We start from the raw sequence: 43,053 nt of genomic DNA, 5'->3' as shown, positions 1-43,053 counted from the left end.
GGTGCCGAGTGGTGGGGCGAAGGCCTTTTGGTTACTTTTGGGCCTTTCCAAAAGTGACCCGCTGTAAGAGCGGAACCATAGGTGGCCGTTACCGCAGCAACGGATATGTACACCGACCCACCACCGCTATCGCAGGCAAGCCAGCTCCTACAACGCACACCCCTCACGAAACCACCTCCCCAACCACCACCCCATCCAGCCACCACCGCGCCAACCCCTGCACATTCGGCGCCTTGAGCAACGTAAAGTGATTCCCTGCACCATACCAAACCTGCACCCCACTCCCCTGTCTCCCCCAGCCCTCAACCATCAACCCCTGCTCCCGCTGATTCCCCGCCGCATCCAGGGCCGGGTCCTGGGCCAACACCAACCGCACCACCCCGCGATACCGCTGCACCGGCCGATACACCATCCGCAACGCCGCCGCATAGGTCCGCGCCGGCCCCTCCATCGCGTCCACCGAAGCACGCCCCGGCAACAACCCAACGCTCACCATCCCCCCATGCAACAGCTGCCGTTGCACGCCTTCATCACGCCCGGCAAAATCAAGCGGATCAATCCCCAACGACTTCCCGGCCGACACCTGCATCGCCTCGATCAAACGCAACAACGCCGCCGTCGTCGTATACGGCCGCCCCACCACGCCGTTACCGCCCGGCGACTCACTGTCGATCACCGTCAACGACGCCACCTCGCGCCCCATCGCCTGCAACCGCAGCGCCATTTCCAGCGCCACCCAGCCACCAAACGAATGCCCCACCAGGTGCACCGGCCCGTGCGGGCACTCGTGCGCCAGCGCCGCCAGGTAACACTGCGCCGCCGCTTCGACCTGGCTGTGGGGCACCGCCTCACCGTCCAGGCCACGCGGCTGCAGGCCGTACAACGGCCAGTCACGCCCCAGGGCCTCGCCGAGCCCGACGAACCCGGTGACGCTGTCCCCCGCCCCCGGCACACAGAACACGGGGGCATTCCCGGCCCGGCCACCCTGGATACGCAACAACGGTTGATGCACCGCATGCGCCATCGGCACAGCACCCGCCAAGGCGTCGGTCATCGCACGGCCCAGGGCCTGGATATGTGGCGCCTGCATCATGCTCTGGTGATCGCCCGGCACTTCCACCTGGCGCAACTGCCCCGGTGCCAACGCCTCGCTCCAGCCCAGGGACTGGCTGCGACGGGACAGCTCGGTCGGCCGTTGCTCGGCGCTGAACAGGTGCACCGGGATTGGCAATGGGAACAGGCTGTAGTGCGCCAGCGCATGCCCATGCCCCACTTCGCGCTCGATGAAGCTCAAGAGGTCGGCGTCCGACGCCGCCGCCATTTGCGCGTATAGCAAACCTTGATCGCGACAGCGTTGCAGCAAGCCCGCAAAGTCCAGCTGTCCAAGGCTCGCCTCCAGTTGCCCAAGGCTTTCCAGTTCATTCGCACCTCCCTGTGCTTTCCAATACGCCGTGCACTGCAACAGCAAATGCCGCTTGAGGGCCTCGGGCCCGCTCCAGCGCGCCTTGCCCTGGTCGGTCATGCGCGGCACGTAGCTGTCGATCAAACCGAGGAACGCCACCGGCTCATCCAGCCCGAGCAGTTGCATGGCGACCTCATAGGCCAACACGCCACCAAACGACCAGCCCGCCACGCGATACGGCCCGTGGGGTTGCAGGCTGCGGATCAGCCCGACCATCCGCGCCGCCAGGCCTTCCAGGGTGTTCAGGTGCGCTTCACCCAGCGGCACACCCGGCAGGCCATAGATGGGGTAATCCCCCGGCAGGTGCTGGCCCAAGGCAGGGAAATACACGTCCATGCCACTGAACTCATGCACCAGGAACAACGGCGGTTGCGCGCCGCTGCTGCGCACGGTGATCACCGCGGGGTCACGCTCCGGCTCACCCGTGCGTTGGCGCAACAGGTTCGCCACGCCGGCCACACTCGCGTGCTGGAACAGCTCCGCCAGGGACACCGGCAACCCGGCCTCTTCCAGCAGGTTGACCAGACGGATCGCCAGCAACGAATGCCCGCCCAGCTCGAAGAAGCTGTCGTGCCGGCCCACGTGTTCCACCTTCAGCACCTCGGCCCAACGTTGCGCCAGGGTCTCTTCCAGTGCGTCGGCCGGTGCTTCGAAATCGCGGCTGCACAGGGCTTCCATGGCCGGCACAGGCAGTGCTTTACGGTCGATTTTGCCGTTGGCGGTCAGCGGCAGTTGCGCCAGCGGCACATAGGCCGAAGGCAGCATGTAGTCCGGCAGCTGGCCTTGCAGATGGGCGCGCACGCGGTCGATCTCCAGCGCCTCTGCCGCCCAGGTGAAATAGGCCACCAGCCGCTTGTCTCCGGGATTGTCTTCACGGGCCAACACCACCACCTCCCGGATGCCGGCGAAGGTGGCGAGGCGCGCTTCGATCTCACCCAGCTCAATGCGGAAACCGCGAATCTTCACCTGGTCATCGTTGCGCCCGATGCATTCGAGCAAGCCGTCCGCCGTCCAGCGTCCCAGGTCGCCGGTGCGGTACATCAGGGCACCCGGGTTGAACGGGTCACTTACGAACTTCTCGGCCGTCAGCTCGGGACGGTTCAAATAGCCCCTGGCGACGCCGTCGCCGCCGATGCAGATTTCACCCGTCACGCCCAGCGGCACCGGCTGCAAGTGCGCGTCCAGCACATGGATGTGGGTATTGGAAATCGGCCGGCCCACCGGCACGCTTTCCGCATCTACGGCAATGGCGCGCACTTCATGGGTGGTGGCGTAAGTGGTGGTTTCCGTCGGCCCGTAGCAATGCACCAGGCGCAACGCCGGGGCTCGCGCCAGCAGGCTGCGGAATGCCGCCGGGTCCGCTCGCTCGCCGCCGCACAGCAGGATGCGCAACCCGGCCAGGGCGTCGGGGATCATCTGCACATACTGGTTGAACAGCGCCGTGGTCACGAACAGCACCGTCGCGCCTTCCAGGGCCGCGCCGAACGCCGCCGGGGCGAGCAAGGTGGCGTGGTCGATCACCTGCACCTGGCCGCCATTGAGCAACGGTCCCCACACGTCCATGGTGCTGGCGTCGAACGCCGGGTTGGAGGCGAACGCCACGCGGTCGGCGGCGTTGAAATCGGCATAGCCGTTGTTGATCACCAGCCGCGTGATGCCACGGTGCGGTACCAGCACGCCCTTGGGGGTCCCGGTGGAACCGGAGGTGTACATGATGTACGCCACACTGTCCGAGGACTGCGACAGGTCCGGGTTGTGGCTGGGCTGCGGGTCGAGGGCCAGGGTGTCCAGGTCCAGGCGCCGGGTCGGGTAGCCGACGGGCATATCGCTGCGGGTCAACAGCCACGCCGCACCGCTGTCCTGCAGCATGAACCCCTGGCGTTCGGCTGGCGCATGGATGTCCAGCGGCACATAGGCCGCCGCGCACTTGAGCACGGCCAGTTGGCTCACCAGCAGGTCGACAGAGCGCGGCAACAGGATCGCCACGTTGTCGCCCGGCAGAACGCCCAGTCCCAACAGATGATGAGCCAGATGATTGGCGCGAGTGTTCAACTCACCGTAGCTCAGCGTCTGCTCGCCATGACGCACGGCCAAAGCGCCCGGGCGAGCTTGGGCCTGGGCTTCGAACAGGCGCTGCACGGTGTGTTCACGGGGAAAGGTCCGCGCCGTGGCGTTGAAACCTTGCAGTTGCAAAACTTCGGTCGCCGGCAGCACGGGCAAGCGGCCGATGGCAATCTCGCTGCGTTGCTCCAGGGCCTGCACCACCTGCTCCAGCGCCACCTGCAAGTACTCGCACAAACGCCGCGCGCCCGGCCCCGTGGCCTTGAGGCTGAACCCTGCACCGAGGTCATCCACGCTCAACGACAGGCCATAGTTGGTGTGTTCCTCGGCCTTGAGCACTTGAATGCCCTGCCACGCCTCGGCCACACCTCCGGCCTGCGGCGCGCTATGCCGGTAATTGAACAGCACGCTGAACAGCGGCGTGCCCACCGGCACGCCACTGCAACGCTGGGCCAGTGCCAGCGGCGCGTGTTCATGGCTGAGCAGTTGCGTCAGCCGCGCATGGGTGGCCCGCAGCGCCTCACGCACCGGGCGCTCGCCCAGGTCGACGCGCAACGGCAAGGTGTTGATGAACACCCCCATGGCCCGTTCGGCGCCCTCGCCCCCTTGCAGGCGACCGAGCATCACCGTGCCAAACACCACCCGCTCACGCCCGGACACTTTGCCCAGCACATGGGCCCACGCCAGGTGCATCAGGCTGGCGCTGCTCACGCCGGCCTCACGGGCCTGGCTGCGCAAGCGCTGGCTCAACTGCGGGTCCAGCGCCAGCTGCGCAGGCGCGCCATCGCCCAGCGGTTCGACTTCGGTCGGCTCGTCGATGTCGCCCAGCATCTCGCGGAAGAACCCTTCATGGTCACCGCCCCCCAGGCGGGTCTGGGCCACATAGTTGCGATACGGCACCGCTTCGCCCAGCCCTTCCTGATCGCCCAACAGGAACGCCTGCATGTCGTGTTGCAGGATCTCCAGGGCGATGTGGTCCATCACCAGGTGATGGAACAGCAAGGTGGCGACCACCCGCCCGGGTTCCTGGGCATACACCAGGCGCATCAACGGGGCCTGGCCCACGTCCAGGCGCAGGGGCAACGCCCCGGTTTCAACACGCAGCGCCGCGTCGCGCCATACCACTTGTACCGGTTCTTCCAGGCCGTCCCAGTGGAACGACGAACGCAGGATGTCGTGCCGTTCGATCACGGCCTGCAAGGCCATGGCGAATGCTTCCAGGCGTTCGTGATGGTCGAAGGCAAATTGCGCCTGCAACAGGTAGGCATCGCCTTCGGGCACCGCGCGATGGTGATAGAGCATGCCTGCCTGCAACGGTGCCAGCGGGTAGATATCCTGCACATTCGCCGCGCCACCGGGGATGCACGCAACGATGTGGTCGATGGCCGCTTGCTCCAGGGTGATCAGCGGCAAAAGGTCCGGGGTGATATGCGTGCAACCGGCGCCAATTCGATTAGCGGGCACTGCCACTTCACGGCTGCCGCCCACTGCCGCCGCCAAACCGGCTAACGTCGGCTGTGCAAACAGCACTTTCACGTCCGCCGACAAGCCCAGGCCACGCAGGCGCCCCATCAGGCTGACCGCCAGCAGCGAATGCCCGCCCAGCTCGAAGAAGTTGTCGTGACGGCCTACGCGCTCCACGTTGAGCAACTCGGCCCACACACTCGCCAGGGCCACTTCCGTGTCGCCCTGGGGTGCCTCGTACTCGCGCACAGCCAACGACTCCAGGCCCGGTGCCGGCAGTGCCTTGCGGTCGAGCTTGCCGTTGGGGCTCAACGGCAGTGCATCGAGGTGAACAAAGGTCGCAGGCACCATGAATTCCGGCAGGTGCTGCAACAGGTGGGCACGCAAGACGTCGATGTCGCTGTGTTCACCGGTGTAGTACGCCACCAGGCGCTGTTCGCGGGCGATGACCGCGGCTTCGTTGATCGCCGGGTACTCGGTGAGCCGCGCCTGGATTTCCCCCAGTTCGATGCGCAAGCCACGGATCTTCACCTGGTCGTCATTGCGCCCCAGGTATTCGATGGTGCCGTCGGGCAGGTAGCGGCCCACGTCACCGGTGCGGTACAGGCGGCCCTCGGTGAACGGGTCCTTGAGGAAGCGTTCGGCGGTGAGTTCCGGGCGGTTCAGGTAGCCCCGCGCCACTTGCACACCACCGATGAACAGCTCGCCCACCACACCCAGGGGCACCGGCTGCAACTGCGCGTCCAGCAGGTACATGCGCGTATTGGCAATCGGCTTGCCGATGGGGGTGTTGTCCGGCGTCACCGGCCCCGCGCAGTTCCAGGCGGTGACATCCACCGCCGCTTCCGTCGGGCCATACAGGTTGTGCAGTTGGCTGCCCGGCAGCTGCCGCTTGAAGCGCCGCACCAGGCTGCCCGGCAAGGCTTCGCCGCTGCAGATCACCCGCACCAGCCCGGCGGCCTGGCTCAGCTCGCCATGGGCGAGGAACACGTCGAGCATCGACGGCACGAAATGCAGGGTGGTGACCTGCTCCGCCGCGATCACCCGGCACAGGTACTGCGGGTCCTTGTGCCCACCCGGCGCAGCCATCACCAAACGCGCGCCGGTCATCAACGGCCAGAAGAACTCCCACACCGACACGTCAAAGCTGAACGGGGTTTTCTGCAAGACCGTGTCGTCGGCCGTCAACCCGTATTCGTCCTGCATCCATAGCAGGCGGTTGACCACCCCGGCGTGATCGTTGATCACCCCCTTGGGCTGCCCGGTGGAGCCGGAGGTGTAGATCACATAGGCACTCACGGCCTCGGTGTGCGGATTATCAAGGGACAGGTGCTGCCAGGTCGGCTGCTCCAGGTCGATCACCGGCACATCGCCGAGCAAGCCTCGCGTGCTGCCTTGGGCCAGCACCACCTGGGGCGCGCTGTCGTGCAGCATGTAGGCGATACGTTCCGGCGGATAGGCCGGGTCCAACGGCACATAGGCGGCGCCGGCCTTGAGGATCGCGTACAGGCCGATGACCATCTCCAGGCCGCGTTCCACGCAGATCGCCACCCGCGAATCGGCGTGCACGCCCTGCGCCAGCAGGTGGTGAGCCAGCCGGTTGGCCTGGGCGTTCAGTTCGGCATAGGTCAAGGTCTGCTCGCCGGCCTTGAGTGCTACCGCCTGCGGCGTGCGCGCCACTTGCGCTTCGAACAGGCCGTGCAGCGTCTGGTCGAGGTTGTAAGGGACGTCGGTGGCGTTGAAGTCGAACAACACCTGCTGACGTTCCCGCTCGCCCACCAGAGGCACGTGTTCCAGCACCGCCTGATCGTTCTCGACCATGGCCTGCAACACGCGAATGAAGTACCCCACATAACGCTGCACCGTGGCTTCATCGAACAGCGCCACCGCATACTCCAGCGCGCCGAGAATGCTGCCCTGCACTTCGCCGAGGTTCAGCGACAGGTCGAACTTGGCAAAGTGACTGTTCTCCACAATCCCTTCCAGCGCCAGGTCGCCCAGGGCCAGTGTGGGCGCGCTGCTGTCCTGCCAGGTCAGCAGGGTCTGGAACAACGGGCTGTGAGCCAGGCTACGTACTGGCCGGGTGATTTCCACCACCTGCTCGAAGGGCAGGTCCTGATGGGCCTGGGCTTGCAGGGTCTGCGCCTTGACCCGCGCGAGCAACGCCTCGACGCTCAGCTCGCCCGAGGTGTCGATACGCACCGCCAGGGTGTTGACGAACAGGCCGATCAGCCCTTCCACCTCACTGCGGGTGCGGTTGGCCACTGGCGAGCCGATCACCAGGTCCGACTGGCCGGACAACCGCGCGAGCAAGGCTGCCCAGGCGGTCATCAAGGTCATGTACAAAGTGGTGCCGTGGCGTTGGCTCAAGGCCTTGAGCCCGGCCGTAAGGCGCTCGTCCAGGCGCACGTCGACGCTGCTGCCGGCGTAGTCCTGCTGCGCCGGGCGCGGGCGGTCGGTGGGCAACGTGAGCAAGGCCGGCGCACCGGCCAGGGCCTGCTGCCAATAAGTGCTTTGGCGGTGCAGCACCTCGCCACTGAGCCACAGGCGTTGCCACACGGCGAAGTCACCGTACTGGATCGGCAAGGCCGGCAGCGGGTCCGGCAAGCCGTGGCTGAACGCCTGGTACAGCGCCATCAACTCGCGGGTGAGCACGCCCATGGACCAGCCATCGGAGACGATGTGGTGCAAGGTCAGCAACAGCACATGGTGATCGTCGGCCATCACCACCAGGCGCCCACGCAGCAACGGGCCACGCTCCAGATCGAAGGGCGCCGAGGCTTCGCCATGGATCAACGCGTCCAGCGCCTGTTGCGGCTGCGGGTGGCGGCGCAGGTCCTGCACTTGGAGGGGCAGCACGTCTTCGGCCGGCACGATCAGCACCTGGGCCGTGTCACCGTGCTGGGCGAAGCGGCTGCGCAGGGTTTCGTGACGCGCCACAATGCGCGCCAGCGCCCGTTGCAGGGCCTGCACATGCAGTTGCCCGCGCAGGCGCAGGCCGATGGGGATGTTGTAGGCGGTGTTGGCGCCTTCCATCAGCGCCAGGAACCACAGGCGTTGCTGGGCGAACGACAGCGGTACGTCTTCATCGCGGTTGGCCGGCAAGATATCCGGCAAGGTGCTGCGCCCGGCCTGGGCCAGCACCTCGGCGACCGCGCACAGTTCGGCGTTGGCAAACAGGTCGCCCAGTTGCAGCTCCACCCCCAGGCGCTGGCGCACCTGGGAGACCATGCGCATGGCCAGCAGCGAATGCCCGCCCAGTTCGAAGAAATGATCGTGGCGCCCAACGCGCTCAACCTGCAGCACGTCGCTCCAGATACTCGCCAGTACGCCTTCGATCTCGCCCTCGGGCGCGGCGTATTCACGGGTGAACACGGCGGCCTGGTCCGGCGCCGGCAAGGCCTTGCGGTCGAGCTTGCCGTTGGCGGTGAGGGGCAACGCGTCCAGCTTCATGTAGGCCACCGGCACCATGTAGTCCGGCAGGTGCGCCACCAAGTGGGCGCGGATCTCGCCGACCGCCAGCGGATCGAGCTGGGGGTTCTCGGTGAAGTAAGCCACCAGGCGTTCTTCACGCACCAGCACCACCGCTTCAAGGATGCCGGCCAATTGGTTGAGCTGGGTTTCGATCTCCCCCAATTCGATGCGCACGCCACGGATCTTCACCTGGTCATCGTTGCGCCCCAGGTATTCAAGGTTGCCCTCCGGCAACCAGCGCGCCAGGTCGCCGGTGCGGTACATGCGCCCGCCGTTGAACGGGTCATCGAGGAAGCGTTCGGCGGTGAGTTCCGGGCGGTTCAGGTAACCCCGGGCCACGCCCTTGCCGCCCACGTACAGCTCCCCCGCCACGCCCAATGGCACCGGGCGCAGTTGTTCATCCAACAGGTACACCGTGGCATTGGCGATGGGTTTGCCGATATGCAACACCCCGCCCGCCTCCACCTTGCCGGACGTGGCGACCACCGTGGCCTCGGTGGGGCCGTAGTTGTTGATCAGCTCGAAATGCTGCGCCCGGCCGAACTGGCGCAAGCGGTCGCCGCCGATCAACAGGGTGCGCAACGTGGGGTGTTCGATCTGCTGGCTGAAGGCGTACTCGGCCACCGGCGTCGGCAGGAAGCACACGTCCAGAGGCTGCGCGCACCACCAGGCCAACAGGGCATCGATGTCTTCGGCGCCGTCACTGGCCGGCGGCAGGTGCAAGGTCGCACCCACGCACAGCGCCGGCCACACTTCCCAGGCCATCGCATCAAAGCCGAAACCGGCGACGCTGGCGGTGTGGCGCCCGGCGCACAGGTCAAACGCCGTGCAATGCCAGTCCACCAGGTTGGCCACGGTGTGGTGCTCCACCATCACCCCTTTGGGCAGGCCGGTGGAACCGGAGGTGTAGATCACATACGCCAGGTGTGAGGGGGTGACGGCCACCTTGGGGTTGCTCGCCGAATGGTGCTGCCAGGTGTAGCGGTCGAGGTTGATCACCGGCACTTCCAGGGCCGGCAGGCGATCAAGCAGGGCCTGCTGGGTCAACACCGCCACCGGGGCACTGTCGGTCAGCAGGTAGTTCAAGCGTTCGGCCGGGTGGGACGGGTCCACCGGCACGTAGCAGCCACCGGCCTTGAGGATTGCCAGCAACCCGGCCAGGGTGTCCAGCCCACGGCGGGCGACGATAGCCACGCGGTCATCGGGCTTCACACCCAGTGCCAGCAGGTGGTGGGCCAGCAGGTTGGCCTGCTGATTCAGCTCGGCGTAGGTCAGTTGGCGGCCTTGATGCACGGCCGCAATGGCCTCGGGCGTCCGGGCCGCCTGGGCTTCGATGCGCCCGTGCAAGGTGGTGCCCTGGGGGAAGTCGGCGTGGGTCGCGTTGAACTGTTCGAGCAGCAATTGCTGTTCGGCGGCGGGCACTACAGCCACCTGGTTCAGGGCGGTGTGGGGGGCCTGTTCCAGTGCCGCCACCAGGTTCTCCAGCGCGGTGTGCAGGTAGGCACACACGCGCTGCGGGTCCACGGCCGTGCTGGCGAGCAGGCTCAAGCCAAACCCTTCGCCCAGGTCATCCACGCTCAAGGTCAGCGGGTAGTTGGTGCGTTCTTCGGCACTCAGGGCGGCAATGCCCTGCCAGGCCGATGCGGCGTTGGCGCTGGCGGCCGGCGCACTGTGGCGGTAGTTGAGCAAGGCACTGAACAGCGGCGTCGGCGCCACCACCCCACTGCAGCGCTGGGCCAGCGCCAGGGCCGCGTGTTCATGGCGCAGCAAGGTGGTCAGCCGCGCGTGGGTGGCCTTGACCCCGGCACGCACGTCGGTGGCGTCCACGTCCACGCGAAACGGCAAGGTGTTGATGAAAATCCCCAGGGCCCGCTCGGTGTCATGGCTGCCTTGCATGCGCCCCATCAACACGGTGCCGAACACCACCTGCTGCTTGCCGGCCAACGCCCCCAGCACTTGCGCCCAGCCCATATGAAACAGGCTCGCCGCGCTCACGCCTAACTGCCGGGCCTGAGTACGCAAACGCTGGGCCAGCGGCGCAGGCAGCGGCAGGTTGACCTCGGTAATGCCACGGGCATCGCCCTGCACATCCTGCAAGCCAAACGGCAAGGTCGGTTCGCTGATATCGCCGAGCATCTGGCGGAAGAAACTTTCGTGCTCCTGCTCGCTGATCCCCAGCCGCGCCTGCGCCACATAGTTGCGAAACGGCACCGCCTGGCCCAGCGCCGCGCCCTGCCCCAACAGGCACGCCTGCAGTTCATGGCACACCACTTCCAGCGCGCTGTGGTCCAGCGCCATATGGTGGAACAGCAAGGTTGCGACGATGCGCTGATTGGTCGGGTCGTCGGCACGCACCAGGCGCAGCAACGGCGCCTGGGTCACGTCCAGCCGGTAGTGGCGGGCATCAAACAATGCATGCAGTTGCGCGGCGATGTCGCCGTCGGCCGGGTCCAGCACCAGGGCCTGGATCGGCAACTGCGCCCGGCGCCACACCACTTGCGACGGTTCTTGCAGCCCTTCCCACACCACCCCGGTGCGCAGGATATCGTGGCGATCCATCACCGCCTGCAAGGCCTGGGCGAACGCCTCGAAACGCGCCAGGCTGTCGAACGAGAACTGCGACTGCATCACATACGGGTCGCCCTGTTCAGCACTCACGTGGTGAAACAGAATGCCTTCCTGCAACGGCGCCAGCGGGTAGATGTCCTGGATGTTCGCCACGCCGCCGTCGACCGTCGCGACGATGCGCTCGATCTCCTCCGGGCTCAACGTCGACAACGTCAACATGGCCGGGGTGATGTATTCGGTGCCGGGCGCGATGCCATTGGCCGGCACCTCGACTTCACCAGCCTTGGTCGCAGTGTAGTCGCCGGCCTTGATCAGCTCGATCAACCCCGGTTTGTGCTCGCGCAACGCGGCCATGATGGCCGGGTCACTCAGCGCCTGTTTATTGCCTTGCACCGCCAACTGTTCGCCCTTGAGCGCCAGTTGGATGTCTTTGCTCTTCAGCGTCGCCAGCAGTTCGAGAATGCTCACAGGACGATCTCCATTCGTTCGGTTATGGCGGCGTAGCCAGCCAGGGTCGGCTGTTCGAACAACGCCCGCACATCGGCTTCCATGCCTTCCTGGCGCAAGCGCCCGATCAAGCTCACGGCGAGCAGCGAATGCCCGCCCAGTTCGAAGAAATTGTCATGCCGCCCCACCCGCTCCACGCCCAGCAGTTCGGCCCACAGCCGCGCCAACAGGGTTTCGGTTTCGCCTTGCGGTGCGGCGTACTCGCGCACGCTCAGCGCTGCCATGCCCGGGGCCGGCAGGGCCTTGCGGTCGAGCTTGCCGTTGGGGCTCAGGGGCAGCGCCTCCAGGTGCACGAACAGCGCAGGCACCATAAAATCCGGCAGGTGCAGCAGCAGGTGGGCGCGCAGGCTGTCGATGTCGGTGGGCACGCCGGTGTAATAGGCCACCAGGCGGTCTTCGCGGGCCACCACGGCGGCTTCGCTGACCTGGGGATGGTCGAGCAGGCGCGCCTGGATTTCCCCCAGTTCGATGCGCAGGCCACGGATCTTCACTTGGTCGTCATTGCGCCCCAGGTATTCAATGTTGCCGTCGGGCAGGTAGCGGCCGACGTCACCGGTGCGGTACATCCGGCCGTCGCTGAACGGGTCCTTGAGGAAACGTTCGGCGGTAAGGTCCGGGCGGTTGAGGTAACCGCGCGCCACTTGCACGCCGCCAATGAACAACTCGCCGACCACGCCCAGGGGCACCGGTTGCAATTGCGCATCCAGCAGGTACATGCGGGTGTTGGCGATGGGCTTGCCGATCGGCGTGTTGTCCGGCACTTGCGGCCGCGCGCAATTCCACGCGGTCACATCCACCGCCGCTTCGGTGGGGCCGTACAGGTTGTACAGGCCGATCTGCGGCAGTTGCTGCTTGAAGCGCCGCACCAGGCTGCCCGGCAGGGCTTCGCCGCTGCACATCACGCGCACCAGCCCGGCCGCCTGGCTGACGTCGCCGTGGGCCAGGAACACATCGAGCATCGACGGTACGAAGTGCAAGGTGGTGATGTGCTGCGCTGCGATCACTTCGCACAGGTAGGCCGGTTCCTTATGCCCGCCCGGACGCGCCATCACCAGGCGTGCGCCGGTCATCAGCGGCCAGAAGAACTCCCACACCGACACGTCGAAACTGAACGGGGTTTTCTGCAGTACCGCGTCATGGGCCTTGAGGCCATAGGCGTCCTGCATCCACAGCAAGCGGTTGACCACCCCGGCGTGTTCGTTGATCACGCCCTTGGGCTGGCCGGTGGAACCGGAGGTGTAGATCACGTAAGCCTGGTGCTGCGCCGTCAGACCCGGCACCTCAGGGTTGCTCAAGGGCTGGTGCTGCCAGGTTGGTTGGTCGAGGTCGATCACCGGCACCTCGCCCAACAGGCCCCGGGTTGCGCCCTGGGCCAGCACCACCACCGGCGCACTGTCTTGCAGCATGTAGGCGATGCGGTCGAGGGGGTACGCCGGGTCCAGCGGCACGTAGCCGCCCCCGGCCTTGAGGATGGCGAACAGGCCGATGACCATATCCAGGCCGCGCTCGAGGCAGATGCCCACCCGCGAATCCGGCTGCACGCCCTGCTCGCGCAGGTGATGGGCCAAGCGGTTGGCGCACTCGTTCAGTTGTTGATACGTGAGCTGCTGGTCTTCGGCCTTGACGGCGATGGCATCCGGCGTGCGCTGTACCTGGGCTTCGAACAGGCCGTGCAGGGTCTGGTCGAGGTCGTAACTCACCTCGGTGGCGTTGAAGGTCACCAGCAGCCTGTGCCGTTCTTCTTCGCCCAGTACCGGCAGGCGATTGAGCGCCTGCTGCGGCGCCTGCTCCAGGGCCTCGACCAGGCCGCACAGAGCCACGTGCAGGTAACCGCAGACCCGTTGTGGGTCGAGTTGCGCCAAGGCCGTCACGTCAAAGCCGTCGCCCAGGTCATCCACGTTCAGGGTCAACGGGTAGTTGGTGCGCCCGTCATTGACCAGCGTCTGCATGCCTTGCCATGCCTGTTGCGCGTCCACCGAGCGGGTCGCCGCGCCGCGATGGCGATAGTTGAGCATCGAACTGAACAGTGGCGCGGGGGCGGCCACTCCGCTGCAACGCTGGGCCAGGGCCAGGGACGCGTGTTCATGACCGAGCAGCGCACTCAGCCGTGCATGGGTGTCTCGCACGGCGGCGCGAACGCCTTGGGCGTCGATATCCAGGCGCAGCGGCAAGGTGTTGATGAACACCCCGAGGGCACGGTCGGCGCCCTCGCCCCCTTGCAGACGGCCCACCAGTACGGTGCCGAACACCACGCTGTGACGGCCGGATGTGGCCGCCAGCACTTGGCCCCAGGCCAGGTGGAACAGGCTGGCGGTGCTCACGCCCAACAGACGGGCCTGGGCACGCAGGCGGCGGTTGAGGTCGCTGTCCAGGTGCAGGGTGTGTTCGGTGATCGCGTTGCCGTCGCCGCGCACATCCTGCAAGCCAAAAGGTAGGGTCGGTTCATCGATATCGCCGAGCATGCCGCGGAAGAACGCCTCGTGCTCCTGCTCGCTGATCCCCAGGCGCGCCTGGGCCACGTAGTTGCGGTACGGCATCGGCGCTGTCGTCGGGGCCGGCTGGCCGAGCAAGTGGCCCTGCATTTCGCGCAGCACCACGTCGAACGCGGTGTGGTCCAGCGCGATATGGTGATACAGCAGCACCACCACCACCCGCGCATTGGCCGGGTCTTTGGCGTACATCAGGCGGATCAGCGGCGCCTGGCTGATGTCCAGCCGGTAGCGCCGTGCATCGAACCGCTCATGCAGGCCCGCCAGCACATCACCTTGCAGGTGCAGCTCCTCCACGCTCAGTTGCGCGCTGCGCCACACCACTTGCAGCGGTTGCGCCAGGCCTTCCCAGACCACACCGGTACGCAGGATGTCGTGGCGGTCGATCACCTGTTGCAGCGCCTGGGCGAAGGCGTTCAGGCGCTCGAGGCTGTCAAAGGCCAGGTGCGATTGCAGCAGGTAGGGGTCGCCGCTTTCGGCGGTGATGTAGTGATAAAGAATGCCTTCCTGCAACGGCGCCAGCGGGTAGATGTCTTGTACATTCGCGGCGCCACCCGGGACACGGGCGACCACGTCGTCGAGGGTCGCCTGATCCAGCGTCACCAGCGGCAACAGGTCCGGCGTGATGCGCTGGCAGCCCGCAGGAATTCGGTTGGCCGGCACCTGTACTTCACGGCCACTGCCCACAGCGGCGGCCAGTGCGGCCAGGGTCGGCTGGCTGAACAGCACGCGCACATCGGCGCTGAGGCCCACCTGACGCATGCGTTCGATCAGGCTGACCGCAAGCAAGGAATGCCCGCCGAGTTCGAAGAAATGGTCGTGCCGACCGACCTGCTCCACCTGCAACACCTCGGCCCAGATCCGCGCCAGGGTGGTTTCAACCTCGCCCTGGGGCGCCTCGTAGTCGCGGCTGAGCAAAGCGGCTTGATCGGGTTCGGGCAGGGCCTTGCGGTCCAGCTTACCGTTAGCGGTCAGGGGCAGCGCGTCGAGTTTCACATACGCCACCGGCACCAAGGCGTCGGGCAACACGGCTTGCAGTTGCTCGCGCAAGCCTTCAATCGCCAGCGGCCGTTGCTCGGTGAACCACGCCACCAAGCGGCCGTCGCGCACCAGCACCACCGCTTCGCCGACACCGTCCAGGGCGGCCAGGCGGCTTTCGATTTCGCCCAGCTCCACCCGCACACCGCGCAACTTGACCTGGTCATCGTTACGCCCCAGGTACTCAAGATTGCCGTCGGGCAACCAGCGCACCAGGTCGCCGGTGCGGTACATGCGCCCCGGGTTGAACGGGTCTTGCAGGAAGCGTTCGGCCGTCAGGTCTGCGCGGTTCAGGTAACCCCGCGCCACGCCGCTGCCGCCCACGTACAACTCACCGGCCACGCCCACCGGCACCGGGCGCTGTTGCGCATCCAGAACGTAGACATAGCCATTGGCGACCGGCCGGCCGATGTGCAAGCCCTGGCCGGCCCGCACACGCCCGGAGGTGGCGACCACCGTGGCTTCGGTGGGGCCGTAGTTGTTGATCACGGCAAAGCGCCGTTCCTGGTTGAACTGACGCAGGCGATCGCCGCCGATCAGCAGGATGCGCAAGGTCGAGTGCTGCAGGTTTTGGCTGAAGGCGTACTCGGCCACCGGCGTCGGCAGGAAGCTCACGTCCAGCGGCTGCGCCAGCCACCAGGCCAGCAATTCGTCGATGTTCTCGTTACCGACGCTGGCGGGCGGCAGGTGCAGGGTGGCGCCCACGCACAGCGCCGGCCAGACCTCCCAGGCCATCGCATCAAAGCCGAAACCGGCCACGCTGCTGGTGTGGCTCGCACGGTCCAGGCCGAAGGCTTCGCAGTGCCAGTGCACCAGGTTTTCCACGGTGCGGTGTTCCACCATCACGCCCTTGGGCTGGCCGGTGGAGCCGGAGGTGTAGATCACGTAGGCCAGGTGCGCCGGGGTCAGCGCAGGCACGTGTGGGTTGTGGGTGGGTTGCTGCTGCCAACTCGAATCCTGCAAGTCCACGCTGGCTACCGATCCCAACAATGCCTGGGTACTGACTTCGGCCAGCACCGTTACCGGGGCGCTGTCTTGCAGCAGGTAGCGGATGCGCTCGGCGGGGTATGCCGGGTCGATTGGCACATAGCCGGCGCCGGCCTTGAGAATGGCCAGCAAGCCCACCAGCATCTGCGGGCCACGACGGCAGCAGATCGCCACGCGGTCATCCGGTTGCACGCCGAGCGTCAGCAGGTGATGGGCCAGCTGGTTGGCGCGTCTGTTGAGTTGCGCATAGCTCAGCGCTTCGCCGTCTTGCACCACGGCAACGGCGTGGGGTTGGCGCTCGGCCTGCACCTCAAACGCGCCGTGCAGGGTCTGGCCCGTCGGGTAGTCTGCGGCGGTGGTGTTGAAGTCGCGCAGCAGGGTATCGCGCTCGGCCACCGGCAGCACGGCCAGTTGATTGAGCGCAGTGCCCGGTGCGGTTTCCAGTGCGGTCACCAGTTGCGCCACCGCGTTGTGCATGTAGTCGCACAGGCGCCTGGCACCGATCTGCGGCAAGGCCAGCACCGTCAGGCCAAACCCTGTGCCCAGGTCATCCACACTCAGGGTCAGCGGGTAGTTGCTGCGCTCTTCACCGCCGAGCAACTGCACGCCTTCCCAGATGCCCTGGCCATCGCGGGCCATTTCGCCCGGGTTGCTGTGACGGTAATTGAGCAAGGTGCTGAACAACGGCAACGCGGCCGCCACGCCACTGCAACGCTGGGCGAGTGCCAGGGAGGCGTGCTCATGCCCGAGCAGGGCCGTCAGGCGTGCATGGGTGGCCTTGACCGCCACGGCCGCGCCGGCCGCCACGTCGACCCGCAATGGCAAGGTGTTGATGAACATCCCCAGGGCCCGGTCCGCGCCCTCGCCGGCCTGCATGCGGCCCATCAACACGGTGCCGAACACCACCTCATCACGCCCAGACACCAGCCCCAGCACCTGCGCCCAGGCCAGGTGCATCAGGCTGGCCGCGCTGACGCCTGCCAGCCGCGCCTGCTCGCGCACCCGCTGGGCCAGCGTGGCGTCCAGCGCCAGCTCGGCTTCTTCGATATCACGCCCGTCGCCCTGCACATCCTGCACACCAAAGGGCAAGGTCGGCTCATCGATGTCGGCCAGCATGTCGCGGAAGAATTGCTCGTGCTCGGCCACGCTCACGCCGAGGCGCGCCTGGGCCACGTAGTTGCGAAACGGCGCGGCCGCCGGCAAGTCTTGCGCCTGGTTGAACAGGAAGGCGCGCATTTCCTGGCCGACCACTTCCATGGCGGTGTGGTCCAGGGCCAGGTGATGGAACAGCAGGATCGCTGCCACCCGCCCGTTGGCCGGGTCCTTGGCGTAGACCATGCGCAACAACGGCGCCTGGGTGATATCAAGGCGGTAATGACGTGCATCGAAACGCGCATGCAGTTGTTCGATAATGCCGCCGTCGGCCGGGTCCAGCGCCACTTCTTGCACCACCAACTGGGCGTCGCGCCACACCACTTGCACCGGGCTGTCCAGACCTTCCCAGACCACGCCGGTGCGCAGGATGTCGTGCCGCGCAACCACCTGTTGCAACGCGCCCATGAACCCGTGCAGGCGCTCCAGGCTGTCGAAGGCCATGCGCGACTGCAGCAGGTACGGGTCGCCGTGTTCGGCGCTGATGTGGTGATACAGAATGCCTTCCTGCAATGGGGCCAGCGGGTAGATGTCCTGCACGTTTGCCGCGCCGCCCGGCACGCTGGCGACGACTCGGTCGATGGCCGCCTGGTCGAGCTGCACCAGGGTCAGCATGTCCGGCGTAATCCGGGTGCAGCCCGCAGGAATGCCATTGGCCGGCACCCGCACTTCGCGCCCGCTGCCCACCGCTGCCGCCAGCGTGGCCAGGCTCGGCTGGCTGAACAGCACGCGCACATCGGCACTCAAGCCGACCTGGCGCATGCGTTCGATCAGGCTGACCGCCAGCAACGAATGCCCGCCCAGCTCGAAGAAGTGATCGTGACGCCCTACCCGCTCAAGCTTGAGCACGTCCTGCCAGATCTGCGCCAGCAGGGTTTCTACCTCGCCTTCCGGCGCTTCATAGCCACGGCTGAGCAGCGCGCTCTGATCCGGCACCGGCAGGCCCTTGCGGTCGAGCTTGCCGTTGGCGGTGAGTGGCAATAGCTCCAGCCACACATAGGCCGACGGTACCATGTAGTCGGGCAAGCGGCCTTGCAGGTGGCTGCGCAGCGCTTCGATGTCCAGAGCTGCGACAGCGGTGTAGTACGCCACCAGGCGCTTGTCGCCAGGTTCGTCTTCACGCACCAGCACCACGCTGTCGTTCACCCCCGGGAAAGCGGCCAGGGCCGCTTCGATTTCGCCGGGCTCGATGCGGAAACCGCGAATCTTCACCTGCAGGTCATTGCGCCCCTGGTACAGCAAGGTACCGTCCGCCTGCCAGCAGGCCAGGTCGCCGGTGCGGTACAGCAGGCCGTCGCCGAACGGGTTGGCGATGAATTTTTCGGCGGTCAGTTGCGGCTGGTTCAAGTAGCCCTTGGCTACGCCCGCACCGCCGATGTACAGCTCGCCGACCACCCCCAGCGGCAGCGGCTGCTGGCGCGCATCGAGCACATAGGCCTGGGCATTGGCGATCGGGCGGCCGATGGGAATGCCACCCTCGCCCACAGCGGTGATTTCATGGGTGGTAGAAAAGGTGGTGGCTTCGGTCGGCCCGTAGCCGTTGAGCAGGTGTTGGGGCTTGCCGTGCTGGAGCACGCGGCTGATCACCAGCGGGTCGAGCACATCGCCGCCGACGATCAGGTAGCGCAGTTGGCGCAAATGCGGCATCAGCGCATCGGCGTATTGGTGGAACAGGCCCGCCGTCATCCACAACACGCTGACGGACTGCTCCTGCAACAGTTGCGCGAACGCGGCCTGGGACAGCAACACCGCGTGTTCGACCACCACCACGCAGCCGCCGTTGAGCAGTGGCGCCCACACTTCCAGGGTGCTGGCGTCGAAGGCCGGGTTGGAGGCGAAGGCCACGCGGTCACGCTCGTTGAACTCGGCGTAGCCGTTGTTGAGCACCAAGCGCGAGATGGCCCGATGCGGCACCTGCACGCCTTTGGGCGCGCCGGTCGAGCCGGAGGTGTAGAGGATGTACGCCACGCTTTCTGCCGACTGGGGCAGTTCGGGATTGCGTGGGGACTGCGCGTCCAGGTTCAAGTCGGCCAAGGTGTTGAGCACCCGGCGCGCGCCGCTGTCCTGCACGATAAAGGCCTGGCGCTCGAGGGGGGCGTTGACGTCCAGCGGCACGTACACGGCGCCGCACTTGAGGATCGCCAATTGGCAGACCAGCAGGTCGAGGGAGCGCGGCAAACCGATCGCTACGCTTTCGCCGGGCTGCACGCCTTGGCCGATCAGGTGATGAGCCAGGCGATTGGCACGACGGTTGAGGTCACGGTAACTCAGGGACAGCTGGCCATGCACGGCGGCCACCGCTTCGGGCCGGGCCAGCGCCTGGGCTTCGAACAGCTGGTGCACGGTAAGCTGCGCCGGGTAGTCGCGGGCGGTGGCGTTGAAGTCCACCAGCAGTTGGTGACGCTCGGCGGGCGGCAGGATCGAGATAGCCTGCAACGGCGTGGTAGGCGCCTGTTGCAGCGCGATCACCAGGTGGCGCAGCGCGGTGAGCATGTAGTCGCCCACCCGTTGCACGTCCAACGTGGCCAGCCCTTGCACGGTGAGGGCGAAGCCGCTGCCCAGGTCATCGACGTTGAGCACCAGCGGGTAGTTGCTGCGCTCTTCGGAGCTGAGGATTTCGATACCGGACGCCGCGAACGGGCTGGCCCCCGGTGCTTCGCCCGGGGCACTGTGGCGGTAATTGAGCAGTGTGCTGAACAGCGGCAGCGACGCCGGCACGCCACTGCAACGCTGGGCCAGGGACAACGAGGCATGCTCATGCCCGAGCAACTGCGCCAGGCGTGCGTGGGTGGCGCGCACCCCGGCCTGCACGCCAAGCGTGCCGAGGCTGACCCGCAGCGGCAAGGTATTGATGAACATGCCGAGGGCGCGGTCGGCGCCCTCACCGCCCTGTAGGCGGCCCAGCAGCACCGTGCCGAACACCACGTCCTGCTGGCCGGAGACCTGGGCCAGTACCTGCGCCCAGGCCAGGTGCACCAGGCTGGCGGTGCTCACGCCCAACTGCCGTGCCTGTTCACGCAGGCCCAGGCTCAATGCCGGTTCCAGCGGCAAGTGCGCCTCGACGATGCCACTGCCGTCGCCATTGATATCCTGCAGGCCGAAGGCCAGGGTCGGCTCGTCGATGTCGCCGAGCATCTCGCGGAAAAACCCTTCGTGTTGCGCCTGGCTCACGCCCAGTCGCGCCTGCGCCACGTAGTTGCGGTACTGCACCGCGTCGGGCAAGTGCGCGCTGCTGCCTGTCAGGCTGGCGCTCATTTCCTCCACCAGCACCTGCAACGCGGTGTGGTCGAGCAGGATGTGGTGCAGCAACAGAATGCCGACGAAATGGCCGTGCTGCTCGGCATAGGCCAGGCGCATCAACGAGGGGCGCGTGAGGTCCAGCCGGTAATGGCGCGGGTCGAAGCGTTGTTGCAGGGTGGCCAGGGCATCAGCGCCCGCCACCTCGATGCCCTCGACCACCAGCGGCGCGTGGCGCAGCACCACTTGCACCGGCTCATCCAGGCCTTCCCAGAGGATGCCGGTGCGCAGGATGTCATTGCGCTCGATCACGCTGTTCAAGGCCCGCGCGAACGCGTCCACCGCACCTTTGTCGGCGAAGCTGAGTTGCACCTGCAAGACGTAGGGGTCGCCTTCGGTGGTTGCCAGGTGGTGATAGAGAATGCCCGCCTGCAAGGGAGCCAGGCCGTAGATGTCCTGCACATTGCCCAGGCCGCCGGGCACGCTGGCGAGGATATGGTCGATGGCAGGCTGTTCCAGCGCCACCAGGGGCAACATGTCGGGGGTGATGCATTGGCTGGTTGCGGTAATCCGATTGGCCGGCACCGCCACCTCCTGCTGCCCGCCCACTGCCGCCGCCAGTGCCGCCAGGGTGGGCTGGCCGAAGAGCACGCGCACATCGGCGCTCAGGTCCAGCTGGCGCATGCGTTCGATCAGCTTGACTGCCAGCAGGGAATGCCCGCCCAGCTCGAAGAAATTGTCGTCGCGGCCAACACGGTCAAGGGTGAGCAGCTCTTGCCAGAGCCCCGCGATAGCGGTTTCCACTGCGCCCTGGGGCGCTGCATAACCGCGCCGCACCAGCGCCTCGGCATCAGGTGCAGGCAAGGCCTTGCGGTCGAGCTTGCCGTTGGTGGTGAGGGGGAATTGGTCCAGCAATACGAACGCGCCAGGCACCATGTAGTCGGCCAGGCTCAGCAGCAGATGGTCGCGCAAGGCGGCGACACTCAGCTCACCCTCGGCAATCACGTAGGCCACCAGGCGCTTGTCCCCCGGCACGTCCTCGCGCGCCACGACCACGGCGTCGCGCACGCCGGGCGCAGTGGCCAGCCGCGCTTCGATTTCCCCCAGTTCGATGCGGAAACCACGGATCTTCACCTGGTCGTCATTACGCCCCAGGTACTCGACGCTGCCGTCAGCCTTGAGGCGGCCCAGGTCGCCAGTCTTGTACATGCGCAAACCGGTGGCCGGGTCGGCCAGGAAGCGTTCGGCGTTCAGCGCGTCACGGTTGAGGTAACCCCGCGCCACGCCGGCACCGCCCACGTACAACTCGCCGACCACGCCCACTGGCAGCGGCTCGCGCTGCTCATCCAGCACGTACAGTTGCAGGTCGGGGATGCGCACGCCAATCGGGCTGACGCCCACCAACTGCGCGTCCGCCGCCTCCAGGGCGCGGTAAGTTACGTGCACGGTGGTTTCGGTGATGCCGTACATGTTCACCAGTTGCGTGCCGGCGTTGATCGCACGGGCATACCACGGTTTGAGCATGCCCGGCTCCAGGGCCTCGCCACCGAAAATCACCTGGCGCAAGGAGTGGGCCTGGGGGCTGTCGGCCTGGGCGGCGATCAATTGGCGGAAGGCGCTGGGCGTCTGATTGAGGATGCTCACGCCCGCCTCGCACAGCAGCGTGTAGCACTCGTCCGGTGACCGGCTGACCAGTTGCGGCACGATCAGCAACTGGCCGCCGTGCATCAACGCGCCCCAGATCTCCCACACGGAGAAGTCGAAGGCAAAGGAGTGGAACAGCGCCCACACGTCGTTGCTGTTGAAGCCGAACCAGTGCGCGGTGGCGGTGAACAGACGCGCCACTTGGCGGTGTTCGATCATCACGCCCTTGGGTTGGCCGGTAGAGCCCGAGGTGTAGATCACATAGGCCAGGTTGGCCGGGCTGACGTTGACACGCGGGTTGACCAGGGATTCGCCACGCAGGCCGTTGAGGTCGATCTGCGCCAGGTCGCCGACCAGGTGGCGGGTGTTGGCTTGCACCAGTACGGCCAGCGGTGCGCTGTCGGCCAGGGTGTAGGCGATGCGTTCCAGCGGATACGCCGGGTCGATCGGCACGTAGCCGGCACCAGCCTTGAGGATACCCAGCAGGCCAATGATCATTTCCGGGCCGCGCTCGACGCAGATCGCCACACGGTCGTCCGGGCGAATGCCCTGGGCCAGCAGGCGATGGGCGACCTGGTTGGCGCGCTCATTGAGCTGGCGGTAGGTAAGCCGTTGGTTGTCGAAACGCAGCGCAATGGCCTCGGGCTGGGCGGCGGCGTGGGACTCGACGAGGTGGTGGATCAGGGCCGTATCGGCGTAGTGCGCAGGGCTGTGATTGAGGGTGTGCAGCAGGTGATGGCGTTCGGTGTCGGGCAGGATGTTCAGGCCGCTGAGCGGCGAATCCGGTCGCTGCTCCAGGGCATCGGCCAGGCTTTCCAGGGCCGTGTGCAGGTAGCTCGCAACGCGCTGCGCGCCGATGGCGGCGTCCACCATCACGGTCAACGCGAAGTCTTCACCCAGGTCATCGACATTGACCGTCAACGGGTAGTTGGTGCGCTCTTCGGCGCCCAGCACCTGGATACCTTCGGCCACCTCAATGACCTCGTCCATGTCGGTTGCCGCGCTGTGCCGGTAGTTGAGGATGGCGCTGAACAACGGCGTCGGCGCGGCCGCGCCGCTGCAACGCTGGGCCAGGGCCAGGGATGCATGCTCGTGATGCAGCAAGGTGGTGAGCCGCTCATGGATCGCCTTGACCCCGGCACGCACGCCCTGCCCGCCCACATCGGCGCGCAGCGGCAAGGTGTTGATGAACATGCCCAGGGCGCGTTCGCCGCCCTCGCCCGCGCCCATGCGCCCCAGCATCACGGTGCCGAACACAACGGCCTCGCGACCGGACACCACGCCCAACACCCGCGCCAGGCCCAGATGCATCATGCTCGCCACGCTCACCCCCAGTGGCCGCGCCAGCTGGCGCAAGCGGCGGCTCAACGTGCTGTCGACGGGCAGGCGCGCTTCGTCGATGCCCTGGCCATCGCCCTGCACGTCTTGCAGACCGAAGGGCAGTGTCGGCTCGTCGATGTCGGCCAGCATGTCGCGGAAAAACGCCTCGTGCGCCTGCTCGCTGACGCCGTGGCGCACCTGGGCGATGTAGCTGCGAAACGGCACCGGCTCACCGGCCTGGGCCTGCTCGCCGGCCAGGTACAGCTGGATTTCATGGCGCACCACGTCCAGGGCGGTGTGATCGAGGATGGTGTGGTGGAACAGCAGCATCGCCACCACCCGCTGGTTTGCCGGGTCGTCGGCGAACACCAGGCGCAGCAGCGGCGCCTGGCCCAGGTCCATGCGGAACGTGCGTGCGTCATAGCGGGCGAGCAATTGGGCGAGGATGTCGCCACCGCTCAACGGTACCTCTTCACAGACCAGCGGCGCCTTGCGCCACACCACTTGCAGCGGCTCGTCGAGGCGCTCCCACACCATGGACGTGCGCAGGATGTCGTGGCGGTCGATCACCCATTGCAGCGCCTGGGCAAAATGCTGCAGGCGCGCGCGGCTGTCGAACACGAACTGCGCGTGCAGCACGTAGGGGTCGCCCTGGTCGGCAGACAAATGGTGATAGAGCATGCCCTCTTGCAGCGGCGCCAAGGGGTACACATCCTGCACATTCGCTGCGCCACCGGGGATGGCAGCCACGATCCGGTCGATCGCCGGCTGGTCGAGGTTGACCAGCGCCAGCATGTCCGGCGTGATGCGGTAGGCCGGGCTCAACCAGTCACCGCCATGTTCGGCAACCAGTGCCAGCAGCTGGGGTTTGTGGGCGATCAGTTGATCCCACAGGGCGTCATCCAGTGCTTCGTCATCGCCGAGGATGATCAGGTCGCCTTCTTCAGTTTGCAGACGGATCGCATGGGTGGAAATCGCTGCCAATAATTCGCTGAACTGCATGGGGGTAACCTGCCTGATAAGTCACGGTTGAGGAGAAAGTCCGTTTTCAGCTGCCGCTTGGATCGGGGTGTGCTGGTTGCCCGGTAAAAAATGCGGGCGCAGCCGGGGGCCTGGAGGGGCTTCCGACAGGGTTGGGAAATTAAGGGATTTGCAGCGCGGGGGGTGACATGGGAAGCGGGGACAAGCGCGGATCAGAGCGGGTTCAATTTAAATTCAGGTTTTTTTGAGCGCCCCCACGATGAAGCGTGAGAGCGATCGAAGGCTCACTTGAGCTTCAAGTTGCGTGCATACCACGGCCGTTTCGGCACGCGCTTGAACAAGCCCTTGAGCACGTCTTCATCCGCACCAAAGGTAATGCGCAGAGCCAGCTTCATGACCTCCGGGTCCATCTCCATCGACTTGCCCACCTGCAACCCGGGCGTGGTGCTGCAGCCGTGGGTGTCCGGGCCCAGCCAGGGGTCTGCCACTTCCACCCAACGGCCCGGGGCGAACCAGGCCACGCCGTTGACTTCCAGCCGGCTGACCTCGCCCGGGTTGAAGCGCTCATGGGCACGAAACCAGTCTTCGACACGGTCGTCGATCCAGCCGTGGAAGTGCCAGAACACCGGGTTTACATGGGAGGAAAACGGGTCGCCGAGGAAGTCGTTCTCGGCCGCGTACCAGCGGGCGGCAAAGTCGGCGGGGTCGCGGGCAAACGGCACCGGGCCGCCGTTGGACGGGTCACGGGGCACGGAGGCCCAGCGCATGTGCAACCAGTCGTGCAGACCCAGCTCCATCTCCGACCCCAACTGGCCCAGAGTCAGCTTGGCCAGGTAGCGCGGGTCGCGGTATTGGGATTCCCACACCTGGAAATTGCTGTGGTAGGTCTCGGCGGCCTTGATATCGCTGACCCATTGTGTGTAGTCCGCGTCGTTTGGCGCCGACCAGGTGGGCGGCAAGGCAAAGCCGTCGCTGTTGTCGAAGTAGCGCACGAAGCCCAGGCGGTCACGTTCCAGCGCCGGCTGGGGCTCAGGGAATTGCGGCCACGACGGCAGGTCCTGCATGGAGCGCGCCGTACCGAGCATGTGGCGGTGCATGAAGAAGAAGTCGATGCCCGAGCCGTTGCGGTCCTTGCGCTTGCCCCGTGCGTCGCGCTCCTGGCCGCGCGGCCCGGGCTGCCAGCCGATGCCGCGCAGGGCTTCCCGTTTGTCTTCGGACAGCTTGTGCCATTGGTCGCGGGTGGCGTGCCACAGCTGGTGGAACAGGCGATGTTCGGGGGCGATCAGCCAGGCCAGCAGGGTCGGATTTAGGCCGATTCGCTCGCGGGCTTCGGGGAACAGCTGTTTGTGGGCGATGAAGCGGTTGTCACGCTCGGTCAAGGCCAACGGGCGATCAAGGTTGAGGATCTGCCCGCTGAGGGTGCCGCTGCCGGCATTGCCAAACCCGCTCCAGACTTCGTCGAGGGTCATCTTGAATTCATAGGCCGGCACGCCACCGACGGCGTCACGGTCGATCAGCCGCCAATACAGCACGGCGCCGTCGCCGGTCAGCAGGTCACCCAGCACGCGGTAACGCGGCTCGCCTTCGGCGCGCAGGTTGGCGGCTGTGTCCAGGTAGCCCCGCAGGCCACGGCCACGGGGGGCGATGTCGAGCAGCAGCTCCAGGCCTTCCAACGGCAGCCCCTTGAGCCCGGCGTCATGCCCTTCCAGGCGCAGGCTCCAGACGCCGCGCAGGGTGTTCGCCAGGTGCTGGCCGTCGGTATCGGCCAGGTCCACCGTGGCCTCGCCAGGGGTGATCGGGAATTCTTCACGCGTCAGCTCGCGATGGGCATAAAGGGCCGCCGGCACGGCAGCGCCGGTCAGCGCCAGGCCTGCGATGAACCCACGTCGAGAGATCGTCATTGTCTACCTTAGGAAACGGCTTAATCAGAGCTAGAACGTTTGCAGCCACGGGAAATTTACCGGCGTGGCGCCGCCACCTAAATTTCCCCCGCCATCGCTCGTTCTTCCCTGATAGCAAAGGCCTCAACTGACTGAGATGGCAATGACAAAACCACGTTCGAAAAAGGCGCTGTACATCGGCCTGCCACTGGCATTGGCCATCGGTGCCGGCGCAGGCTTCCTGGCCTGGGACCACTGGTTCCGTGGCAATGCCGGCTACCCGCTGGCGGTGATCAAGCAGGCCAATGAAATGCAGGACCGGCTGCTGTCATTCGACAGCCACATCACCGTGCCCCTGGATTTCGGCACCGCCGACAACGAGGCCGACAAGGACGGCAACGGTCAGTTCGACCTGGCCAAGGCGGCACGCGGGCGCTTGTCGGGCGCCGCCCTGACGATCTTCGGCTGGCCGGAGATCTGGAACGGCCCCAACGCCCCGCACAAGCCCACCGACGGTTTTGTCGAGGAGGCCCGCCACGAGCAGGAGGTGCGCTACAAGATCATCTCCGGCATGGTGCGCGACTTCCCCAACCAGGTCGGCATTGCCTATACGCCGGACGATTTCCGTCGCCTGCATGGCGAGGGCAAGTTCGCGATCTTTATCAGCATGCTCAATGCCTACCCGTTGGGAAATGACCTGAACCAACTGGACCTGTGGACGGCGCGCGGCATGCGCATGTTCGGCTTCAGCTATATCGGCAATAACGCGTGGTCCGATTCGTCGCGCCCGCTGCCGTTCTTCAATGACTCCACCGACGCCCTTGAAGGCCTGTCGGAGATCGGCAAGCAAGCGGTGCACCGCCTGAACGACCTGGGCGTGATCATTGATGTGTCGCAGATGTCGACCAAGGCGCTGGAGCAAGTGGCGCAGTTGAGCCGCACACCGATGATCGCCTCACACTCGGCGCCGCGTGCGTCGGTGGATATTCCGCGCAACCTCAGCGACAAAGAACTGCAACTGATCAAGAACAGCGGCGGCGTGGTGCAGGTCGTGGGCTTCCCGGCCTACCTGCGCCCGCTGAGCCAGCCGACCCAGGACAAGCTCAATGCCCTGCGCGCACGGTTTGACCTGCCTCCCCTGCCCAACCTGGCCATGGCCCTGATGCCCGGCGACGCAATCATCGCGGCCTGGCCGGAGCAGAAGTTCGGCCAGTATGCCCAGGGCCTGTACGGCATTCTGGAAGAGGAACCCAAGGCCACCCTCAAGGACTGGGGCGATGCCATCGACTACACCGTGCGCAAGATCGGCATCGATCATGTCGGCATCGCGTCGGACTTCAACGACGGCGGCGGCATACAGGGCTGGGAGAACGTCGGCGAGGTGCGCAACGTCACCGCCGAACTGATCCAGCGCGGCTACTCCGAAGCGGACATCGCCAAGCTGTGGGGAGGCAACTTCCTGCGGGTGTGGGACCAGGTACAAAAAGCCGCCAAACCCTTGGCCAATCGCTAATCACCCATGAAGTGAGTCCATGACCGACCGCCGTACATTTCTCAAGCAGGCCGGCGTATTCGCCGCCAGCCTGCCGTTGCTCCCGCAGGCATTGGCCGCCGCGCCGAGCCTGGCAGCAAGCTCCCCATGGACGGGGCTCAAGCAACTGTTCAACCAGGACCCGAGCTACCTGCATTTCTCCAACTTCCTGGTGGCCTCGCATCCCAAGCCGGTGCGTGAGGCCATCGAGCGCTATCGCCTGCAAATCGACCGCAACCCTGGGCTGGCGATGGATTGGGGCCTGGAAGAAACCTGGAAACGCGAAGGCCAGGTGCGTGAATGGGCGGGTCGCTACCTGAACGCCAAACCGCCGCAGATCGCCCTCACTGGCAGCACCTCCGAAGGCCTGGCGATGATTTATGGCGGGATCAAAGTGCGCCCCGACCAGGAAATCCTCACCACGGTTCACGAGCACTACGCCACCCAGAACGTGCTGGATTTTCGTGTGGCCAAGGAAGGCACACAGGTGCGCCGGATCACGCTGTTCGAAGACACCCAACACATGTCCGCCGATGAAGTGCTGGGCACTATCCAGCGCAGCATCCGCCCCAATACGCGGGTACTGGGCATGACCTGGGTGCAGTCCGGCAGCGGCGTAAAGCTGCCGATCGGCGAGATCGGCAAGCTGGTGCAGGCACTCAACCGCAATCGCGACGAAAAGGACCGCATCCTCTATGTGGTCGATGGCGTGCATGGCTTTGGCGTGGAAAACCTCGATTTCCCGGACATGCACTGCGACTTCTTTATTGCCGGCACCCACAAGTGGATGTTCGGCCCGCGCGGCACCGGCCTGGTCTGCGCCCGAGACAGCGAGAACAAATACGTCACGCCGATGGTGCCGACCTTCTCCGAGGACACCAACTTCGCCACCACCATGACCCCGGGCGGCTACCACGCGTTCGAGCATCGCTGGGCGGCGGACGAGGCCTTCAAGCTGCACCTGCAACTGGGCAAGCCGCAGGTGCAGGCACGCATCCATGAACTTAACACTGAACTCAAGAGCGAGTTGCTGGCGCGGCCGAACATCGAGCTGGTCACCCCGCGTAGCCCCGAGTTATCGGCCGGCTTTACGTTCTTCCGGGTCAAGGGCCAGGACAGCGACGCGGTGGTGGAGCACATGATGAAAAACCGCGTGGTGATCGACGCCGTGAGTCGCGATGTCGGCCCGGTGATCCGTACCGCCCCCGGCCTGCTGAACAACTCGGATGAGATCCAGCGCTTCATGACCTTGCTGAGCCAAGTGTTGTGACCTCCCCTTCCCTTTGAACGAGATGCCCACATGATTCCATCCCGACTCAAACCCCTCACGGCCCTGGCGCTGACCGCCTTGTGTGGCGCGCTGTTGCCCGGCCTGGCCCAGGCCGCCACCCCGCAGCCAGGCAAAGTGTTCAAGGACTGCAAGGACTGCCCGGAAATGGTGGTGCTGCCTGCCGGCACCTTCACCATGGGCACCCCGGAAGACGAAGTCGGCCGCGAGCCCGACGAAGGCCCGATGCACGAAGTGACCTTCGCCAAGCCGTTTGCCATGAGCCGCTTCCACGTCACTGCGGGCGAATGGGACAGCTATGTGCGCCAGACCGGGGTCAAGATCGCCGATGGCGACACGCGCCCGGGCCGCGAATGCATCGCCAGCAAGCCGCGCTACCCCCAGGGGCCACGTCAGCCGGCGGTGTGCATGGACATGGACGACATAAAGAACTACGTGGCCTGGCTGTCGAAAAAGACCGGCCAAAAGTACCAGATGGTCAGCGAAGCCCAGCGTGAATACGCCGCACGCGCAGGCACCAAGGGGCCGTTCCCCTTCCCGTTTGATGCGGGCAAGGGCTACAGCATCGCCGAACACGCCAACACCTATGGGCCGGCGGACGGCTATAGCTACTCATCCCCCGTGGGCAGCTACCCGCCGAACGCGTTTGGCATGTACGACATGCATGGCAACGTGTATGAGCGGGTTGCCGACTGCTACCACGCGAATTATGTCGGCGCGCCAACCGATGGCAGTGCCTGGACGGAGCAGAACTGTGAGCTCTACATCATCCGTGGCAACGACTGGGGCGAGGCGCCGGTCTTCTCGCGCTCGGGCAACCGCAACAACATCTACCCGCAGACGCGGGGGGATTGGATCGGGTTTCGGGTAGTGCGCGAACTGTAAACACCTCCCCCTGCAGGAGCCGGCTTGCCGGCGATGGCGATCTCACTGACGCCATCGCCGGCAAGCCGGCTCCTACAGGGATGGGATTGTTCAGGCCTGTTTGGCGAGTAGCTCCAAACCTTCGTGCAGCGCCGGGAACAGGCTGTTATTGAAGTTGTTCCAGCGCAGTTCGAGGATGGTGTCTTCCGGGGAAATCTCGGTTTTCAGCACGTCGTGGAACACTTCGCCGGAGTCGATGCCGTTGTCCACGTAGTGGAACGAGGCGCCGGTGAGGTATAGCGGTTCGCACGGTTTGGTTTCCTTGGTGGCCCAGTCCACCACCGCCTGGCCACGTGCGCCGTACAAAGCGTTCCAGGTGGCGTACGCGCCGCGACGCTCGTAAGGCGATTCGATACGGGTGATGCCCGGGTGGATGTTCATGATGCGTCGCGCAAACGGCGCGCCCGGGCGTACCAGCTCGTCGAGGATCACCAGCAAGCCATCCAGCACCACGATGTCGGCCTTCAACTCCACCAGGGTGTCGTACAGGCGACGTTCGAAATCCTGTTTGCCGGCGATATGCTCGGCGCTGCCACGCGGCAAGCGGCGGTAGGTGGACGGCACGCTCAACAGGAGGTCGTTGACCAGGTTGCCCTGCACGCGAAGGTCGGCGGGGTACAGCCACTGGCGGCCCTGCTGGTAGGCGAAGCCATAGTCCTTGACCAACTGCTGGTCGCGCGGGTTCTGTTCGTCATCGTCGTAGACCACACCCACCAGGTTGTAGGCCTGGCCCAGCGGCGTGTCGTTGAGCGACCCCACCAGAAACTCCAGCACCGACTTCATGTAGCGCTCGTGGTCCTTGTAGGCCACTGGCTGCCCGGCCTTGTCGGCGGCGGCATTTCTCAGGGACCAGACATACACCAGGTTCTTTTTCGTCATTGTTTCGCTCTCGCTGGATGGACTGCGCACGGCCTTGATGCACGTGCGCCTACAGAACAAGAACGAACCAGCCCCCCGTGGATTTATCCGCCACCGCCACCACTTGGCACACCGCGCTAAATACTCGCCCCGGCGCTTCGTTTGTCATGGGTAAGGGTCTGTGTGCCCAGCCCCATTTTTCACTCTCCGGGATGTATTTATGACTGACCCCAAGCGCGGCGCCTTCAACGGTCTGCTCGCATTGCTCAGACCCTTTCGTACCATCGTGACGGTCTCCGTTGCCCTGGGCATGGCGGGCGGCCTGGCCATCACGTTTCTGCTGGCCACCATCAACAATGCCCTGCACTCCTCCACCGGCATGACCCAGGGCGTGGTGCTGACCTTTGCCGCCCTGTGTGTGCTTGCCCTGACCAGCTCGATCGTGTCCGACATCGGCACCAACTACGTGGGCCAACGCATCATCGCGGCGCTGCGCAAGGAACTGGGTGAAAAAGTGCTGTCGGCACCGATCGAGCAGATCGAGCGCTACCGCTCCCACCGCCTGATCCCGGTGCTGACCCACGACGTCGACACCATCAGCGACTTCTCGTTTGCGTTCACGCCGCTGGCCATCGCCACCACCGTCACCCTGGGTTGCCTGGGTTACCTGGCGTACCTCTCGGTGCCGATGTTCCTGATGATGATCGTGGCCATTGTCATCGGCAGCAGCGTGCAGTTCATCGCGGGGCATAAGGGCATCCGCGGTTTCGACGAGGCCCGCGACCTGGAGGACGAACTGCAACGCTACTACTCGGCAATCGCTTCGGGCGCCAAGGAGCTGCGCATCCACCGCCCACGCCGCTATCGCATGAACACCCACCGCATCCAGGAAACCGCCGACCAGATCAGCGACATCCAGGTGCGCTCGGTCAACATCTATATCGTGGCCAAGACCTTTGGCTCGATGCTGTTCTTTGTGGTGATCGGCCTGGCCCTGGCGATGCAGGCCTACAGCCCCAACCCGGACCCGGCGGTGATCACCGGTTTCGTACTGGTGCTGCTGTATATGAAAGGCCCGCTGGAACACGTGGTGGGTTACCTGCCGATCATCGGCAAGGCGCGCATTGCGTTCGGGCGTATCACCGAGCTGGCCGATCGCTTCTCTTCCCCCGAGCCCCATTTGCTGATGGACAACTCCGAAGCGCCCAACCCTCTGGTGCAAAGCCTGGAGCTGCACAATGTGCGCTACAGCCCGCCGCCGGTCGAAGGCAGCGAGCCGTTCCACCTGGGGCCGATCAACCTGAGCATCAAGCAGGGCGACATCGTGTTTATCGTCGGTGAGAACGGTTGCGGCAAGACCACCCTGATCAAGCTGCTGCTGGGTCTCTATCAGCCGCAATCCGGGGAGATCCGCCTCAACGGCGAAACCGTGACCGACCCGGTGCGCGATGACTATCGCCAGTTGTTCACCACCGTGTTCGCCGACTATTACCTGTTCGATGACCTGGTGCAGGGCAGCGCCACCCAGTCGCTGGACAGCGCGACCAAGTACCTCGAACGCCTGGAGATCGCGCACAAGGTCAGCGTCAAGGACGGCGTATTCAGCACCACCGACCTGTCCACCGGCCAACGCAAGCGCCTGGCCCTGGTCAACGCCTGGCTCGAAGAACGCCCGGTGCTGGTGTTCGACGAATGGGCTGCCGACCAGGACCCGGCCTTCCGCCGCATTTTCTATACCGAGCTGCTGCCGGACCTCAAGCGCCTGGGTAAAACCATCATCGTCATCAGCCACGACGACCGTTATTTCGACATCGCCGACCAGTTGGTGCGCCTGAGTGCAGGCCAGGTGGTGCACGAAATGGAGCCGGCTTGAAATTTCTTTTCCGGTTTTACCAAGTAGGAACGTCTCACTAGTGGTAATGAGAACCAGCCTCAATAAGCACTTAATAATCTGCCCACTTAAAACCTAGAAGAGAAAGCATTCATGCCAGTACGACTCGGTCGGAGCCCCTTGAGCAAAGCGCTATCCATGCGACGGGCCTTGAACATCAACCTGTTGCCCAGCGCCCTGGCCCTTGCGGTCTCGCTGCCTATAGCCGGTTATGTGCAAGCTCAGGAGATCGAGCTCGATATTCCTGCACAGCCACTGGGAACGGCACTGCAGGCGTTCGGCCAGCAAACCAACCTGCAAGTGCTGTACAGCCCGACTGATGTAGAGGGCAAGAACAGCACGGCGGTCAAAGGCAAGCAGGACCCGAACCAGGCGATCGCCACCCTGCTCAAGGGCACCGGCATTCACTACAGCCTGCAAGGCAATGCGATCACCATCAGTGCCGCGGCCGCTTCAGGGCTGGAACTGGGCGCCACGCAAATTACCGCCAACCAATTGGGCACCGTGACCGAAGGCACCGGTTCCTACACCCCGGGCACCATCGCCACCGCGACACGCCTGGTGCTGACACCACGAGAAACACCACAATCGATCTCGGTGGTGACCCGCCAGGTGATGGATGATTTTGGCCTGACCGCCATCGACGACGTGATGCGCCACACCCCGGGCATTACCGTCTCGACTTACGACACTGAACGTACCAACTACTATTCTCGCGGCTTCTCGATCGTCAACTTCCAGTACGACGGGATCCCCACATTGCGCGACGCCCAATATTCGGCGGGCCAGACCCTGACCGACATGGCGATCTATGACCGGGTCGAAGTGCTCAAAGGCGCTACCGGCCTTCTCACCGGCGCCGGCGGCCCGGGCGGCACCATCAACTTGATCCGCAAAAAACCCACGTCCGAGTTCAAGAGCAGCATCGAACTGGGCGCAGGCTCCTGGGACAACTACCGCTCGCAAGTCGATGTCAGTGGCCCGTTGACTGAAACCGGCAACGTGCGTGGCCGCGCAGTGGCAGCGTATCAAGACAAACAATCGTTCCTCGATCACTACTCGCGCAAAACCGGCGTGCTCTACGGCATCCTGGAATTTGACCTGGACGAAAATACCCTGCTGACCCTGGGCGCCGATTATCAGGACAGCGACCCCAAAGGCTCTAGCTGGACCGGCACCCGCACCATTTTTGATGCCACCGGCAACAAGCTCGACGTGCCGCGCTCGTTCAACAATGGACCGAAGTGGGGTTCATGGGAGCAATACAGCCGCACGGCTTTCGCCACCCTGGAACACACATTCGATAACGGCTGGGTTACCAAGGGTCAGTACAACCACCAGATCAATGGCTACAACGCCCCCCTGGGCTACATTTCCCAGGATTCCGCTACCGCCAGTTCCATCTACGCACGTAAATACGTGGGCGACACCACCAGTGACAGCCTCGACGTGTACGCCTCGGGGCCGTTCGAACTGTTTGGTCGCGAACATGAATTGGTGATCGGCCAGTCCCTGTCCATCTCGAAATGGAAGGCCAAGGACTACACCGCCACCACCTATTTCGACAACTCCTATGACTTCTACAATTGGCGCGGCCAAGCCATTGAGCCCCTGTGGACCGCTACCAAGATCAATGACGAAACCACGCGCCAGACCGGCACCTACGTCACCGGCCGCTTCAGCCTGACAGACGAACTGCACCTGCTGCTCGGCTCGCGTGTCGCCAACTATCAGGTCACCGGCACCAGCGACACCCAGGAAAGTGGCAAGGTAGTGCCCTACGCCGGCCTGACGTATGACTTCACTGACAACTTCACCGCCTACGCCAGCTACACCGAAATCTTCCAGCCGCAAACCCAATACCGCACCCGTACACGCGCCATGCTGGCTCCCAACGAAGGCAAGAACTACGAGTTTGGCGTCAAGGGTGAGTTTTTCGATGGCCGCCTGAACTCCAGCCTCGCCTACTTCGAAGTGCACGAAGAGAACCGTCCACTGGCTGACACGGCGTGGAACTCGCAACCGGGCGTTGACTACTCCTATATCGGCACCAAGACCAAGACCAAGGGCTACGAAGCGGAGATCTCCGGTGAACTCGCCCAGGGTTGGCAGTTGCAGGCGGGCTACACCCACAAGATCGCCCGCGATGACGACGGCAAAAAAGTCGCGACCTGGGAGCCGGAAGATCAGGTCAGCTTCTATACCACCTACAAACTCAAGGGCAGCCTCGACCGGCTGACCGTGGGCGGCGGTGCCCGCTGGCAGAGCGCTGGCTGGCAGACCGTCAACAACTGGGGCTACCCGGGGGGTGGTCGCTCTGAAAAGTTCACCCAGGAACCCTACTGGCTGGTGGACTTGATGACGCGTTATCAAGTCACCGATCACCTGTCGGCAACCTTGAATGTCAACAATCTGTTCGACAAACACTACTACACCAACATCGGCTTCTATGACTCGGCCTACCCAGGCGACCCGCGCAACGTGATGGTCACCACCCGCTACGACTTCTAAACCCGCGCAAACACAAAAGCCCCGTATCGCAGGATACGGGGCTTTTTTGTAGCCGAAGCATTATCAAATACCCACCACAGACGCCTCTGGATCGAAGCAACCCGCCAACCGGCCGTTGTAGTGAGCGGGCTTGCCCCGCGCCGAGGGCACCGCAACCCCCAAGCCAACCTCCGAATCAGCACCTCGTACAGCGCATGGCTCGGTATTTGGGGGCGCCCGGCGCGAGGCAAGCTCGCTCACTACAAGGCGGTGAAGCTTTTGATGAACTCGGCGTTGTCGACGATGCGGTGGTGGGTGGTGTCGATCACGACTGAACGCTGGATGCCACCCTGGCCAATCACCTCGCGCATGCCACTTTCGATCAGCGCCTGATGCAACCCCGCCTCACTGCGCGCCGCCCACCAACAGTGGAGCGGCGCCTTGATTGCACGGTAGTCGGTGTCTTGCAAGCGCTCATCCAGCACCTGCTTGATTGCCCAGGAACGCTCGGTTTCACCGCCTTCCTGCAATTCGTCCTTGAGTGCACGGTAACCCTCCCCCAAGGTCGCGTCGGCCCAGTCGGAAAGGCGTTGCCATTGTTGATCCTCATTGCCGGGCGCGCTGTGCCAAACGTCCTGGATCTGCTGCGCAAACGCCGGGAACATCACCGCCAACAGCTCGGCACGTCGCTCAGCCGCAGAGATGACCCGCTCGTCCACCAGGGCACCCTGGTTCCAGAAGGCGGTATAGCGGGCCGGCGGTGGCGCATCGATCCAGCCGACGGATTCCACCGTGCGTCCAGCCTGCTCCAGAAGGTAAGCCACTTCCATGGCCAGGTTGCCACCGAGTGACCATCCCGCCAGGCGGAACGCACCGTGTGGCTGAGCGGCCAACAACTGTTGGGTGTAATCCTCGACCATCTCACTCCAGGCTGGCACCTCGCCCCCCTCCTCCACCAGCGCTCGGCAGACCACCCCCATCACCGGGCGCTGCTCACGCAACGCGAGGGCCAAGGCCTTGTAGCAATGCACCGAACCGAAACTGGGGTGAAACAGGTACAGCGGCGTACCTTCAGTCTGCGTATTGAGCCTGACGATCAACGAACGCTCGCCCTCCCCCTCGATGCACCGGGCCTGGCCCGCCACCGTGGGGTGCAGCATCAACTGGTTGACCGCAAGCGTGACACCACAGGCCTGGCTGAGCGTGTTCTTGAGCATCAGCACCAACAACGAATGGCCGCCCAGCTCGAAAAAGTTGTCATGCAACCCCACGCGTTCCACCTTCAGCACCTGCGCCCACACCGCCGCAATCCGCTGTTGCAGTTCGCTGCTCGGGGCCACGTAGCCTTGGCTCGACGCATGGGGTGTGGGCAGGGCCTTGCGGTCCAGCTTGCCATTGGGACTGAGCGGCATCTGGTCCAGGACCACCCATTGAGCCGGCACCATGTAGTCCGGCAAATGGCTGCCCAGATAGGCATTCAAGCGCTCGCGCCAGTCGTCGCCAGCCTGTTGCAGCACCAGGTAACCCACCAGGTGCTTGCCTTCGAGCACCAACACCGTCGCTTCACGCACCGCAGGGTGCTCCAGCAGGCGCGCCTCGATTTCACCGAGCTCGATCCGAAGGCCACGCAGCTTGACCTGATGATCAAGGCGCCCGAGGTATTCGATCACACCGTCGGCCCGTTGGCGTACCCGGTCCCCGGTGCGGTAAAGCCGCGCGCCGTTGTGGAACGGACACGGCACAAAGCGCTCGGCAGTCAGCCCCGGGCGTCGGTGGTAACTGCGTGCCAGGCCTTCGCCGCCCAAATACAACTCACCGGCCACACCGACCGGGACCGGTGACAGACCGGCATCCAGCACATGAGTGCGCAGGTTGGCGATCGGCTCACCAATCGGCACCGTGTCATGGCCCTCATCGACGCAGGTCCAATGGGTGACATCGATGGCCGCTTCGGTAGGACCATAAAGGTTGTACAACCGGGCGTTCGGCAATTTGGCGAAGACTTGATGCTGGGCGTCCACCGGCAGCGCTTCGCCGCTGCACACGATGCGTTGCAAGCTGTGGCAACTGGACACTGCCGCATCCTGCAGGAACGCCTGAAGCATCGACGGTACAAAGTGCAGCGTGGTGACCTGCGCCTGGTTGATCAAGTCGACCAGCCTGGCTGGATCACGGTGATCGCCCGGCGCTGCCACGACCAGGCGTGCACCGGTCATCAGCGGCCAGAAGAATTCCCACACCGACACATCGAAACTGAACGGAGTCTTTTGCAGCACGCTATCGCTGGCGTCCAGGGCATACGCCTCCTGCATCCAGCACAACCGGTTGATCAGCGCCGAATGCCGGTTACCCGCGCCTTTAGGCTGGCCGGTGGAACCCGAGGTGTAGATCACATAGGCCAGGTTCTCACCGTCCAGGACGATGCCCGGGTTCTGTTCCGGGTACCCTTCAAACCACGACTCGCCCAGTACCAGGTGCTGCACGCCCGGCGTTATCGGCAAGTCTGCCAACAGGTGGGCCTGGGTCAGCAGCAGTTTCACACCGCTGTCCTGCAGCATGTAGGCCAGGCGTTCACGGGGGTATTCCGGGTCCAGCGGCACATAGGCGCCGCCCGCCTTGAGCACGGCCAGCAAGCCGACCACCATTTCGATAGAACGCTCGACGGCCACGCCCACCAGCACATCCGGGCCTACACCCGCCTCGATCAAGCGATGCGCCAGACGATTGGCACGCTGGTTCAGCTGCTCGTAGCTCAGTTGGTGTTGGCCAAACACCAGCGCCGGCGCCTGCGGCGTGAACGTCACCTGGTCTTCGATCCAATGGTGCACCGCACTTTGAAGTGGGTAATTGCGCGCGGTCGCGTTCCACCCCTGCACCGCCAGCTCACGCTCGTGCAGGTCCAGCAGCGGCAACTGGTCGACACGTTGCTGCGCATCACCGGCGATCCCCTGCAACAGGTTGAGCCAATGCTGTGCCAGACGTGCCAGTGTCGCCGACTCGAACAGGTCCGTGGCATAGGTCAGTGACGCTGCAAGCCCTTCGGCGGACTCGTGGGTGTTGAGGCTCAGGTCGAACTGCGCCGTCTGGCTGTCCCAGCCCAAGCCGCTGACCGCCAAGCCTGGCAGGGGTTGACCGTCATATTGCCCAGGCGCCTGGGTTTGATGGTTGAACAACACCTGGAACAGTGGGTTCACCCCCAGGTTGCGCTCGGGTTGCAGGGCTTCCACCAGCTGTTCGAAAGGCAAATCCTGATGGCTCTGCGCGTCCAGGGCTCGCCGTTTGACCTGTTGCAGCAGTTGGCCGACGGTGGTGTGCCCATCGATATCGGCCTTGAGTACCTGGGTGTTGACGAAGAAACCGATCAGACGCTCGGTCTCCACCCGATTGCGGTTGGCAATCGGCACGCCCACGCGGATGTCCCGCTGGCCGCTGTAGCGATGCAACAACGCCTGGAACGAGGCCAGCAACAGCATGAACAACGTCACCTCCTCACGCTGGGCCTGCGCACGCAGGGCGCTGAGCAGCGCGGGCGGCACCGCTATCTCAATGCTCGCGCCGCGATGGCTGGGTTGCGTGGGCCGTGGATGATCCAGCGGCAGCTCCAGCACCGGCTGTTCGCCGCCGAGCAGGGCACGCCAGTAATCGAGCTGGCGCGCCTTTTCGCCGCCCTCCATCCATTGGCGCTGCCATACGGCGTAATCGGCATATTGGATCGGCATGGCCGGCAAGTGTGGCGTCTGCCCCTGGCTGTAGGCGGCATACAGTTGCACCAGCTCATCGACCAGCACCTGCATCGAGCCACCGTCGGAGATGATGTGGTGTTGCACCAGCACCAGCACATGCTCATCTTCGGCAATACGCAGCAAGTGGACACGCATCAGCGGCCCCTGGGTCAGGTCAAACGGCCGGGCGATCAGGCCTTCTACCTGCGTCTTCAGTGCAGCCTCATCAGTGTCGGCTGTGACGATGTCCACGCTCGCGTCCGCCACTATCACCTGAACGGCACGCTCGCCCTCGTGGCGCAGGTGGGTGCGCAGGCTTTCATGACGCGCTACCAAGGCATCGAAACTGCGCTGCAACGCGACCCTGTCCAACGCGCCTTTGAGGCGTAATGCACCCGGCACGTGGTAAGCGGCGCTGTTGGGGTCCAGTTGCCAGAGGAACCACTGGCGTTCCTGGGCATACGACAATGGCAACGGTTGCTCGCGACCCACAGGTAACAGAGGTGGCGCCAACGCGACACCGGCGTCCGCCGACAAAGTCGCGACGAAGCCTTGCAGGCGCGGTTGTTCGAAGAGGCTGCGCAATGCGACCTCTCGCCCAAGCAGATTGCGCAAGCGCGACACCACCTGCATCGCCAGCAACGAGTGCCCGCCCATCTCGAAGAAATGGTCGGTCAAGCCGACGCGCTCGGCGCCGAGGATGTCGGACCAGATGGCAGCGACTTGCTGCTCCAGTTCGGTCACCGGTTCAACCCACGCCTGTTGCGTCAGGCTGGTATCCGGTTTTGGCAGCGCCTGGCGGTCCAGCTTGCCGTTAGGGTTGAGCGGCATGCGCTCCAGGAAGATCAGGTGCGCCGGCACCATGTAGTCCGGCAATTGCTCGCGCAGCACGGCTTTCAAGGCCTCGGCGTCCTGCTCGGCAGCCACCAGGTAGGCGACCAGTTGGTTGTCGGCAGCCAGGACCAGGGTTTCGCGCACGCCTTTCTGAGCCAGCAACAGCGCTTCGATTTCTCCCAGCTCGATACGGAAACCACGGATTTTCACCTGGTGATCCACACGGCCGACGTACTCAATCACGCCATCGGCGCGGTACCGCGCCAGGTCGCCGGTGCGGTACAGGCGGTCGCCGCCAAACGGATCCGGCACGAAGCGCTCGGCCGTCAGCAGCGGCCGGTTCAGGTAGGCACGGGCCAGGCCGCACTGGCTGCCGATATACAGCTCACCCACAGCACCCAGTGGTGCCAGGTTGAGGTCGCGATCCAGCACATACAGCGCACGCCCTGGCAACGAGCGGCCAATCGGGCTGGCCGTGGCGCCGATGGTTTCTTCGCTGCTGGTGCAGTCGAGCACGCTGGAGACCACCGTGGCTTCGGTCGGGCCGTAGGTGTTGAGCAAACGGACATGGCCCAACCCGGCCTTGATCCATTGCGCCGGGCCGTCCAGCGGCATGGCTTCGCCGCCGATATGGACCTGGCGCAGCGCGCCGTAAGCACGTGGGCCGGCTGCCAGGCAATCGAGCAGGAACAGGTTCCAGTAGGCGGTGGGCAAGTCGGCCAGGGTGATGCCCTGGCGGATGATTTCGGCATACAGGCGGCCGCTGTCCCACAGCTCGGCCCCGCGCAATACCACGGCGGCACCGTGGGTCAGCGCCGGGTACAGCTGCTCGACGAAGCCGTCGAAGTTCAGGGTGGCAAATTGCAGGACGCGGTCGTCCTGGGTCAGGCGTGAGTAACCGGCGGCGATGCTGGAGAACTCGGTGAGCGCCGCATGGTTGATGGCCACGCCCTTGGGCTTGCCGGTGGAACCGGAGGTGTAGATCACATAGGCAAGACTCTGCGCGTCAACCCGCACCTGAGGGTTCTGGTCAGCACACAGAGCCAGCTCGCCCGCTGCCAGATCCAGCGCAAGGCCAGGCATCCCTTCAGGCAGCGACATCGGCACATGGGACTGGGTGAGCACCAGGCTGACGCCGCTGTCTTCCAACATATGCAGCAGGCGTTCACGCGGGTACTGCGGGTCCAGCGGCACGTAGGCGCCACCGGCCTTGAGCACCGCCAGCAGGCTGATCACCATGGCAAACGAGCGCTCTACCGCAACGCCCACCAATACCTCGGGGCCAACGCCCTGCTTGATCAGGTAACGGGCCAACCTGTTGGCCTGGCGGTTCAACTCGGCATAGGTCAGCGATTGTTCGTCGAGGCACAGCGCAATGGCGTCAGGACGTCGTTGCGCTTGCACTTCAAACAACCCATGAACACCGAGCGGGCTTTGGAACGCTGCGCCGCCGTTGTTCCACGGTTGCTGCTCGATACCCGCCAGCAATGGCAACTCGCTGACACGTTGACGGGCATCGGCGGCCACCGCCTGCAACAGGTTCTGCCAGTGCTGCGCCATGCGCCCGATGGTGGCCGCGCTGAACAGGTCGGTGGCGTAGGTCAAGGTGGCCCACAGGCCGTCGGCCGAGGCCTGGGTGTCCAGGCTCAGGTCGAAATGCGCCGGATGACTGTCGGACTCCAGCCCTTCCAGGCGCAGGCCCGGCAATTGCTCACCCTGGGAGGCACGCAACTCGGACTGGTGGTTGAACATCACCTGGAACAGCGGGTTGTGGCTCAGGCTGCGCTCCGGTTGCAACGCTTCGACCAACTGCTCGAACGGCAGGTCCTGGTGCGCTTGGGCTTCCAAGGCGCGGCGCTTGGTCTGTTGCAGTACCTGGGCGAAGGTCATCTGGCCGTCGAGATCGGCCTTGAGTATCTGGGTGTTGACGAAGAAGCCGATCAGGCGCTCGGTCTCGACCCGGTTGCGGTTGGCAATCGGTACGCCGACGCGAACGTCCGCCTGCCCACTGTAGCGGTGCAGCAAGGTCTGGAACGACGCCAACAGCAGCATGAACAAGGTCACGCCCTCGCGTTGCGCCAGCGCCTTCAGGCCAGCGACCACGCCTGCGTCCAATGCGACTTCCAGTTGCGCACCCCGGTAGCTCTGCACGGCCGGACGCGGATGGTCCAGCGGCAGTTCCAGCACCGGTTGTTCAGCCCCCAGCAGTTCGCGCCAATAACCCAGCTGCCGCTGTTGTTCACCGGCGTCCATCCAGGCACGTTGCCACAGGGCGTAGTCGGCGTACTGCAAAGGCATGTCGGGCAACTGAACCTCGCGGCCCTGGCTGTAACCGGCGTACAACTGCACCAGTTCATCGACCATCACTTGCATCGACCAACCGTCCGAGACGATATGGTGCTGCACCAGTACCAGCACGTGCTCCTGCTCACTGAGTTGCAACAGCGTGACGCGCAGCAGCGGGCCCTGGCGCAGGTCGAACGGGCGGGCAATTTCCGCCTCCACCCGTGCCTGCACCTGTTCCGGGCTCGGGTTGTCGAGCACGCCGCTGTCGATCACCAGCGTGGCGGCCGGCACTATGCGCTGCAAGGTGCGCTCGCCTTCGCTGACAAATACCGTGCGCAGGGTTTCATGACGGGCCAGCAGGCTGTCGAAGCTACGCTGCAAGGCATTGCGATCCAAGTGCCCGATCAGGCGCAGGGCGTTGGGCACGTGGTACGCCGCGCTGTCGGGCTCCAACTGCCAGAGGAACCATTGGCGCTCCTGGGCGTAAGACAAGGCCAGTGGCTGGCCCCGCTCCACCGCCAGCATGGCTGGGGCCAACGGCGCGTCATCGGTTTGCAGGGCCTGCAAGGCCAACACAAAACCTTCCAACTGCGGCTGTTCGAACAACGTGCGCAGGGCAATTTCGCGGGCCAGCAATTGGCGCACGCGCGAGATCACCTGCATGGCCAGCAGCGAATGCCCGCCCAGCTCAAAGAAATGATCAGTCAAGCCGATGCGCTCGGCACCCAGCACCTCGGCCCAGATCGCGGCCACTTGTTGTTGCAACGCAGTCACCGGCTCAACCCACACGCCCTGTGACTGCGCGGCGTCCGGTTGCGGCAGGCCTTTGCGATCAAGTTTGCCGTTGGGGGTCAGCGGCATCTGCGCCAGGAACATGAAGTGCGCGGGCACCATGTAATCCGGCAAGTGGGTTTTCAGCGCACGGCGCAAGGTTTCACGGAATTCGGTCTCGTTGACCAGCGGGC

At 64.9% G+C, this 43,053-nt stretch carries 10 protein-coding genes; 5 read left to right on the top strand and 5 right to left on the bottom strand.

Going from position 1 to position 43,053, the window contains the following annotated elements; genetic code table 11:
- Positions 1-163: 163 nt before the first annotated feature.
- The 3 genes from HX792_RS28000 to HX792_RS27990 form a co-directional block, all read right to left on the bottom strand.
- A complete protein-coding gene (locus tag HX792_RS28000; RefSeq protein WP_176999115.1) occupies positions 164-11,497 on the bottom strand; it encodes a non-ribosomal peptide synthetase in 11,334 nt (3,777 codons plus the stop codon).
- Positions 11,494-24,405, bottom strand: a complete 12,912-nt coding sequence (locus tag HX792_RS27995) for a non-ribosomal peptide synthetase (protein ID WP_176999114.1) — start codon at positions 24,403-24,405, stop codon at positions 11,494-11,496. The genes HX792_RS28000 and HX792_RS27995 overlap by 4 nt, the downstream gene beginning before the upstream one ends.
- 263 nt (positions 24,406-24,668) lie before the next feature.
- On the bottom strand, positions 24,669-26,285 hold the full coding sequence (locus HX792_RS27990; RefSeq protein ID WP_176999113.1) for a PvdJ/PvdD/PvdP-like protein: 1,617 nt from the start codon (positions 26,283-26,285) through the stop codon (positions 24,669-24,671).
- A gap of 142 nt (positions 26,286-26,427) precedes the next feature.
- Here HX792_RS27990 and pvdM point away from each other — a divergent pair, with 142 nt between their 5' ends.
- The 3 genes from pvdM to HX792_RS27975 are packed head-to-tail and all read left to right on the top strand — an operon-like array spanning position 26,428 to position 29,968.
- Positions 26,428-27,777, top strand: a complete 1,350-nt coding sequence (gene pvdM, locus HX792_RS27985; protein WP_176999112.1) for a pyoverdine-tailoring dipeptidase-like protein PvdM — start codon at positions 26,428-26,430, stop codon at positions 27,775-27,777.
- Between the two features lie 19 nt (positions 27,778-27,796).
- Positions 27,797-29,065 (top strand): aminotransferase class V-fold PLP-dependent enzyme, encoded by a 1,269-nt coding sequence (locus HX792_RS27980; RefSeq protein ID WP_176999111.1) that lies wholly within the window; start codon positions 27,797-27,799, stop codon positions 29,063-29,065.
- Positions 29,066-29,095: 30 nt separating this feature from the next.
- Complete coding sequence (locus HX792_RS27975; protein WP_176999110.1) at positions 29,096-29,968, top strand: formylglycine-generating enzyme family protein; 873 nt, start codon at positions 29,096-29,098, stop codon at positions 29,966-29,968.
- Positions 29,969-30,058: 90 nt separating this feature from the next.
- On the opposite strand, the gene HX792_RS27970 is transcribed toward HX792_RS27975, so the two are convergent.
- The gene (locus HX792_RS27970; protein WP_176999109.1) at positions 30,059-30,886 is read right to left on the bottom strand and encodes a N(5)-hydroxyornithine transformylase PvdF; all 828 of its coding nucleotides are present in this window, start codon (positions 30,884-30,886) and stop codon (positions 30,059-30,061) included.
- Positions 30,887-31,085: 199 nt separating this feature from the next.
- Here HX792_RS27970 and HX792_RS27965 point away from each other — a divergent pair, with 199 nt between their 5' ends.
- Together HX792_RS27965 and HX792_RS27960 are read left to right on the top strand one after the other, a co-directional pair.
- On the top strand, positions 31,086-32,738 hold the full coding sequence (locus HX792_RS27965; protein WP_176999108.1) for a cyclic peptide export ABC transporter: 1,653 nt from the start codon (positions 31,086-31,088) through the stop codon (positions 32,736-32,738).
- A 156-nt stretch (positions 32,739-32,894) separates the two neighbouring features.
- Positions 32,895-35,267, top strand: a complete 2,373-nt coding sequence (locus tag HX792_RS27960; RefSeq protein WP_176999107.1) for a TonB-dependent siderophore receptor — start codon at positions 32,895-32,897, stop codon at positions 35,265-35,267.
- Positions 35,268-35,506: 239 nt separating this feature from the next.
- Here HX792_RS27960 and HX792_RS27955 read toward each other — a convergent pair.
- A partial coding sequence (locus HX792_RS27955) for a non-ribosomal peptide synthetase (protein ID WP_176999106.1) occupies positions 35,507-43,053 on the bottom strand: 7,547 nt, incomplete at its 5' end.

The organism is Pseudomonas sp. B6002, from assembly GCF_013385985.1.
Lineage (GTDB): Bacteria > Pseudomonadota > Gammaproteobacteria > Pseudomonadales > Pseudomonadaceae > Aquipseudomonas.
This window is presented reverse-complemented; position numbering and strand designations above follow the sequence as displayed.

Coding starts and splice junctions, on each gene's coding strand:
- HX792_RS27995 (WP_176999114.1), bottom strand. CDS start 24,405: ATGCAGTTCAGCGAATTATTGGCAGCGATTTCCACCCATGCGATCCGT.
- HX792_RS27990 (WP_176999113.1), bottom strand. CDS start 26,285: ATGACGATCTCTCGACGTGGGTTCATCGCAGGCCTGGCGCTGACCGGC.
- pvdM (WP_176999112.1), top strand. CDS start 26,428: ATGACAAAACCACGTTCGAAAAAGGCGCTGTACATCGGCCTGCCACTG.
- HX792_RS27980 (WP_176999111.1), top strand. CDS start 27,797: ATGACCGACCGCCGTACATTTCTCAAGCAGGCCGGCGTATTCGCCGCC.
- HX792_RS27975 (WP_176999110.1), top strand. CDS start 29,096: ATGATTCCATCCCGACTCAAACCCCTCACGGCCCTGGCGCTGACCGCC.
- HX792_RS27970 (WP_176999109.1), bottom strand. CDS start 30,886: ATGACGAAAAAGAACCTGGTGTATGTCTGGTCCCTGAGAAATGCCGCC.
- HX792_RS27965 (WP_176999108.1), top strand. CDS start 31,086: ATGACTGACCCCAAGCGCGGCGCCTTCAACGGTCTGCTCGCATTGCTC.
- HX792_RS27960 (WP_176999107.1), top strand. CDS start 32,895: ATGCGACGGGCCTTGAACATCAACCTGTTGCCCAGCGCCCTGGCCCTT.